The organism is Novosphingobium organovorum, assembly GCF_022832435.1.
Taxonomy (GTDB): Bacteria; Pseudomonadota; Alphaproteobacteria; order Sphingomonadales; family Sphingomonadaceae; genus Novosphingobium; species Novosphingobium organovorum.
Genome location: NZ_JALHLF010000010.1, coordinates 1 through 57550, shown reverse-complemented (window position 1 = coordinate 57550; position 57550 = coordinate 1). Strand labels below are relative to the sequence as shown.

Genomic DNA, 57550 nt, shown 5'->3' with positions numbered 1-57550 from the left:
CCTTGCGCATGATGTGAAGGGTGCTGGGCACGGGTCTTTGTTCCCTTGGCTGGGGGGCGGCTGGCAGGCGCGCGATGGCGGGGTGGGCCGAACATGGCGCTTCCATGCTGCAGTGCAAGACCAAATTCATCGCGCAGTCGCGGCGAAAAAAGCACGAAAACCCCCGGAATTATCCCCAGATTCACCGAAAGCAGGGCAGAACGCGCTTGCCGCGCGCCCCAGCCGCGCTAGAGATATTTGTCCTTGTTTTGGGGATCGAAGCATTCCCTGGCCGACCAAAGGGGACCTGAGGCTGTTATGAAGGCCACGATTGAACGTTCCACGCTGCTGCGTTGCCTGAGCCACGTGCAGTCGGTTGTCGAACGCCGCAACACCATTCCCATTCTCTCGAACGTGCTGATCGAAGCCTCGGGCAGCGCGTCGCTGCGCATCATGGCGACCGACCTCGATCTTCAGGTGGTCGAGACGCTGAACGCGGTCTCGGTCGAGCAGTCGGGCGCCATCACGGTGTCGGCGCACCTCCTGTTCGACATCGCCCGCAAGCTGCCCGACGGCAGCCAGGTGAGCCTCGATGCGGCCGACAACCGTCTGGTGGTCAAGGCGGGGCGCAGCCGCTTCCAGCTGCCCACGCTCCCGCGCGACGATTTCCCCGTCATCGCCGAGGGCGAGCTGCCCACCAGCTTTGAAATTCCCGCCGCGATGCTGGCGCAGATGATCGATCGCACGCGCTTTGCGATTTCGACCGAGGAAACCCGTTACTACCTCAACGGCATCTTCCTCCACGTCACCGAGGACGAGTTCAAGGCCGCGGCGACCGACGGCCACCGCCTCGCGCGATTCACCATCGCGCGCCCCGATGGCGCCGATGGCATGCCCGACGTGATCGTCCCGCGCAAATGCGTGGGCGAGCTGCGCAAGCTGCTCGAAGAGGCGCTGGACGGCAAGGTCCTGATCGACCTGTCGGCGAGCAAGATCCGCTTCACCCTCGGCGGTGAGATCGGCGTGATCCTGACCAGCAAGCTGATCGACGGCACGTTCCCCGATTACACCCGCGTCATCCCGACCGGGAACGACAAGCTGCTCAAGCTCGATCCGCGTTCGTTCTTCGAGGGCGTCGACCGCGTGGCGACGATCGCCACTGAAAAGACCCGCGCGGTCAAGATGGCGCTCGACAGCGACCGCATCACGCTTTCGGTGACCTCGCCGGACAACGGCACGGCGGCCGAGGAAGTCCCGGCGGACTATTCCGCCGACGCTTTCGAGATTGGCTTCAATGCCAATTATCTCAAGGACATCCTTGGGCAGATCGATGGCGATTCGGTCGAGCTGCACCTGGCCGATGCCGGCGCGCCGACGCTGATCCGCCAGAACGACAAGAGCCCCGCGCTCTACGTCCTGATGCCGATGCGCGTCTGATCGCATAGACCGGATTTGCGCGCCGGGTTTTTCGTGACGGGCCGCAGGCGGGGTATCCGCCTGCGGCCCGTCGTCGTTTGGCATGAAGCACTGGGCGAAACGCCCCTCTTGGCCCACGTCACTTAACCGTTTCGAAATCGCTTCTGGGGCACAAGCGCTTCATGAGCAAAATGGGACCTGGTCCTGAGGCGAAGGGGGTGCGCAGGGGCACTTCGCGGCCGGGGACACATCAGCGATCGGTCGCCGGACGGCGCGATGCGCCGCCATCGGATGCGGCGCCGGGCGAACCGCGCGCGCGCGAATCGGCCAGCGAAACCGCCGATCGTCGCACCGGCTCGCGCGCTGGCAAAGGCCTGCCGGGTGTGGTCAAGGCGGACGCAAAGACCCCGTCGAGCGATTTTGCCATCGCCACCGAGACACCTTCGCAAACCAGCGATCCGCTGCTCTACATGCTGCCCACCAACTGGGAGCTGATCGTCATCTGCATGGGTTCGGTCCTGGCCACGATGGTGCTGGTCTCGCGCAGCGTGCCAACGCCCTCGTCCTGGGCGTTGCTGGCGATCAGTTTCGGCATCTGCCTGGCCGGCACGCGGCTCTACCAGGTCGAGCAGCGCCTGGGGTTCACCGACTGGAAGCGCTATGTCCTGATGGTCGTGGCGATCGGCGTACCGCTTGCGGTGTTCGGTTTCGTCTGCGCGCTGTGGACCGAACGGGTCCCCGCGCTGGGCTGGGAAACCACGGCGAGCTGCTTCGTGATCCTCAGCCTGATGGCCACGGTCCTGCTCGAAGGGCGGCTGACCTCGATCATCGTCGCGACGATTGCGCTGTGGGGCGGCGCCTGGATCATCGCCGGGACGCCGACATCGCTGTTGCTGCTCGCCTCGGGGGCGCTGATCGGGCTGTTCCTGGCCATTCGCCGCAGCCAGGACGTGGCCGCCGAGATCGAGCGCCGGGTCGAGCGCGAGCGCGAGCAGCGCCGCGCCGAAGAACTGCTCAACGAGTACGAACAGACCGGGCAGGGCTGGTTCTGGGAAACCGACCGGCGCAATCTGCTGACTTACGTTTCGGCGCATATCTGCGCGCTCTTGGGCAAGTCGAGCGAGGAACTGCTTGGCCGCCCGCTGTCCGCGCTGTTCCTGCTTCAGGGGCACGAAAGCGAGAACGAGCGCACGCTGGTGTTTCATCTGTCGACCCGCTCTTCGTTTCGCGACCTTTCGGTGCGCGCGGCGACGGGCGTTGGCGACGAGCGCTGGTGGTCGATCTCGGGCCGCCCGGTGATGGACCAGTTCAACAATTTCATGGGCTTTCGGGGGTCAGGAACCGACCTTACCGAAACCCGTAAATCGCAGCAGCACGCCACGCGTCTGGCGCGCTACGATTCGCTGACCAAGCTGGCCAACCGTTTCCACATGTCCGAGTGGCTGGAAAAGATCCTCAGCGCGCCGCGAATCGAGAGCCGGGCCTGCGCGGTCTTCCTGCTTGATCTCGACCGTTTCAAGCAGGTCAACGACACCATGGGCCACCCGGCCGGTGACGCGCTGCTCAAGCAGGTTGCCGACCGCCTGCGCTCGACCGTGGGTAAGCACGGGCGCGTGGGGCGCCTTGGTGGCGACGAGTTCCAGGTCATCCTGCCCGGTCGCCATGTTACCGAAGGGCTTGCCAATCTCGCCCGCCGGATCATCGAGAACCTGTCGCAGCCCTATTCGATCGACGGATCGCGCGTGGTGATCGGCGCTTCGATCGGGATTTCGACCTGCCCCGAAAACGGGACCAGCTCGGAAGAGATCATCCGCAACGCCGATCTCGCGCTCTATGCGGCCAAGGGGGGCGGGCGCGGGCGCCACCATTTCTACGACGACGATCTGCATTCGGACGCCAAGGAGCGCCAGCAGATGGAGGAGGACCTGCGCGATGCGATCGCCAACGGGTCGCTCGAGCTGGTCTACCAGCCCCAGGTGCGCACCACGACCGAGATGATCACCGGGTTCGAGGCGCTGCTGCGCTGGAACCACCCGCGCCACGGCTACATTTCGCCCGCCAAGTTCGTGCCGATCGCCGAGGATACCGGGCTGGTCGCGCCGATCGGCGAGTGGGCGCTGCGTACCGCCTGCATGGAGCTGGCGCGCTGGCCCGATACGGTGCGCTGCGCGGTCAACGTTTCGCCGCTGCAATTCGCCAACCCCTCGCTGCCCGCCATCGTGACGAGCGCGATCGCCTCGGCCGGGATCGCCCCCTCGCGGCTCGAACTGGAGATCACCGAAAGCGTGTTCCTGGGTGAGGACAAGTCGACCGAGGGCATGTTCTCGGCGCTCAAGGCGATCGGCGTGCGCCTCGCGCTCGACGATTTCGGCACCGGCTATTCCTCGCTCGGCTATCTCAAGAAGGCGCCGTTCGACAAGATCAAGATCGACCAGAGCTTCGTGCGCGGGGCGACGCAGAAGGGCAGTCGCAACGGCGCGATCATCTCCTCGATCGTCAGCCTTGCCGAAGCGCTCGGCATGGAGACCACCGCCGAGGGGGTGGAGACGCTCGACGAGCTCGACCTCGTGCGGATGCTGGGGTGCAGCCATGTGCAGGGCTACATCTACGAAAAGCCGCTCAGCGTGCAGGGGGTCGAGGAACGGCTGGCCGAAGGGCTCGAGGCGGTTGCGCGCGGGCCGCGTTCGGCGCGCGCGCCGCGCCAGACGATGCTGCGCAAGGTCGTGCTCGAACACGGCAGCCACGTCTATCACGGCACGATCCGCAACATCTCGCAGACGGGCGCGATGATCGAGGGCTTGTGGAACGTGCCGGTGGGCACGCAGTTTGGCGTGCATCTTGCGGCCGATCACGTCATGATTGCCAGCACGCGCTGGAGCCGCGAAGACCGCATGGGGGTGGAATTCGCGCAAGCGCTTGAACTCGATGGTAATGGCGCGGTGGTTTTCAGCGCGCCGGGACGCCGCGATGAAAATGATGTCCGCACCTTGCGCAAGGCAGGCTGACAGGTCGCCAAACCGCTGCTAACGGCGAAATCATGACAGACCTTTCCCTGATCCGAAATTTCTCGATCATTGCCCATATCGACCACGGCAAGTCCACCCTGGCCGACCGCCTGATCCAGTATACCGGCGGCCTGACCGAGCGCGAAATGTCCGCGCAGGTGCTCGACAACATGGACATCGAGAAGGAACGCGGGATCACCATCAAGGCGCAGACCGTGCGCCTGAACTACACCGCCAAGGACGGGCTTACCTACGAGCTAAACCTCATGGACACGCCGGGGCACGTCGACTTCGCCTACGAAGTCAGCCGCAGCCTCGCCGCCTGCGAAGGCGCGCTGCTGGTGGTTGACGCCGCGCAAGGGGTGGAAGCGCAGACGCTGGCGAACGTCTACCAGTCGATCGAGCACGACCACGAGATCGTGCCCGTCATCAACAAGGTCGACCTGCCCGCCGCCGAGCCCGAGAAGGTGCGCGCCGAGATCGAGGACATCATCGGCATCGATGCTTCCGAGGCGGTGCTGGCCAGCGCCAAGGCGGGCATCGGCATCGAGGAAACGCTCGAGGCTATCGTTACCAAGATCCCGCCGCCCACGGGCGAGCGCGATGCGCCCTTGAAGGCCATGCTGGTCGATTCCTGGTACGATCCCTACCTTGGCGTCGTCATTCTCGTGCGCGTCATCGACGGGGTCATCAAGAAGGGGCTCAACGTCAAGTTCATGCAAGGCGGGACCGAGCACCTGATCGACCGGGTGGGCTGCATGACGCCCAAGCGCATCGACCTGCCCGAACTGGGACCGGGCGAGATCGGCTTCATCACCGCCCAGATCAAGGAAGTGGAACAGGCCAAGGTCGGTGACACGATCACCACCGTCAAGCAGGGCGCCTCAACCCCGCTGCCGGGCTACAAGGAAGTCCAGCCGGTGGTCTTCTGCGGTCTCTTCCCGGTCGATGCGGCGGATTTTGAAAAACTGCGCGATTCGATCGGCAAGCTGCGCCTCAACGACGCCTCGTTCAGCTACGAGATGGAAACCAGCGCCGCGCTCGGCTTTGGTTTTCGCTGCGGCTTCCTCGGGCTCCTGCATCTCGAGATCATCCAGGAGCGGCTCAGCCGCGAGTACGATCTCGACCTTATCACGACCGCGCCTTCGGTCGTCTATCGCATCCAGCTCTCGCACTCGAAGAATGAGGATGCCAAGACCATCGAGCTGCACAACCCGGCCGACTATCCCGATCCCAACCGCATCGAGATGATCGAGGAGCCGTGGATCAAGGCGACGATCTACACCCCCGACGAATACCTTGGCGCGATCCTCAAGCTGTGCCAGGACCGTCGCGGTATCCAGACCGACCTGACTTATGTCGGCGGGCGCGCCCAGGTGTCCTATGAATTGCCGCTCAACGAAGTGGTGTTCGATTTCTACGATCGCCTCAAGTCGATCAGCCGTGGCTACGCGAGCTTCGATTACGAGCAGATCGGCCTGCGCGAAGGCGATCTGGTCAAGATGAACATCCTCGTCAACGCCGAGCCCGTCGATGCGCTCTCGCTCATCGTTCACCGCTCGGTCGCTGAGGAACGCGGACGCGGCATGTGTGAGCGTCTGAAGGAGCTTATCCCGCGTCACTTGTTCAAGATCCCCGTCCAGGCGGCGATCGGCGGCAAGGTCATCGCGCGCGAGACGATCGCCGCGATGCGCAAGGACGTCACCGCCAAGTGCTACGGTGGCGACATTACCCGCAAGAAGAAGCTTCTGGAAAAGCAGAAGAAGGGCAAGGCCCGGATGCGCGAATACGGCAATGTGTCGATTCCGCAGGAGGCCTTTATCGCCGCACTGCGCATGGGCGAGGAATAGGCCCTTTTCGGGCGCCTGGCTGGGACAAGGGCGCGCCTGGGGCCATGGGCGGCGGCGCCTGTCGGCCCTGTGGCACGGGGGGTCTCTGATCCGTGGCGAACCACTAACATTTGTTTGATTCTAGTGGATTTTACGATTTTGACATGTGCAGGCCCATCCCAGCCGCCAGAGGATGCAAATGTCAAAATCAATCCACTAGAGCATTTTCCAGTGAGGTGGAATTACCTGACGGTTCAGAAAATGCGTTAAAACAAGGGTTTGGGGCGGTCGATCGGATGCAGTCTGATCGAAAACCGCTCTAGTGGATGGGCCGGGCGGCGTGGACGAAGTCCGCGTGAGTCCGGCCTTTCCATTTGCGGCCTTTCCATTTTTGGGGTGGCCATGTCGCGTCAAGTTGCCCCTCGGGCGGGGCGGGCGTGGGCCGGTGCCGTCACGAAAATGCCCTCCCGGAGACCGTCCCAAACGGGCTCGCAGAACGGCACCCCATCATAGAATACGTAATTTTACCCATACGTGCGCTTCACGGGGGGGCGTGACGGCTGGTGGGTTAACGAAGACGCCGGATGTCGCGCGAAGGACAGACCGCCACGCTTAAGGCCGGGGCGCTCCTGCGATTTTCGAATATCCGTGCGATTGCGTCGTATTAGATGCATTTTCGGTTGTTAGCTGTAATTTTGTTACAGCTGCAAAAAACCGGCACGGTTCGTGTCGTGAGTCACGGCATCGCATGAATTATGTGCTATAAGCGTTAACCAGGTGGAGAGCGAGCGGGCGCATTGTGCGGCCAGTCTGGAGGTGTCCCGCTTTGACGGGAACGTGCGATCGGCACGATGAAGGCCGACGCCAGTGTGAACGAAAGAGCCAAGCCTGTGGTGGAACGTGATATTCTTGAAGAATATTCCAGTGTTTTCGAGAAGTTGACGGATAAACAGCACGAAGTTCTCGGTCTCGTTGCGGACAATTTCACCAGCAAGGAGATCGCTTTCGAGCTGGGCATTTCCGAAAGCGCGGTCAACCAGCGCATCGAGGCCGTGCGGGCGCGTACGGGCAATCCACCGCGCGCCGAACTGGCACGGGTTTACCGGAAATTCGTACAGGGCGGGCCGGAGGCCGAGACGGCACCCGACGAACCGGCGCTTTCTATCAGCAGTAAGATTTTTGCACCGCAAATTCCTCAGGTGTCGCACGGCCTGATGGCGCGTCAGCGTGACCAACAGGACGGTGGCGGCGAATCGTACCTCATCGGCTCCGTGGCATCGCTCGATGCGCGAAGCCCCTGGCGCTTTGCAGAGACGCAGCCGCCCATCGTCCCGGAAGTGCTCGATGGCAGCAATGCCGGGCTGAGCCGGATCGCGGCGATCGTGATCATCGCAGGGGGAATGCTCCTGGTCATGATCGTCGGCCTTGGCGTCCTGCGGGCGTTGAGTGATCTGGGCTGACCCGGTGGGCTTCCCGCTTCCCCCACCGATAAAAACGGGCGCCGCGAACGAGCCGGGCGTCAAGGGGCACGACTATGACCATGACCATTGCAAACGCCGCGGCGCGGATCGCGCGCAACCTTCCCGAAGCCGAACAGTCGCTCGACGCGGCGCTGCTGGCTTCCACACGATTGATGGAATCGATGCTTCTGGCGCGGCAGGCGGAAGGGCTTGCGGTCTATACCGGGCAATCCGCCCTGCTGCGTCTGGCGCGCACGCAGCGCACCCTGCTCACCGGGCAGAGCGACATGCTGCGGGTCCACCGCGAGCTTCTGGGGATCGGCCGCGAGGTCAAGGCGATCGACGACGAGGATGGCACCTGCCCGAGCGAGGCCGTGCGCGACGCCTCGGTGGAAACACTGCGCCTGAGCGCCTGACACTCCACTGGGTCATCATGGGGGCAGGGCGCTCCCGGCGGTGCGGAACCCGCCGATGATTGCTCTGCTCCTTGACCTCAAGAGCGACCTGGAAGTGCTCTCCTTCGCGCTCCTGTTCGTCTTCGCGATGCTGCGCGGAGGCGCGCCTGAACGGCTGTTGTCCGGGCTCATGGTCGCGATGTTCCTCGTGCACCGGTTGTACCATCTGGCCGCGCATGGCTCGGTGATGTTTGGCGCAGTCAATATGGGGCATTTCGCGATCGACCTCGTGATGCTTGCCGATTTCGGTGTGATCGCGCTCTATGCGAACCGCGTCTATCCATTGTGGATGGCTGCGGCGCAGCTCATTGCGGTGATCGCGCATGTCTATCTGCTCGTTCCTGCGATCGCCGTGCGCTACGCCTACGACGTGATGACCATCACGCCTTCCTATATGCAGGTCGTGTTTCTCGCCCTGGGGCTTGGTTCCTACGTGCGGCGCCACGGGCGGTCGGGTTCCGTGCGCGACTGGCGCGAGAGCGGGGCAGGGGAAAGCACCGCGCCGGACGGGCCTTGGCGCCTGGGTGAACGCAAGACCTAAGTTCCGGCGCTTGCGACAGCCCTAACCCGGCAGGTCCCGGCCGGGGGCCCCGGATGAAGGAGCAGACCACTGTTCGCTCTCGAAAAGCGGGAGGCGGGATCGCATCCGGCCCGACGGTGTGCTCGGGGCATCGGTGATGGCCTAGGCCGGGGGGCATTGGCGGACCGGCAAGGCAAGGCGCCAAGCCAGTAGTGCGCGCCGCTTGATCTGACCAGGCTGGCCCTAAAGCGGCTCCGGCCGCGTCATTATCAAGTTCCGGCGATGAAATGCCCTGTTGCTGCGATAGGTCGTGTCTCGCAAAATAGGAATTTTGCAAACGCACTTGTGTGATTGTCGCGCGCAGGTCATTTGAAAGGTGTCATCCCCTTGTGGGAACGCATTTTTAGGACGCTGGTTGTCTATTTTCAGACTTTGCCCGGAGACGATTGACTTGACCCAAGTTCGGACTGTGCCGACGACGCCCTTCGAAGGGCAGAAGCCCGGAACATCGGGATTACGCAAGAAGGTGAGGGTGTTTCAGCAGTCCGGCTATGCCGAGAACTTCATCCAGTCTGTCTTCGATGTCGTCGAAAGGCCTGAAGCGCCCACGCTGGTGCTGGGCGGGGACGGGCGTTTTTACAACCGCACGGTGATCCAGCAGGCGATTCGCATGGCAGCGGCCAACGGCTATGCGCGCGTGCTCGTCGGCCAGGGGGGCATCCTGTCGACCCCGGCTGCCAGCAACGTGATCCGCAAGTACAAGGCCAGCGGTGGCCTGATCCTTTCCGCCAGCCACAACCCCGGCGGTCCGGACGAGGATTTCGGCATCAAGTACAACATCGCCAACGGCGGCCCGGCGCCCGAAGCGGTGACCGAGGCGATCTACGCGCGGACCACCGCGATCGATGCCTGGCGCACGATCGACACCCCCGACATCGACCTCGACACGCTGGGCTCTGTCTTGGTGGGGACGATGACGGTCGAGGTCATCGATCCGGTTGCCGACTATGCCGACCTGATGGAAGAGCTGTTCGATTTCGCGGCAATCCGCGCGGTCGTCGCCTCGGGCTTCACGATGCGCTTCGATGCGATGAGCGCGGTGACCGGCCCTTATGCCAGCGCGATCCTCGAAGGACGGCTCGGCTTTGCCGAAGGGACCGTGGTCAACGGACAGCCGCTTGAGGATTTCGGCGGCCACCATCCCGATCCCAACCTGATTCACGCCAAGGACCTTTACGATCTCATGATGGGCCCGGATGCACCGGACCTTGGTGCCGCTTCGGACGGCGATGGCGATCGCAACCTCATTATCGGCCGCGGCCGCTTCATCACGCCTTCGGACTCGCTGGCGATGCTGGCGGCCAACATCGAATGCGCACCGGCCTACCGCGGTCGCCTGACCGGCATCGCGCGGTCTATGCCCACCAGTGCGGCGGCGGATCGCGTGGCCCAAGCGCTGGGTGTCCCCTGCTTCGAGACACCGACCGGGTGGAAGTTCTTCGGCAACCTGCTCGACGCGGGCATGGTGACGATCTGCGGCGAGGAAAGCGCCGGCACCGGGTCGGACCACGTGCGCGAGAAGGACGGGTTGTGGGCGGTGTTGCTGTGGCTCAACATCCTGGCGGTGCGCGGCATTTCGGTCGACCAGCTGGCGAAAGAACATTGGGCGCGTTTCGGGCGCAACTATTACGCACGCCACGACTATGAAGCGGTCAATAAGGAAGGCGCTGATGCGCTTATGGCCGGACTGGTCGCGCAGCTTCCCACTCTTGCGGGAACCGTGCTGGGCGATCTGACGGTCGCTGCCGCGGACAGCTTTGCCTACACCGACCCGGTCGACGGCTCGGTGAGCGCCAATCAGGGCATCCGCGTGCTGTTCGAAGGCGGTAGCCGCGTGGTGTTCCGCCTTTCGGGCACCGGCACGGCTGGCGCCACCTTGCGGGTCTATCTCGAAAACTTCGTCCCCCCATCAGGTGACCTCGATGCCGATACTTCTGCGATGCTGGCCGCACAGATCGCTGCAGCCGAAGCGGTCGCGGGCATTGCCGGGCACACCGGTCGCACGGCGCCCGACGTGATCACCTGACGGCCGCGCTGGGATTGGCAGGCAGGGGCAAGGGAACATTCCTTGCCCCTGCCTGCCTTCGTCCTTGCTCTTGGCTCGCCGCATCGAACGGGGGATGTGGCGTAGGCGTTTGCACAAGGATAGGCGTGTGGGGCAAGCGCATGGAAGCGCTGCATGATTGGGCTTGATGATCCACGCTGGAAAACTCTGACACACGCTTACGGGGGTGCCGCCGATATTCCTGAGCGGCTTGCTGAACTGTCGCGGGATACCTCTTCCAAGCCGCGCAATGGCCGGGAACCGTGGTTCACGCTCTGGTCCAGCCTGTGCCATCAAGGGGATGTGTTCGATGCTTCCTACGCGGCTGTTCCGCATATCGTGGCCATGGCCTTAGCGGCTCCCGATTCCATCGACTTTTCGTTTTTCCAACTGCCTGCGGCCATCGAAGTCGCGCGCGTGGCGGGGCGTGGGCCAGCCGTTCCTCCCGATCTTGCCCCGGCCTATGCGCGGGCTATCACAGGCCTGCCGGATTGTGTGGCCCGGCATCGGCATCACGATTGGGACGAGGCAACGGCAATTTCGGCGCTTGCCGCGCTGGCGGTTGCCAAGGGGCTCCCGCAGCTGGCCGAGGCGATCATGAATCTCGATGACGATTCTATCGCAAGACTGATCGCATGCGATTTTGGCGGCTAGGTTGCCAGTCAGCTGGAACGCGACTGGCCGTCCAAGGGCAATCAGCCAGGCCGTGAAGCTTACTGGTGGACCTGCCCCGCGAGCGGTCAAGAGCGCGTCGATGAGTTCCCCCTTTCCGCCCCTGCCCGCGTCAGCCGCATTGCTTGATTGCGGCGCAAAGGCACAGCCAATACCATGGCCCATGCGCTACCACTTCATTACGATGCTAGTCGGCCTCGCGACCGCTTGCAGCAGTGCTTCGAACCAGCCACTGCCGCCTATTGCCGACAGACTTCCTGCCGATGTTCGCGTTGCGGAGAGGGCTTTCGACCAGCGCGTGAAAGCCGCATACCCTGCCGGTTCGGTCGAGAAGATCGCTATCGCAGAGCTGGCGAAAAACGGATTTGAGATCAGCCCTACGGGCCCCGATGGCTATCGCTCGGCATACATCCAACGGGGTGATGCGATCTGCACGACGCTATGGTCGGTGCGCTGGAATGCCAAAGCAAACTCCATCACGCAAGCCTTCGGCGTGTTTGGTCACCGATGCCCATGAGCCTGCAATTTGTCCACGCCGCCTGGCATGATGCATTGCCGGAACCGTCCGACGATGGCGCGTGACTGATGGGGCTCTTAGCGTAGGTTCGCTGGTTCGCCCGCGATCGGTTGCCAGCGCGCGGGGCTTCGCGTGTGGTTCGATCCGGGTCCGCCTTAGGGGCATGACGAGGGCTGTTCACGTCCCGCTCTTGCGCGCCTTGTCCAGTGTGGCGATGCGCTCCTGGGTGGCGGGATCATCGAGCATCGTCGCCAGCGGGGCGGGCATGCGGCGGCGCCAGTTGGGGTGTTCGTCGATCGTGCCGGGCAGGTTGGGCTGCTCGATTTCGCATACGATATCTTCCAGCGGAGCGATGGCGAGCGCGGCAGGTGTGCGGCCGATGTGGGCGAGGGCGGCCGCGACGACAGGCGCCGGGTCCTCTGGCGCGGGGCGCGGGGCGGCATCGTGGGTGAGCGTGGCCCAGAGCAGGCCGCGGTCCCAGTCGCGCTTTGCCGCGGCATCTTGCGCGGTGGTGCCTTCGGGCAGGCGGCCGAGTTGCTGGGCCCATTCCAGGTCGCGCCCGGTCCACCAGCCGGCAACGGTCGCGGTGTCGTGGGTGCCGGTCATGGCGACCGAATCGGCGGGATAATCGGCCGCACCGATGAAGCCGTCGTCGCCCGCACGCTCGAACCACAGCACGCGCATGTCGAGCAGGCGGCGCTGTTCGAGCGCGCCGAGGAAGCCGAACGGAGCGGTGCCCAGGTTCTCGGCGACGAGCAGCGTGTTCGACAGATGCGCTTCGAGCACCAGCAGGCGCAGCATGTCCTCGAACGGGTAGGTCAGATAGGCGCCTTCACCGGAATTCGCACCCTCGGGGATGACCCATAGCCGCGCCATGCCGAAGGCGTGGTCGATCCGCAGCGCGCCGGTCAGGGCGAAAGCGGAACGCAGCATCGCGATCCAGGGCGCATAGCCGCTGCGCCGCAGGCCCTCGGGCGAGAAGGCGGTGAGGTTCCAGTTCTGGCCAAGCGGGCCAAGTGGATCGGGCGGCGCGCCGATGGTCAGCCCTTCGAGCATCTGGCCGCGCAGCCCCCAGCTGTCCGATCCGCCGGTGTGCACCCCCACCGCCAGGTCCCCCATGAGGCCGATCGCCATGCCCGCCGCGCGCGCTTCGGCCTGGACCACGGCGAGCCCTTCGCGAGTGAGCCACTGGGTGAACATGTGGAAACGCACCTGTTCGGGGTTGCGCGCCGCGGCACGGGCAACCGCCTCGCCGTCGGGATCGTGGTACTCTTCGGGCCAGTTGGGCCAGCCGGCGAGGCCATGGCCGCGAAAGTGCGCGTCGAGCGCGTCGAACAGCGCGTGGCGGCGCAGGCTGTCATCCTGTTTGCAGGCGGCTTCGAAGCGGGCGCGGGTCGCTTCGTCGAGTTCGGCGAACAGCGTGCGCAGCGCGGCCTGTTGCTGGGGGAGCGCGTGCTCCCAGTCGATCAGCGCGGCGTCGGGGGTAGGGGGCAGGGCGAGCGCTGGCAGGCCAAGCAGCTCGGGGGCTGCCAGCGCGGTGTTGAGGTGCTGGCGGCTCGATGGGGAATAGGGGCTGTAGCCTTGTCCGACACCGGCAAAAAGCGCGTGGACCGGGTTGATCGCCAGCGCGTCGGCCCCGCGCGCGGCGAACAGGCGCACCGCGTTCGACAGTTCGGCGAGAGTCCCATAAGGGCGCGGGACGGCGCCGCGCAGCGCCGAAACCTGTACCGCCGGGCCCCACAGCCGTTCGCCGTGCCGGTTCTCGGGGAGGAGCGCCGCGAGGCCCGGACAGGTGCGCGGGGCGACGGCGAGCGTCACCGGTTCGCCGTTGATGACGAGATCGTGATAGCCCGGCTCGTCAAACGCCGGGAGCGTGGCGTCGCTTACCGCCAGGCTTTCGACCGAACCATCGGGCAGGAGGCGCTGAACGTGGCTGAGGCTGGCGGGAAGCGGGATGGCAAGGCCGACTTCGGTGACCAGCATGGCGGGCGGTTCGTCCGCCAGCGTGCGCAGCGCGGCAAGGCTTGCGGCAATATCGTCGGGCGTGGTGGCGGGGTAGCCCAGGGCCGCGGCGATGCGCTGGAGCGCGCGATCGGAGACGATCTGATCGCACCCGTCGACATCGCGCCACTGGCGGGACAGGCCCAGCGCTTGGGCGAGTTCGTGCAAGGCTTCCATCGCAAGTCTCCCGCCGGCGCGTTGCCTGCCGGACAGCGCGCGCGGGTGCGGCGCAGCATCATCAGCCTAACCGCGCACGGGCAGGCTCGCAATTGCCGATTGCACCATTGCGCAGCTGTCGTTCGCGCAAGGGTATCCCCAGGCTGTCCACGTGTTGTCCGGCGCAAATCCACAGCCTGCGAACATGTTTTAAAGTTCTTATTCTCAGGGTTGCCCACAGGCGGGGCCTGCCGGGGCGCCGTGTCCGCGCCGCGCAAAGAAGAGACCCGCGCGCCGGGCGCACGGGTCTCTTTGCGTTCATGAGCAGGGTCTTGGGAGAGAAGCGTGCGCCCCCGGCCGCGCGTCAGACTTCGCGCAGGCGGGGCATCAGCTCGACGAAGTTGCAGGGACGGTTGCGGCTGTCGAGCTGCTCGGCGAGGATGCCGTCCCAGCCGTCCTTCACCGCGCCGTTGGAGCCTGGCAGCGCGAAGATGTAGGTGCCCCGCGCGAGCACGGCCATCGCCCGGCTCTGCACCGTGGAGGTGCCGATGGTCTGGTAGCTCAGCCAGCGGAACAGCTCGCCAAAGCCGGGAATGTCCTTGTCCTTGATCTTGTCGAGTGCCTCGGGCGTGACATCGCGTCCGGTCAGGCCGGTGCCGCCGGTGGTGACGATGGCGTCGATGCCCTTGTCGTCGATCCAGTCGTTGAGGCGGCTGGTCAGGCGCATCACGTCGTCGGTCACGATCGCGCGCGTGGCCAGCTTGTGCCCGGCGCCCTTGATCCGTTCGGCGAGGATGTCGCCCGAAGTGTCATCCTCCGGTCCGCGGGTGTCCGAAATGGTCAGGAGGGCAATGTTGATCGGCTTGAAGGTACGCTCGAGATCGATGGCCACGTGGTGTCAGTTCCGGCTGTCCGCCAATTCGATGGTTGGCGTGTGAAGGTCCTGCGGCTTGGAAAGCCGCCCGTTCGCCGCCATGCGCACCGCCTTCGACCCCGAAAGGCCGGGGAACGTGGGCCACATGCCTTGCGCCAGAGCCATGCGGCTTTCGGATTCGCCGCCCGCCTGACGCTCGTACATCCAGTAGTTGCGCATGACGATGTTCACATAGCCACGCGTTTCCCAGTAAGGCAACGATTCCATCCAGAGCAGCGGGTCGCCCTGGTCGTTGACCTGGCTGTTCCAGCGGCGCACCGGCACCGGACCGGCGTTGTAGGCGGCCATGACCTTGGGCAGCAGGCCTTGCGTGCCCTGGTCCTGATCGAGCGCGAGAAGGTGGATCTGGCCCATCGCCAGATTGACGTCGGGCTTGTTGAGGTCGCTTGCGTTGCCCGAGACACCCAGTTCGGCGGCGTGGTCCTGCGCCGCGGCGGGCATGATCTGCATCAGGCCGCGGGCGCCCGCAGGGCTCACCACATCGGTGTGGAACACCGATTCCTGAAGAGCGTGCGCATAGACCAGCGCGGGATCGACCTTCCAGCCGCCGCGCGGTGTCCAGTCGGGGGTGGGGAAGCGCGAGGCGGGATCGGGCTTGCCGCCCGGCGGGGCGTTGTAGGCCATCCACAGCTGAGTCTGGGGTAGTCCCAGATCGCGGGCGAGGCGCGAGAGCGGGCCGTATTCCGATGCATCGCCGATGCGCGCTTCGTGGCGCAGCACTTCGTCGGCAAGGCTGTCCTGCCCGATCTCGGCCAGCGAGACGGCGGTGCGCACATTGGGATTGGCGCGCAGGCGCTGCCAGTCGGCGTGCGAGAAATCGGCGTCGGCGTGCTGCTGGGGCAGCTTCATGCCGAGCTGTTCGGCGGCGAGCATGCCGTAGAGCGTCTCGTCGCTGGCGGCGGCCTGGCGCAGCGCGGGTGCGGCCTTTTCGGGATGGCGCGCGCGGATCAGCGCGCGCGCATACCAGTAGTAGCCGGCGCTGCGCAGTTCGTTGTTGCTGGCCGCGCGGGCGCAGCGCTCGAACGCGTCCGAGGCGCCGTCGTAGTCGCCCAGGCGCCAGGCGGCGAGCCCGGCGGTCCACCAGGCCTCGCCCACCCAGGCGCCGCTGCCTTGCGTGGCGCGTTGCGCCATTTCGTAGGCCGGGGTGTCCTGGTTGGAGATGTAGTAGCTCCACGCCACGCGTTCACGCCATTCGGCCCGCGCGTCCGAGGAGAGCGTGGCGTCGACCCCGTCGAGCAGCGTCTGTGCGCCGACCGGATCGTCGTTCTTGATGCGATCGAAAATCCCCGAAGAAACCGCGGCGGGCATCGTCCCGTCGTTCACGCTCGAAGGCAGGACGCGCTTGGCGATCGTGGGCAGGCGGGCGAACTGCTGTTCGCTGGGCAGCGTGGGGACAGAGGTGGCGCCGCGACGCTGGGCGAGGCGCGAAATCTGGTCGGCTCCGGGGAGCTGGGTCCCTTGCGCGAGCCAGCTTTCAAGGTCGGGCAGCGCGATCTTGGGCGATCCGGCGGCGAGGTAGTATTCGGCGCGGGCTTCCTGCGCCATCGGGCCATCGGGCAGCGAGGCGAGCATCGACTGCACTTTGCTCCAGTCCTTGGCGTCGATCGCGGCGAAATAGGCCTGGTAGAACGTGCGGTCGGTGCTGCTGAGGAGCGCGGGGACGGCCGAATTGTCCGCCCGGTTGCGGAAATAGTCCATGGCCGCGCTGTTGGCCTGGGCGCCCTGCGCGCCGACCATCGTGCCGACGAGTGCCGTCAGCGCCAATGCCGTCTTGCGTCCAATGCCAGCGCGTGCCGACTTGAGCCGTGCCGAATGCGAATCCCGTTCCACGTCGCGTACCCCGAATAAAATCCTGGCCCTGACCAACTTCATGCGATGTCCAAAGCGTGTCGATCCCGATGCTCGCGCGCTCGCAGGGTCTGGTGCTCGCGGTGCGCCGTCAGGCGGCAATCCAGTCGAGCATGGCCTTCCACAAGACCGGCTTGGCGCGCGGCTGGTTCAGCAGCGAGGCAAGCCCCCACGAGGCAAGCAAGGGTATCGATGCCCCTTCATGCTTAAAAACCTGTGAAACGGCAGGCCGTTGCGGCGATTCGTGGCCCAAAAGCGGCAGGACGTTGCCGCCGAGCACGAACAGCCGCCTTGGCGCGGCCAGCGCGATATGATGGCGCAGCACCGCATCGAGCTGGCGCGCGCGGGCTTCGCCCCAGTCGGGCACCGGATTGGCGCGCGGCAAGGCGCTGGCGAGATACACCGCTTCGCGTCCGAGCCCGACCGCGGTGAGGATAGCATCGAGCAGTGCGCCCTGCGGGCCGGACAGCAGGCTGTCGCGGTCGCCCGGTTCGGGGGCCTCGACGATGACCATCGCTTCGGCGCCGGCCTTGCCCGATGGCGGCACGCGCGCACCGATCGGCCCATCGTCGAGCAAGGGCTCGCGGCACCACCAGGCGGCGAAATCGGCGAGGTCGGTCGGGAACTGCGCGGCCTCGAGCCGGGCGGCGGCCACTTCGGTCTGGGCCTGGGCTTCGGCTTCGACGCGCGCGATGCGCCATTCGCTGGGGGGCTGCGGCGCGTCCTCGGGCTCGCGCAGCCACTCGATCGGATCGTCGAGGTAATCGAGGTCGACGCCCGCCAGCTTCCACCACTCGAGCGCGCCCGTGACGTCGGTCAGAAAGTCGGAATTTGCAGGCTGATCCATCCTCGGGGGTATTGACCTGTCGGTGCGGACCAATCAAGGCAAAGAGCAACAAAAGCGCGCAACAAAATACAAGACCATGTGGGGACCCCATGATTGAACGCGAAGAGATGCCCTATGACGTCGTCATTGTTGGCGGCGGGCCGGCTGGCCTGTCGACGGCGATCCGGCTGAAGCAGGTCGATCCCGAGCTGCAGGTCTGCGTGCTGGAAAAAGGCTCGGAGATCGGCGCGCATATCCTGTCGGGCGCGACCTTCGATCCCAAGGCGCTGGACGAGCTGCTGCCCGAATGGCGCACGATGGATTGCCCGATGGCCGAAGTTCCCGTGACCGACAACTGGCACTGGCACCTGACGAAGAAGAAGAAGTTCTCGATTCCCCATGCGATCCAGCCCAAGTTCATGGGCAATCACGGCAATTACACCGGATCGCTGGGCAACCTGTGCCGCTGGCTGGCCGAGCAGGCCGAGGCGCTTGAGATCGAGATCTTCCCCGGCTTTCCGGCGGCCGAGATCCTCTACGACGAGGCGGGCGCGGTCATCGGCGTGCAGACCGGCGACATGGGCGTGGGCCGCGATGGCGAGCCCAAGGGCGATTTCCAGCCGGGCATGAACCTGCTCGGCAAGTACACCGTGTTCTGCGAAGGCGCGCGCGGCCATCTGACCAAGCGGCTCAAGGCGAAGTACGACCTCGAAGCCGATTGCCAGCCGCAGATCTACGGCCTGGGCATGAAGGAGCTGTGGGACATCGACCCGGCCAAGCACGTGCCCGGCCGCGTCATCCACACGCAGGGCTGGCCCTTGTCGGAGAACGACGCCTGGGGCGGGGGCTTCCTCTACCATCAGGCCAACGGGCAGGTCTCCTTGGGCTTCGTTGCCGCGCTCGACTACAAGAACCCCTACATCTACCCCTTCGAGGAATTTCAGCGCTGGAAGCAGCACCCCGAAATCCGCGCGATCCTCGAGGGTGGCAAGCGCGTTGCCTATGGTGCGCGCGCGATCAACGAGGGCGGCTGGCAGTCGGTCCCGCAGCTGGCCTTTCCGGGCGGCGTCCTGGCGGGCTGTTCGGCCGGGTTCGTCAACGTGCCGCGCATCAAGGGCAGCCACACCGCGATGAAGTCGGGCATGTTGGCGGCCGAAAGCATCGCCGCGGCGATCAGGGCGGATCGCGCGCAGGACACGCTGCAGGATTACGACGATGCGGTGCGCGCAAGCTGGATCGCGGACGAGCTGAAGCTGGTCCAGAACGCTGAGCCGATGGTTGCCAAGTGGGGCGGCGAGCTGGGCACGATCCTGGCGGGCACGGACATGTGGCTGCGCACGCTGTTCGGCTTTGGCCTCGCCCGGCCCATGAAGCACCACACCGACGCCTCGGCGCTGATGCGCGCGGACCTTTACAAGCCGATCGACTATCCCAAGCCCGATGGCGTGATCAGCTTTGATCGCCTGACCAGCGTCTCCTACTCGTTCACCAACCACGAGGAAGAGCAGCCCTGCCACCTGCGGCTCAAGGATCCGGCGATCCCGACCGCGGTCAACCTGCCGGTCTATGCCGGGCCCGAGGCGCGCTATTGCCCGGCGGGGGTCTACGAATTCGTCGATCCCGATGGCAGCGGCATGAAGCTCCAGATCAATTCGCAGAACTGCGTCCACTGCAAGACCTGCGACATCAAGGACCCGACCCAGAACATCGAATGGGTCACGCCCGAAGGCGGCGGGGGACCGAATTATCCCAATATGTGATCCCGACCGCCTATCGGTAACGCACCATTCAGGAGCGTCGGGGCTTGTCCCGGCGCTCCTCTCGTTTCACAGGCAGTGTGCATGAACGAAACCGCCTACGCCAAGATCAACCTTGCCCTCCATGTCCGCCGTCGGCGCGAGGACGGCTACCACGAACTGGAAACGCTCTTCGCCTTCGTCGATGACGGCGACCGGCTGAGCGCGTCGCTGGCCGAGGAGGATTTCCTCGAAGTGCGCGGCGAGTTCGTCGGTGGGTTGATGAACCCGTTCGAGAACATCGTCGCCAGCGCGCTTGGGGCCTTGCCGCACGCCCCGCAGGGCAAGGGCTGGGCGGTCACGCTCGAGAAGAACCTGCCGGTTGCCGCGGGGCTGGGCGGAGGCTCCGCCGATGCGGGCGCGATCTTCCGCATGGTCGAACGCGCGCAGGGGTTGCCCGAGGACTGGGCGGCGCGCGCGGCAAGGCTCGGCGCGGACGTTCCGGCCTGCGTGCTGTCGCGCGCGTGCATCGGCACGGGGACCGGAACCGATCTGGAAGAGGTGGGCGAAAACGATCTGGAGGGCTGCCCGGTGCTGCTCGTCAACCCGCGCGAGGCGGTGCCGACGGGGCCGGTGTTCAAGGCCTGGGACGGGCTTGATCGTGGCCCGATGCCCAAAGGCTCGCTGCGCGAAATCGCGCTTTCGGGGCGCAACGATCTGCAGAGCCCCGCGCTCGAAATCTGCCCGGTGATCGCCGACGTGCTCGAGGCGCTGCGCGAGACGCAGCCGTTCCTCGCGCGCATGTCGGGTTCGGGGGCGACCTGCTTTGCGCTCTACGACAGCGAGGCGGCGCGCGATGGCGCCGCGCAGAAACTGGCGCAAGAGCATCAGGGGTGGTGGCAAATGGCGGGCAAGTTGCGTTAAAGTCCGACAAATGCAGACCTTGATCGAAACCGAAAGCTACCGCCTCGTCGGCACGCCGCGTTTTGGCGGCATCCTTGTCGTCGCCGATCACGCCTCGAACCGCGTGCCCGATGGGCTGGGCCTGGGCATCGCGCCCGAACGGATGGAGGAGCACATCGCGCTCGACATCGGCGTTGCGGGCATTGCCGAGCGCATGGCCGAGCGCGAGGGCACGGCGGCCTTCCTGTGCAACGTCAGCCGGCTTGTCTGCGATACCAACCGCACCGCGGGCGAGCCGGCGGTGATCCCCGAAGTGAGCGATGGCTATCCGATCCCCGGCAATCAGGGGATCGACCGCGCCGCGCGGCTCGATCGGTTCTACCACCCTTACCATGCACGGCTGACCGCGCTGCTCGACGAAGCGCCGCCGCAACTGATCTTCGTGCTGCACAGCTTCACCCCGCAGATGGCGAGCAAGCCCGACGAACAGCGTCCATGGCACTGCGGCGTGCTCTACGATGCGGACGATCGCGGCGCGCGTCTTGGCACGCGCCTGCTCGAGGAAGAGGGGTTCGTGGTTGGCGATCAGGAGCCCTATTCGGGCAAGATCTACAAGGCGACGATCGAGCGCTACCTCGAAAGCGAGGCGCGCCCGTACTTCTATCTCGAAGTGCGCCAGGACCTGATCGCGACCGCGCAAGGCCAAGAGGAGTGGGCCGAGCGCCTCACCCGCATCTGCAACCGGATCGCGCTCGAAATCGCCTGATGTAAAATGCCGATGAAAAGTATCGGATCGCCCCGAAGGCCTGGCTTGCCGTGGACGCAGGGCATCATTCGCTGCCGGTGCGTTCTGTTTTCGGGAGCCAAGGGGGATTAACCCCTTGAATCACGGTATCGTATCAATCCACCATGCCCGCGACGAGGCGCTGCAGCTCGATCGTGGGCAGCAGGCCGATGGCCGGTGCGTTCGAGCTGGCAAACGCCAGCGGGCGCGCGGTGCGGTTGCGGCGCAGCAGGGCATGGGGCTTGGTGTTCTTGGTGTGGTTCTTGTCGTTCATGTTTTTATGTATCTCGGGCAGGAATGCCTGCCTCTCTCCTGAAATGTATCGACGCCCGTCTGCTCCTGGCAAGTTACCGCTTGATGACGGCGCTTGATCGCATCGTGGCGATACGAAGAGGCCACAAGGGCGTTGGAATGTAAATGGCGTAGATTCCAAAAAGTTCCGCGAGTACTCGTGCACTTGCTGCACGTGCGGTCCGATCGGGTCTGCGCGATGGTGGCAAGGCGCTTCGACAGGGAAGCGTTTTGGGTCTGTGGCAGGCCGCTGCGACCGCATGCGGATCGCCCTTGCTGGTGCGTATATGGGAACCGGCGACAGGGCTTTCAAGAGGAGGGCTATTCGACGTCGCCCGAAAAGGCGATCTCGTTGAGCTTTTCGCGCGTGGTTTCGTACATCGTGTCGATGTCCACCCGCTCGCCTTCCTCGAGGCGCTGGGCAATCATGGTCAGCGGAAAGCACACGATCGAGGTTCCCGGCCAGTGCAGCGCGGGCTGGCGGCCGTATTCATCGTCGATCGTCACCCAGTCGAGCATGAGGTCCTGGGCCAGCGCATCGCCCATCGCGATCCCCAGCGACTGGAGCTTCCAGGTGTCCTCGGGGCCAACCCAGCCCTGCGCCAGATTGGCGCGCACCACGGCCAGCTTGCCATCGACCGTGGCATAGGCATCGTCGGCGTCCTTCGCGAAGTGCCCCTTTATCCAGACACGCGCGAGGTCGAGCCATTCCTGTTCCTGGGGTTCCAGGACGAGGCGTTCGGGCGGTTCCATGATGCAAGAATACGCAATTTCGCTTCAGGTTGCAAAGCGGGCCGTGCAAAAGCGGCGGGACAGGCGCGCGCCGGGCGTCGCACGGGGCGCAGGGCAGGCGGGGGACTGGGCTGACGGCTGAATGAATCAGTAACCGGCTGGAGGGTTTCTTGAAATTTTATACCTTTTAGGGGCGTGCGTTTTGGCGTAGGGGCGCCACATGACCAGCGCGGGCGCCCACGAGGCGCCCCGCGCGCTTATCCTGATCTTTCGGAGTTTCGTTCCATGCCTGCCTATCGTTCCCGCACCTCCACCCATGGCCGCAACATGGCCGGTGCGCGTGGCCTCTGGCGCGCAACCGGCATGAAGGACGGCGATTTCGGCAAGCCGATCATCGCGGTCGTCAATTCCTTCACCCAGTTCGTGCCCGGCCACGTCCACCTGAAGGACCTGGGCCAGCTTGTCGCGCGCGAGATCGAGGCGGCTGGCGGCGTGGCCAAGGAATTCAACACCATCGCGGTCGACGATGGTATCGCCATGGGCCATGACGGTATGCTCTATTCGCTGCCCAGCCGCGATCTCATCGCCGACAGCGTGGAATACATGGTCAACGCGCACTGCGCCGATGCGATGGTGTGCATTTCCAACTGCGACAAGATCACGCCGGGCATGTTGATGGCCGCGATGCGCATCAACATTCCGGTGGTGTTCGTCTCGGGCGGCCCGATGGAAGCGGGCAAGGTCGTGCTCAAGGGAAAGGAAACCGCGCTCGATCTCGTCGATGCGATGGTCGCTGCCGCCGACGAGAGCTACACCGACGAGGAAGTCGCCGCGATCGAACGGTCGGCCTGTCCGACCTGCGGGTCGTGCTCGGGCATGTTTACCGCCAACTCGATGAACTGCCTGACCGAGGCGCTGGGCCTGTCGTTGCCGGGCAACGGCTCGACGCTGGCCACCCACGCCGATCGCGAGCGGCTGTTCAAGGAAGCCGGCCGCCTCGCCGTCGATCTGTGCCAGCGCTATTACGAGCAGGAGGACGCGAGCGTCCTGCCCCGCGCGATCGCCAGCTTCGAGGCTTTCGAGAACGCGATGAGCCTCGACATCGCGATGGGCGGGTCGACCAACACCGTGCTCCACCTGCTTGCCGCCGCGGCCGAGGCGGGGGTCGATTTCACGATGAACGACATCGATCGTCTCTCGCGCCAGGTGCCGTGCCTCTCCAAGGTCGCCCCGGCCAAGTCCGACGTCCACATGGAAGACGTCCACCGCGCGGGCGGGATCATGGCGATCCTCGGCCAGCTCGACCGGGCAGGGCTGCTCCACGCCGATTGCGCGACCGTTCACGCGCGCACGCTGGGCGACGCGCTCAACCGCTGGGACATCAGCCGTACCAACGAGCCTTCGGTCCAGGAGTTCTACAAGGCCGCGCCCGGCGGCGTGCCGACGCAGACCGCGTTCAGCCAGGCGAGCCGCTGGAAGGAGCTCGACCTTGATCGTGAGAACGGCGTGATCCGCTCCAAGGAACACGCCTTCAGCCAGGACGGCGGCCTCGCGGTGCTGTTCGGCAACATCGCGCGCGACGGCTGCATCGTGAAGACCGCGGGCGTCGATGACAGCATCCTCAAGTTCACCGGCACCGCGCGCGTCTATGAAAGCCAGGATGCGGCGGTCGCGGGCATTCTGGGTGGACAGGTCAAGGAGGGCGACGTGGTCGTCATCCGTTACGAGGGGCCGCGCGGCGGGCCGGGGATGCAGGAAATGCTCTACCCGACCAGCTATCTGAAGTCGAAGGGGCTGGGCAAGGCCTGCGCCCTGTTGACCGACGGGCGCTTCTCGGGGGGCACGTCGGGCCTGTCGATCGGTCACGCCTCGCCCGAGGCGGCCGAAGGCGGCGAGATCGGTCTGGTCGAGAACGGCGACACGATCGAGATCGACATCCCTGGCCGTACCATCAATCTTATGGTGTCGGACGAGGAAATGGCGGTGCGCCGCTCGACCCAGGAAGCGCGCGGGCCTGAGGCCTGGACCCCGGTCCACCCGCGCAAGCGCAAGGTCTCGGCCGCGCTCCAGGCCTATGCCGCGATGACCACCAGCGCCGCCAAGGGGGCGGTGCGCGACGTCACCCAGCTCAAGCGCGGCTGACCCCCGCGCTATCGCGTGGTTTCACGATCCGGACAACGGGCCCGCACCGTTGTCCGGATGTCGTTGATTGTTGGGCCGAAAGGCGCAAAGCGCCAGGGTGTGCCAAAACTGCGATGGCTGCGCGCGGTATCGACAGAGCCGCGCTCACCTTTGTTAGCAATTTTGCTAATTGGATGAAAATTTTCGTCTTTTTGGAAACAGCGGGAAGGGCAGGGGTTCTTTCCGCGCGCTGACAGGTGCCCGACATGACCAAGGATTATGGCCTTCCCGATCCCGCCGCACTGCTTCCTGCCCGCCCCATAGCGGTGCGCCGGCACGGCTTTGCCGATCGCTGGCGGCTGCCTTTCCTGGGGGCGGTGCTGGGGCTGGTCTCGCTCGGCACGATCGTCACGGAGTGCCCCAAGCTCTATCAGGACTACCGCGTCTACCGCGATCCGGTCAGCGTCGAGGACGCCTCGCTGGCGAGCAGCCAATGCCGCTTCCGCACCTTCACCGTCCACTGCAAGGCGGGCATCGCCTACCCCAAGGACGGGGAGACCAAGATCCGTTCGGTCGACTTCTCGTTCCTGAGCGCGTCGAGTGGAAACTACGCCACCGACATCGTGGCCGAGCGTGGCAATCCGGACAACATCACGCTCTCGCTGGCAATCGACCAGCTGTGGAACCGTTGCCTGGGCGCGTTGCTGATCGCCGGGTTGCTGGGCGCCTGCGCGATCCTCATGCTGCGCCGCTTCGTGCACATGAACGCGACGCTCAAGGGGCTGAAGGAACCGGCGGTGCTGCGGCCCGTCTGGGGGCGTATCACCTTGCGCACCAAGAAGAAAAAGTCGAACCGCGTGACCTACTTTCCGATTCTCGGGCTGCGCAAGGGGATGGGGATCACCTCGCAGTTCGCGCGCAGCGAAACGCCCTGGATGGTCTATGACGCCGGACAGGACGAGACTTTCGCGCTGTGCGCCGTCCATCCCGACGCGCTGCTGCCGATCATGCTCGACGAGGGGTTTACGCGGATCGATCTGACCGCCGATGAAATTGCGGCCGCGCGCGCGGTCCGCGCCGAGTTGGAGCGCCAGGTCGAGGCCCGCTGACGCGCGGCGTGCAATCGCTGTCCCGTTTGGGAGCGGCGGGGGCATAGTGCCTTGCCGCCAGGGGCGATCGCTGTAAGCAAAGGGGGATGACCGCCGCCGATTTCGCCGCCGTTCCTGCCGCCGCGCTCGCCATGGTCCTCGCGGCCCTGCCGCTGGCCGGTTGCTCGCGCCCGTCCGCGCCGCCCGCTGTCGCGCAAGGGGAAGAGCGCATCGCCTGTGCGGTGGGCGGTGCGGGCACGTTGAAGCCGGTCTGCGGGGTTGAACGGCGCAGGGTGGACGGGCATCTCCTGCTCGTGGTCCACCACCCCGACGGCGGTTTTCGCCGCTTCGACGTGCAGAGCGACGGGACGGGTCTTGCCGTTAGTGACGGCGCGGATCGGGCCGTGCTGCATGTGTTGGGGTCAAAGCTCGACGTCAGCGTCGGCCCCGACCGCTATATTTTTCCCGTGACGATGAAAGCGAGGGACAAGACTGATGCCCACCCCGTTCGCAAATCCCCACCCTGAGCCGATCCTGACCGTCGCGCAGATGCGCGGCGCGGAGGCCGCGCTGATCGCGCAGGGCTCGAGCGTCGAGGCGCTGATGCAGGTCGCGGGGCGCCGCGCGGCCGAATGGGTCTGGCGCCTTTCGGGCGGGCACCGGGTGACGGTGCTGGCAGGGCCCGGCAACAACGGCGGCGATGGCTATGTTCTGGCGCAAGCGCTGCGCGCGCGGGGTGGCGAGGCCGTGGTGATCGCGGCGATGGAGCCCGCAACCCCTGCGGCCAGGGCGGCGCGCGCGGCCTTCGATGGCGAGGTGCTCGGCCCTGATGCCCCGTGCCGGGGCGAGGTTTTCGTCGATTGCCTGTTCGGCAGCGGCCTTTCGCGCCCGCTCGATCCCGCGCAGGTCGCGCTGCTCGATCGGCTTGTGTCGTCGCATCGGAACGCGATCGCGGTGGACCTGCCGAGCGGGATTGCTTCGGATTCGGGGATGCTGCTCAACGAGGGGCTGCCGCATTACGATCTCACGCTCGCGCTGGGGGCGTGGAAATTCGCGCACTTCCTGATGCCCGCGACCGCACGCATGGGCGCCTTGCGCTGCGTGCCGATCGGTATCGCGCCGGTTCCGGGCGCGGCCGAGGCCATTGCCCGCCCGACCATCGCGCCGCCGCCGAGCGACGCGCACAAGTACACCCGTGGCCTGCTCGCGGTGGTCGCGGGGGCCATGCCCGGCGCGGCAATCCTCGCCAGCCTTGCCGCGCAAGGGGCGGGGGCGGGCTACGTCAAGCTCTTTGCCGACAACAAGCGCAACTGCCCGGCCGATCTGGTGGTCGAGACCGGGCCGGTCAGCGACCTGCTGGCCGATCACCGCAATGCGGCGATCCTCGTCGGGCCGGGGCTCGGGCGCGATGGCGCGGCGCGTGAGCGGCTGGCGGTGGCGCTGGCCGATCCGGCGGCGCTGGTGGTCGATGCCGATGCGCTGGTCCTGCTCTCGCCGCGCCTGCTGGCCGAACGCACGGCGCCCGCCATCGCCACCCCGCACGAGGGCGAACTGGTCGCGCTGGAACGCGCGTTCGACTGCGATGGCGGCGGGACACGGGCCGAGCGTGCGGCGGCTCTCGCTCGGGCGAGCGGGATGGTGATTGTCGCCAAGGGGCCTGACACGGTGGTCGCCGCGCCGGACGGTCGGTTGGCCTGTGCGCCGCGCGCCTCGTCCTGGTTGTCGACCGCGGGAACGGGCGACGTGCTTGCCGGAACCATCGCCAGCCGTCTCGCCGCAGGGAGCGATCCGTTCGCGTCGGCGTGCGAGGGCGTGTGGCTCCACGGCGAGGCGGCGCGGCTGTGCCTCGCGCCTTTCACCGCTTCGCAGCTTGCCGAGAGGATACCGGCTGCGCTAGCGGCCTGTCTGTGACCGATCTGAACGAAGAAATCCTGCGAATCGCCAGCAAGGGCGACGGTGTGACCGCCTCTGGCCGCTTTGCCTGGGGCGCCGCGCCCGGCGACGTGCTGCGCGCCGATGGCACGCTTGAATGGGGGCCGCATCATGTCGCGCCCGCCTGCCGCCATTTCGGGCGCTGTGGCGGCTGCCAGCTCCAGCAGCTCGACGAGGAAACGCTTGAAGGCTTCGTCGAAGCACGCGTGGCCAACGCTTCCTCCGCGCAGGAACTGGGCGCCGAGCGGATTGCCGCGCCCTATCTCTCGCCTCCCGCCGCCCGTCGCCGCGCCTCCTTGCGCGCGGAAAGTTCGGGCGGGCGTATCGTTATCGGCTTTCGCGAGGCGAAGTCGCACCGGCTGGTCGAGCTGGAGGAATGCCCGGTTCTCGTGCCCGAGATTACCGCGCTGCTCGGCCCCTTGCGCACGCTGCTCATCACCATGGGCAAGGCCGCGCCGGTCCGCAAGGGGCCGCGCGGGCGCGCGGGCAAGCCCTCCAAGGCGGATCTGCCGCGCATGGCCTGCGACATCGAAATGACGCTGGTCGACCAGGGCGTGGACCTCGGGGTCAAGGGCCTTACCGCCGAGGGGCTCGCCGCGACCGAGGCGATGCTTGCCTTCGCGCAGGCGCACGGCCTTGCGCGCCTGACCATGGACGGCGGCTATGGCTATGAGACCGTGTGGGAACCCGCGCCGGTTACCGTCACGCTGGGCGATACCCCCGTGCCGTTCCCGCCGGGCAGCTTCCTTCAGGCGACGCGCGACGGGGAAGAGGCGCTGGTGGGCGCCGCGCGCGCATGGATCGGCGATGCGGCGACGGTTGCCGACCTGTTTTCGGGACTGGGCACTTTCGCGCTCGCGCTCGCCGGGCCGCAGTGCAAGGTCTTTGCCGCCGAAGCCGCGCGCGACGTGCATCTGGCCTGCAAGCACGGCGCCGACCGCGCGCAGCGCCCGGTGTTCAGCGCGCATCGCGATCTTTTCCGCAACCCGCTCCAGGCCGACGAGCTTTCCAAGTTCGAGGCCGTCGTGCTGGACCCGCCGCGCGCCGGTGCGCGCGAACAGGTCGAATGCATCGCGGATTCGCAGGTCAACCGCGTGGTCTACATCTCGTGCAACCCCTCGAGCTGGTCGCGCGACGGCGCGCGGCTGATCGAGGCGGGCTTCCATCTCGTCGACTTGCGTCCGGTGGGCCAGTTCCGCTGGTCGACGCATGTCGAACTGGCGAGCTACTTCGTGCGCGAGAGCGCGGATTGAACGCCTGATCGGGTGATGAGTACGGTGGAGGCACCCGCGCGGGCGGGCAAATCCTCCACTCATCGCCCAAAACGAACAGTCTGAGCGCACCAAGCGTCTTGCCCGGCGCGCGCGCGTGGCTTATCGGCGCATTCATGCAGACGACCAACGAAATCCGCCGGTCCTTTCTCGACTACTTCGCGTCGAAGGGGCACACGCCTGTCCAGTCCGCCCCGCTGGTGCCCTATAACGATCCCACGCTGATGTTCGTGAACGCCGGGATGGTCCCGTTCAAGAACGTCTTCACGGGTCAGGAAAAGCGCGACTACGTGCGCGCCACGTCCTCGCAGAAGTGTGTTCGTGCAGGCGGCAAGCACAACGACCTCGACAACGTCGGCTACACCGCGCGCCACCACACGTTCTTTGAAATGCTCGGCAACTTCTCGTTCGGCGATTACTTCAAGGAAGAGGCGATCCTCAACGCCTGGACGCTGCTGACCGGCGAATGGGCGCTGCCCAAGGACAAGCTGCTCGTCACCGTCTACCACACCGATGACGAAGCCTTCGACCTGTGGAAGAAGATCGCCGGGTTGAGCGATGGCCGCATCATCCGCATCCCGACCAAGGACAACTTCTGGTCGATGGGCGATGATGGCCCGTGCGGTCCGTGCTCGGAAATCTTCTTCGACCACGGCGACCACATCTGGGGCGGCCCTCCGGGATCGCCCGAGGAAGACGGCGACCGTTTCATCGAGATCTGGAACCTCGTGTTCATGCAGTTCGAGCAGGCGGCGGGCGAGATCGTCGACAACCTGCCGCGCCCCTCGATCGACACCGGCATGGGCCTCGAGCGCATTGCGGCGGTCATGCAGGGCGAGCATGACAACTACGACATCGACACCTTCCGCAACCTCATCGCGGCCTCGGTCAACCTGACCGGCGTCGCGGCCGAGGGCGAGAGCCGCGCCAGCCACCGCGTGATCGCCGATCACCTGCGCTCGACCAGCTTCCTGCTGGCCGATGGCGTGCTGCCCTCGAACGAGGGACGCGGCTACGTGCTGCGTCGCATCATGCGCCGCGCCATGCGCCACGCGCACCTGCTGGGCGCCAGGGACCCGCTGATGCACCGTCTGGTGCCCGCGCTGGTTGCCGAGATGGGCCAGGCCTTCCCCGAACTCGGCCGCGCGCAGCCGCTGATCGAGGAAACGCTCGAGCGCGAGGAAATCCAGTTCCGCCGCACGCTGTCGAACGGCCTCAAGCTGCTTGACGAAGCGACCGGCGACATGGGTGAGGGCGCGACGCTCGCCGGTGAGACCGCGTTCAAGCTCTACGACACGTATGGCTTCCCCTATGACCTCACCGTCGATGCGCTGCGTCCGCGCGGCATCACGGTCGACGAGGCGGGCTTCCAGTCGGCGATGGCCCAGCAGAAGGCCGCCGCACGCGCCGCGTGGAAGGGCTCGGGCCAGGCCGCCGACGCCGAGATCTGGTACGACATCGCCGAGCGCGAGGGCGCCAGCGAGTTCACCGGCTACACTTCCACCACCGGCGAGGGCCGCGTCGTCGCGCTGCTCGTCGATGGAAAGGAAGTGGCCGAGGCCAAGGCCGGGAAGGCAGTCACCGTGCTGACCAACCAGACCCCGTTCTACGGCGAATCAGGTGGTCAGGTCGGCGATGCGGGTACGATCACCGGCGCGCTTCCGGGCAGTGACCTTGCCATCACCATCACCGACACGGCCAAGCCGCTGGGACGGCTGCACGCGATGACGGGCACGGTCGATGCGGGCACGATCAAGGTCGGGGATGCGGTGTTGCTGGCGGTCGACGTCGCACGCCGCGATGCGATCCGCGCCAACCACTCGGCGACGCACCTTGTCCATCAGGCGCTGCGCGATCGTCTGGGCGATCACGTCACGCAGAAGGGCTCGATGGTTTCGGCCGATCGCCTGCGTTTCGACTTCTCGCACCCCAAGGCGCTGAGCGACGATGACATCGCGGCGGTCGAAGCCGAAGTGAACGCCGAGATCCGCGCCAACGAAGCCGTCACCACGCGCCTGATGACGCCCGAAGACGCCATCGAGGCGGGTGCCATGGCGCTCTTCGGCGAAAAGTACGGCGATGAAGTCCGCGTGCTGGCGATGGGCCGTCCCAACGGCAAGCGCAGCTACTCGGTCGAACTGTGCGGCGGCACCCACGTGCGCGCCACGGGCGATATCGGCGTGTTCCGTATCGTGTCCGAAAGCGCGGTTTCCTCGGGCGTTCGCCGTATCGAGGCGCTGACCGGAGAGGGCGCACGCCAGTGGCTCGTCGCCCGCGAAGAAGCGCTCAAGGGCGCCGCGTCCGCGCTGCGCACGACCCCCGAGGAGGTCGAGAGCCGCGTCGTGGCGCTGCTCGACGAACGCAAGAAGCTCGAACGCGAACTCGCCGAAGCCAAGAAGGCGCTTGCGCTGGGCGGCGGCGGCGCGGCTGCGGGTCCGGCCGATGAAACGATCAACGGCGTGACCTTCTCGGGCCAGGTGCTCGAAGGGCTCGATCCCAAGGAACTGCGCGGGCTGCTCGATCAGGCCAAGCAGCGCATCGGTTCGGGCGTTGCGGTCATCGTCGCGGTCAACGAAGGCAAGGGCGCGATCGCGGCGGCCGTAACCGAGGATCTGACAGGGACTGTTTCGGCGGTCGATCTGGTCCGTGCGGGCGTCGCCGCGATGGGTGGCAAGGGCGGCGGTGGCCGCGCGGACATGGCACAGGGCGGCGGTCCTGATGGAGCCAAGGCGGACGAGGCGATCGCGGCGGTCAAGGCCGCGCTCGCCAGCTGAGCGCATTGAACGAGGGGGCCCGCAAGGCTCTGGCCCTAAGCGGCTGTGGCCTGTGGCTGGCATCCTCGTTCCTGCCGCTCTTTGGTGGAGCGGCGAAGCACGCGGTGCAGTGCCGGGGGCGCGTGTTCACCGGCACGTTCGACGATTGCTTCTCGGATTATATCCCCATTCTCGAACTGATGGCGCCGCTGTTCGCAGCGGCATCACTGTTCTTTTTTGCGCGCTTCGCCTTTGCCTGCTGGGCGCCCGAACCGCGCGATCGCACGCACCGATGGCGGCTGGCCCCTCCCGACGGCACGCGAATTTACCATCCCGGCTACCCGTTTATGGCGAGTGTCGGTGCCGTTTGGGCGCTGTGGCGCGCTGCACTCTATCCGTTCGATCGGGCGGTGTTCGCCTATGGCGGTTTCTGGGGGCTGTTTGCCGTCTGGTTCATGGCGTCGGGCTGGATGGCCCTGCGGCGCCCGATGGCCTGATACCCGCGCGAGACCCGGCGCGTTGCATCCAATATGGCCGCGCTTGTGCGCTGCATTTGCGAGAAAGCCGATAGTCTCCCTTTTGGGCGGATGGCTCCGTCCTAACAAGGGGTGTGCGATGGCGCGAAAACGATCGGTCACGGTATTCCAGAACGTACAGGTCCTGCGCGCGGTCGCGGCCTATATGGTGGTGTGCCATCATCTGCTCAACAATCTGGCGCATTACACTGCCGTGGGCCTGATGCCCGAGCCGCCCGCGATCGGTGCGCGTGGGGTGGAGATTTTCTTCGTTATCTCGGGCTTCATCATGGTGTCGACCACCGATGCGCGCGAACAGAGTCCGGGGCGTTTCCTGGCTCACCGCATCGTGCGCATCGTGCCGATCTACTGGCTGCTCACACTCGTCGCCGCCTGCGCGATCGCGGCGGGCTTCCAACTCTTCAACCGCGGTGCCTTCTCGCTCGACACGCTGTTTACCTCGTTGCTCTTCATGCCCGCCTTTCAGGCAGGCGGCGAAGTGACCAAGCCGATCGTGGTCGTGGGCTGGACGCTCAACTACGAAATGATGTTCTATACGCTCTTTGCGCTTTGCCTGTTTTGCCCGCGTTCGGTGCGGATCTGGCTGGCCTGCGGGGGGATTCTGGCGCTGTGGGGCGCGCAGGTCACAGGCACGGGCGGGCTGATCGGCTACTGGGGGAACGACATTGTGCTCTCCTTCGTGCTGGGGATGCTGATTGCAAGGGGCGGGCAGAGCCTGACGCTTGATGCTTTTGCCGCGAGCGGGGCCATTCTGTTCGGAGCGCTGGCGCTTGTCGTGCTGGAGGTGCGCCTGGTGCCGGCCGGGGTGGCGCACCCCGGAATGATCAGTGCGCTGGCGGCCGGGGCGATCGTGCTCGGGGTGGTCTCGTTTGATCGGCGTGGCAAGCATTTGCCGGGACGCTGGCTGCAGGGCCAGGGCGATGCCAGCTATTCGATCTATCTGCTTCATCCCTTCATCCTGCAGATCGTCGGCAAGCTCTGGCTGCTCCTGCACCTGACCGAGCGGGTGGGGGGCGTGTCGACGATGGTGCTGGTGATGGTGGGGCTGGTGTGTCTTTGCGGAACCTTGTTTCACCACCGGATTGAAAAGCCGGTGACCGAACGGCTGCGCGGGTGGGTTGATTATCGCCGCGAAAGCGGCACCCGGATCGAGGCGGAGGGGCGCGGGCTGGAAAACGCATGACGGGGGTGGCGGCCAACGCGCGGTTGTGCCAGCACGGCGCTTATGGACATCACCCAGCTTGTGCAGGATATCACCGCGCGCCTGCGCCAGGAAAGCGAGAGAGGGCAAGTCGCGGACTACATTCCGCCGCTGGCTTGTATCGCGCCGGACAAGTTCGGGATCGCGGTCGTACTCGATGATGGTTCGCTCCACTGTGCGGGCGATGCCGATGAGCCGTTCTCGATCCAGTCGATCTCCAAGGTCTTCGCGCTCACCCTGGCACTTGGGTCGGTCGGCGATCAGCTGTGGAACCGGGTCGGGCGTGAGCCTTCGGGGTCGGCCTTCAATTCGATCGTTCAACTTGAAAGCGAGCACGGAATTCCGCGCAACCCGTTCATCAACGCGGGCGCGATCGTGGTGACCGATGTCTTGCTGGGGCATCTAGAACCGCGTGAGGCGATCGGCCAGATGCTGCGGTTCGTGCGTGAACTGGCGGGGGACGATACGATCCTGATCGATGAAAGCGTGGCCCGCGCCGAACAGGAGACCGGCTTCACGAATATGGCGCTGGCCAATTACATGCGGGCCTTTGGAAACGTGCATGGAGATGTGGCCAAAGTCCTGGGAACCTACTTCCACTTCTGCGCTCTGGCGATGTCGTGCCGCCAACTGGCGATGGCCGGGCGGTTCCTGATGGACGAAGGGCGGGTTGAAGGGCGACGGATCGTGACCGGTCGCCGGGCCCGGCGTATCAACGCGCTGATGATGTCTTGCGGCCATTACGACAATTCGGGCGATTTCGCCTACCGCATTGGCCTGCCCGGAAAATCGGGTGTGGGCGGCGGCATCTTGTGCGTCGCGCCAGGGGTTGCCAGCATCGCTGTCTGGTCTCCGGGGCTCAACGCCAGCGGCAATTCGCATCTGGGGCAGCGCGCGCTGGAGATGCTTGTGCAGCGCACCGGCTGGTCGGTGTTCGAGGCCCGCCGCGCCTGACGGGCGCGCGGTGCCCCGCCCATCAGATCGCGCGTGGTTCCGGTATGACGGCTGTGAGCTTGACCGCGAGAGCGTTCAGGCCAGCACGGCCCGGTGCGCACGAAGCCATAAGGCATGGTGCCTCGTATACGTCGCAACAGATCAGGTCGGCGCCTGCGATGCGCTAGAGCATGTTCCAGTCAGGTGAACCACCTTGCGGTTCAGGAAATGCTTAAAAAGCAATTTATTGGAAGCAAATGAACGCTAGTGGTTCGAAGAGATTCTGACGTTCGAACGTGCCCTATCGGAAAGGGTGACAAATGTCGAAATCGAACCATTAGGCGGCGTGGACAAATTTGGGCCAGTATCTAGCGGTGGCGAGATGGACCATGCCGAGGAAGCTGTTGGCAAGCTGGTCGTAGCGGGTGGCGATGGCGCGGTTGATCTTGAGTTGGCCGAACATGCGCTCGATCCGATTGCGCTGTTTGTAGAGCACTCGATCATACTCGATCTTCACACGGCGGTTTGACCGGCCAGGGATGACGGCCTTGATCTTTCGTTCGGCAAGATCGGCGCGGATGGCATCGGCATCGTAGCCTTTATCGGCAAGGAATGCGTCGGATGCCTGCTCAGGCAGGTCGATCAAATCATCATACGCCTTAAAATTTGCGGCCTCGCCGCCCGTCAGGTGGAAGGCGACTGGCCGTCCAAGGGCATCAGCCAGACAGTGAACTTTACTGGTGAACCCGCCCCGCGAGCGGCCAAGAGTGCGTCGATGAGTCCCCCTTTTCCACCCGCTGCCGAAACGTGGGCGCGGACTGTGGTGCTGTCGATGCTGTAGTGGCCGCTGTCGGCCATGATCTCGGCGAACGTTACGGCAACGGCCTCCCAGACCCCGGCCTCACTCCACCGCCGGAACCGACGATAGATGGTGTTCCAACTGCCATACTTGGGCGGGACATCGCGCCACGGCGCTCCGCAGCGGAAGAGAATGCCGTTGCTGATGGAGCGGTTCTGCTCAGGCGGCCTGCCTCGGCTACGGTTCTCAGGCTCGATTGGCAGCAAGTCCTTCAGAACGCGCCATTCCGCCTCAGTGAGATCACCCCTGCTCAAGCCTGCGTCCAAAAAGCAGCCTTGAATCAGCGACTGGAGGCTACGTCAATCTGGTCTCTTTGTGTCGGTGGAATGATACGAAGCGACGCAACGAAATAGCAGGCTGCTGGCACGGTTATGGCCAGAGACAACAAGCCTGCCCGGCCAAAAATCACGCAGCCGCCAAATAGCGGAACGGCTATCGCTGTCAGAGACCAAGGTATCGGACGACGCAGGATCGCGGCCCCAAACCAGAGGGAAGGGGCAGCGGCTGCAATCAAAAAGGGCACAGAGAATGTAGCTATCACAATGATGAGAGAGCCAAACATCAGACCGGGCAGCGCGAGCGCCAGCGCCCACACCCCGATCACGCGGGCGGACACGTCAATGCGGAGCGTTCGGAATTGCATCTCGCTATTCTAAATCAAACCGGGATTTCGGCAAATGCCGCAGTCATAGCTCAGCGCGAGGGCGCCGTGGAATTTGTCCACGCCGCCTAGCGCACGAAGGTTGCCGCGCGGCTGGGAGCAAGGAGGCCAAAGCGCGCTGCGACCGCCGCTTTGACGCGGGCACGGTCCTCCGGCGGGAATTCGCGTGCGGCGTGACCATCGGGCAGGGCGCGCAGGCTTGCCGTCCTGTCACACGCTGGGATCGATACGCGCGCGCAGCGCCGCGATGAAGGCTTCGGGCTCGTCAAGATGCAGGGCGATCGCCTGAATGTCCGAGCGGCCCCGTGGGGCGCGGCCCGCATGTCCGGGACGCAGGCGCAGCATGACATTGGGCCAGACCAGGATCGCCATGCGCCGGGTGGTCGGGGCACGGACTTCATGCGGATCAAGGGTCTGCGCCGGCTCGAGAATGTCCTCGTAGCGCACGAAACACTCACGCAGCAGTCCAAGGCGTATCCGAACCCCGTCCTCGCACAGCAGAACGGGGCGCAGGCGGAGCGACTTGACGAGTCCGACGGTGAACAGGACGCCGTATTCGCCCAGGAACACAAGCGCTTGCGCGAGGGTCGGGAACCAGATTCGGACCACGAGGTCGGTCGCGGCCGCTTCGATGACCTGAAGAACGAGCAGCGCAAGCAGCATCGGGCCAAGATGGCGGTGATTGGTGAAGGGTTGTGTCCCTGCGGGAACATCGGGCCGGGCGTTCCAGCGAAACAGCGCGATCTGCAGCAGGCTCAATTCCGCGCGTGCGAGGCGATAGAGCGGGGTGGGCAGCAGCGCTTGGGCGACGCTCCTGATGCGATCGGGCGGCGAACCTTGCGTCTGGCGCCAGACCTTGGCCCCTTGCGCGCAAAGCAGGGCGACTTCAAGCGCGATCACGGCGATCAGCGTGCGTTCGAGCCAGGCCAGCTGCACCAGGCCGGTATGCACGGCTGGCGTGGGCGCGAGCAGGACGAGCGCTGCAGAGGACGCAAGGCTGGCGATGATCGCGGTCAGGCGCGGTGTTCGCTCGGGTGCGTGGAGAAGCAGGCCGAGCATCAGGGCATCCGCCGCGATCCAGGTGAACAATGCGGCGGCGATGCGGGGATGGCGAAGCGCCAGTTCGCTCGTTGCGGCCCACCGTGCGGCGCCGAGAGCCAGAACGGGTAGGGCGAGGCCCAGAACAAGGCGCCGGGTGCCAACGGCATCGCGGACACTGGTGTCGGATGGGCGGGCAAGCTCGGCAAGCGGCATGGCGCATTCCTGTCAGGGTGCGGTTACTATGCGCGCAAAGACGCGCCTCGCCAAGGGGAGCGCTGCGTTCTACGCGCGGGGCGGAAAGGCTCGTGATGTTGGCCTGGCAAGCAGCGGCATTGCCTTTGCGCATCGGCGTATGGTCATGATGATGCCATGACCGGCCAGCCGTGAGGAGGGGGGAGAGCCGACGGTAGGCTGGCTGCCCACCCCGTTCGGCTAGGCGCCTTCGTTCCCAAGCCTTCCGGCCCTCCCGCAAGCGGGAGGGCGTGGTCGCGTGCCTCTCCCGCGCGCGGGGGGGGCCAGCCCGGCAACGCTTCCGGAGCGAATTCGGTCATTCGGAAGGGGCAATCGCTCGGGAGCGGGCCGGGGCCGCTGGCCAGTTGGCCGATCGCGCGTTTGCACTGTCAGGTCTGCCGGGCGGGAGCGGTTCGGAAATTGGGCGATATCAGGATTAATGCCTTGAATTATCGTGGCTCGTCTGGCGTCAGGCGAACCATGACGAGCCGGTGCTGGCCGGGGCCGTAATAGTCTTCGACCCGCGCTTCGGTGGTGAACCCCTTGCGTTCGTAGAGAGTTACCGCCCGGACATTGTCGGGAATTACGGTCAGGCGGATGGCACCGGTTCCACGCAAGGCGTCGAGGACGGCATCGAACAGTCGCGCGCCGATACCCTGGCCCTGGTACGCGGGCGAAACACCGAGCGAGAGGACCCAGCCCTGACCTTGCTGGTCTATTCCCCCCAGTCCGTAGCCCGCGATGGTTCCGGCATCCTCGGCCACGAAGAAAAGGCCGGGGAACAGGTCGATGAATTGCCGCAGCGCGATTTCACCGTAGGATTCTTCGGGAAAGGTTTGGAGTTCCAGCGCAAACAGCGCATCGAGATCAGCGCGCGCGGCGGGGCGGATGGTGGCCATGGCAGGGGTCCGGTTCGGCTAGGCGGGAAGGAGGGGCTCAGGCGTCGGCGGTGCGCGGCATGACCGCCGATCGCAGGGCGGGTTTTTCCGAGAGGCCGCCCTGCTGCATGATCTGCTCGCGCAGCGCGTCGCGCTTTTCGTGGATCGAGGCGATCACCGGACCCATCGGCACGCCGGTTTCGACCAGCACCGCCTCGGACAGTTGGAGCGAGCTTTCGAGCGTTTCGGGCACGGCGTGCGTGGCACCGGCGCGGTAGAGCAGGGCGGCGTGTTCGGCATCGCGCGCGCGCGCGATGATCGGGAGGTCCGGGTACTGCTGGCGCAGCTTGCGCACGATGCGCTGTGCGGTGACCGGCACGTCCATGGTAAGGATCACCGCGGCAGCTTCACCTGCGCCGAGCCGCTCCATCGCATCGCCGCGCCCGGCATCGCCGAAGGCGACGTTGTAGCCCTTGATGCGCCCTTCGGCGATGAAATCGGTGTCGGTGTCGATCGCGACATAAGGGCGATCGTGCCGGGTCAGCATGTCGGCCACCAGCCGTCCCACGCGGCCAAAGCCGATGATGATCGTCTGGCGCTTGTCCTCGGTCTCGGCGGGGTGGTGCGGGGATTCGACCCGGTCTACGCGGCGCGCGGCGATCTTGCCGAACATCGAGAGCAGGGGAGTGACGGTCAGCCCGATCGCGGTGACGATCTGCCAGAACTGGTTGGTCCCCGGCTGGATGAGCTGGGCCGAGGCGGCCGCGCTCAGCACGATCAGGGTCGTTTCCGAGGGGCTCGACATGAGAATGCCGGTTTCGGTCGCCGTGCCGCGCCGCGCGCCCATCAGGCGCAGCAGTACGCCGGTCACCACGGCCTTGATGATCAGCACACCCACGGTCGCAACGAGGATCGAGTAGAGGTTCTCCCAGACCACCCACAAGTCGATGCTCATGCCGATGGTGATGAGAAATACGCCGAGCGCGAGGCCCTTGAAGGGCTCCATGATCTGCTCGACTTCGGAATGGTATTCGGTCTCGGCGATCAGCAGGCCCGCCACCAGCGAGCCGACGATCGGGGAGAGGCCCACCGCGGCGGTCAGCAGCGAGGCGAGGATGACCACCAGCATCGAAGCGGCGAGGAACAGCTCCGGGCTCTTGGTGCGTGCGGCCTGCGCGAAGAGCGGAGGCAGCAGGTAGCGCCCGACGACGAGCAGCCCTACCACCACCCCGGTCCCCCAGACCAGCGTGTGGATGAGATTGCCCACCCCGTTGTTCGCGGCGTGCGGGGCCAGCGCACCGAGCAGGAAGATGATCGGGACCAGCGCGATGTCCTCGAACAGCAGCATGGCCAGCGCGGCGCGGCCCACCGGGGTTGCCGCATTGGTGATCTTGAGCACGAGCGCGGTCGAGGACAGCGACAGCGCCAGGCCGAGCGCGAGCGCCCCGGCAAAGGCCTGTCCGATCGCGGCCAGCACGAACGTCAGCGAACTGCCGATCACCACCAGTTCGAGCATGCCCAGGCCAAAGACCATCCGGCGCATGTCCCACAAACGCGCGAACGAGAGTTCGAGCCCGATCGAGAACAGCAGCAGGATGATGCCGAATTCGGCGAAGATCGACAGCCCGTCGGGATCGGTGATGGTGATATGCGAAAGCCAGGGATGCTCGAACACGTGGCGGCCAAGGCCGAAGGGGCCGACGAGCAGTCCGACGAGAATGAACCCGATCACCGGCGTGATGCGGAAGCGGTTGAAAACCGGAATGACGATGCCCGCCGCGCCCAGGATCACGAGCGCGTCGGACATGACCGGGGAGTAGAGTTCGTTGCTGCCTGCCATCGCCCGCCACTATGGCAGGGGAACGCGATGAGGCAAGGCGCTTGCGCGCCGATGGCGGCGCATGTTGCACGCATGTTGCAGGGCTTGGGCGCGGCGCATCACTTTCCCATGTAAAAACACTGCGCAACTTCACTTGGCGTTCAGCGAACCGCTGGCTATAGACGCGCCATGTTCGAAAGCTCGCGCCTCAAACCCGTCATCCTTGCCGCCGCTTGCGGAGCCCTTGTCCTTACTGCCGGCTGCGGTGGCGGTTCGGGCAAAAAGAAGGACGCCGCTTATGTTGCGCGCGATGTCGACACGCTCTACGCGGCCGCGCGCCAGCGTCTGGACACCGGCCGGACCAAGCAGGCCGCCGCGCTGTTCGACGAAGTGGAACGCCAGCATCCCTACTCGCCCTGGGCGCGCCGGGCCGAACTGATGAGCGCGTTCAGCTACTACGCCGCGCGCGACTACAACCAGGCGATCCAGTCGGCGCAGCGCTTCCTGTCGATCCATCCGGGCAACAAGAGCGCGCCTTACGCCTATTACCTCATCGCGATCTGCTATTACGAACAGATCGGCGATGTCACGCGCGACCAGAAGACCACCGAACAGGCCAAGGCGGCGCTGACCGACATCATCCGCCGCTACCCGACGACGACCTATGCCTCGGACGCGCGGCTCAAGCTCGATCTCGTCAACGATCACCTCGCGGGCAAGGAAATGACCGTCGGGCGCAATTACCAGGAACGCGGCAAGTGGCTCGCCGCGACGCTGCGTTTCCGCCAGGTCGTCGACAATTTTCAGACCACCAGCCACGTGACCGAGGCGCTCTATCGTCTCGTCGAATGCTACCTCTCGCTGGGCCTGCCCGAAGAGGCGCAGAAGGCGGCTGCGGTGCTCGAGCGCAACTACCCCAACAGCAAGTGGTATGAGCGCGCCTACAAGCTGATGGACAAGCACGCGCCCAAGTTCGTGGCGTCCTGATTCGGCTTTAATCGCCGTGGTACGCTGGCTCTGGCGTGCCGACCCTTTCGACGGCTCCTGGCGCTTGCGCCCGGAGCCGTTTTTCATGGCTGGAATGGGCGCGTGCGATTCGCCTTGAGGCTCGTGATTTTACTTTCTCTACCGATAGGGTTGAATTATAGCCTGCGGCGGGCCGGCGCGTTTTGACAACGCCGATTCGCCCGTGGGAAAATGACGAAGATGTCTGTTTCACGTAACCTTGAAAACGCTGGGAAGTCCTGGGAAATCGAAGCCATCTGCGCGCTGGTCGTGGCGGTCTGGGCGGTGGGCATCCTAGGGGCCATGCGCCTGTTCCTGTAAGCGCTGGCCGGGCTGCCGGTCATGTTCGCCATCAGGCGCAAAGTCGGGTGACGAAGGCGAATCGATAAGCTAGAACGATTCGCGAACATGCTGACCCGACTTTCGATCCGTAACATCGTCCTGATCGAGGCGCTCGACCTCGATTTCGCGCGTGGCCTTGGTGTGCTCACGGGCGAAACCGGCGCGGGCAAATCGATCCTGCTCGACGCGCTCGGGCTCGTCATCGGCAATCGCGCCGACAGCGGGCTCGTGCGCGCCGGGGAGGACCGGGCGAGCGTGAGCGCGAGTTTCGAATTCGCCAGCCTTCCCCCAGCGCTCCAGTCCGCGCTCGACGATGCCTCGATCGAGATCGAGCCCGGTGAGCCGCTGATCCTGCGTCGCCAGCTTAAGGCCGACGGGGGATCGCGCGCCTGGCTCAACGACCAGCCGGTCGGCGTTGCGCTGCTGCGCGAGCTGGGGCCTGCGCTGGTCGAGATCCACGGCCAGCATGACGATCGCGGCCTCGTCAACGCCAAGGGGCACCGCGCGCTGCTCGATCGATTTGCAGGCAGCGATCTGGCGGGGGTGGAGGGCGCGTTCAAGGCCTGGCGCAGCGCGCAGGACGCGCTCGATGCGGCGCGCGCCGAAATTGCACGCGCGGCGCAGGATCAGGACCTGCTGCTGGCCCATCTGGAGGAGCTCAACGCGCTTGCCCCGCAGGCGGGCGAGGAAGAGACGCTCGCGCTGGCCCGTGCGGACATGCAGAAGGGCGAGAAGCTGGCGGACGACCTCGCGGCGCTGGCCCGCGTCTGGGAAGGCAGCGAGAGCGCGCTGGCCGCGTTGCGCGGTGCGGCGCGGCGGCTCGATCGCATCGCGGGCGAACATCCGCTGCTGGCCGAGGCGCTCGGCGCGCTCGACCGTGCGGTGATCGAGGCGGGCGAGGCCGAGGACAAGCTGGTCGAGGCCGGTGACGCGCTGGCGTTCGACCCGGCCGAACTCGACCGGATCGAGACCCGTCTGTTCGACTTGCGCGCGCTGGCGCGCAAGCACGCTTGCACGGTCGATGACCTGCCCGAGCGCACCGTGCAGATGCGCCGCGCGCTTGACGCGATCGAAGGCGGAACCGAACATATCGTTCGGCTGGAGGCTTCGGCGCAGAAGGCCGCGCTCGCCTATCAGGAAAAGGCGCGCAAGCTGCATGACCTGCGCCGGTCGGCGGCACGGCGGCTCGATAAGGCGGTGGCGGCCGAACTGGCCCCGCTCAAGCTCGACGCCGCGCGATTCCAGACTTCGGTCCTGCCACTGCCCGAAGCGCGTTGGGGGGCGTCGGGCATGGACACGGTCGAATTCCTTATCTCGACCAATCCCGGTGCCGATTTTGCTCCGCTTGCCAAGATCGCCTCGGGGGGCGAGCTTTCGCGCTTCATCCTCGCGCTCAAGGTCGCGCTGGCCGAAGAGGGCGGGGCGGCAACGGTGATCTTCGACGAGATCGACCGCGGCGTGGGCGGCGCCGTCGCCGACGCGATCGGCGAACGCCTCGCGCGCCTCGCATCCGGCGGGCAACTGCTCGCCGTCACGCACAGCCCGCAAGTCGCCGCGCGCGGCAACCGTCACTACATGATTTCCAAGTCCTCCAAGGGCACGGTCACCCGGACCTCGGTCGCCCCGCTCAGCCAGGCCGAGCGCAAGGAAGAAATCGCCCGGATGCTCTCGGGCGCACAAGTGACCGAAGAAGCCCGCGCGCAAGCGGACCGCCTGATCGAGCGGACCTGACTTTTCAAGGAACTCTGCAGGAATAGAGCACGGGGTTATCACCCCTTGACCCCCTTACTGTCGACCGCAGCGATCTCGGGAATGAAGGCGCCACGGGGGGGAGGCCGCCGCATCGGCTGCTGGATCAGTGCGGTCGCACAAAAGGTCCGCTGTCTGCTGAGCCAAAGCGCCTGATCTACATGGGCCGGTTCGTGAACCTGAGCTTTTGGAAGGCATGAGCGGCGAACGGCTGCCACTCTATTGCCCGAAAATTTGTCAAAGGCTTCCAAAGATCGAACGCGCTAACGCCTCTGGAAAACGGCGACGCTGACGCGATAGAAATCGGCAACCCGTTTCCCGTCGGCATCGAGAGCCGGTTCGAATTTTGCCGCCATGACAGAGCGACAAACAGCATCGAGAAGCTCCTTGTTAGCGGTTAGGACGGGAGAGCGGCATGACAGTGGCTTGCCCGTCTCATCAATGGCGGCAAGAATATCAACCGAGCCATTAGTACGCCCTAATTTTTTCTGGTCTGTCGGACCAGGCACGATCGACGCTCCGTTTGAAAGGCGCGTTCGTTGGCTGAGCGTAGCAAGGGGGGCAGGGTTGACGCTTGCGGAGCGCGCCAGATCGTCGGTGCAGATCGAAAGCGCATTCAGGGCTTCTACCAGCGAGCCGGAGTGTAGCGTGAGCGAACGTTCCTTTTCCCGAATTGCGATCGAGGTGACACGTGCGAGTTTGTCTGTCTCGAGCGGCCAGTCTTCTTGTCCAAGCTTTGCTTTCGTTGCGTTGGGTGCGTGCCCGCGATGCTGTTGGAAGTCGACGCCGCTGGAGAACACCAGGGCATATCTGTCCCCCTCCAGGGCGACGAATTCGGTCCCGCGCGCTAATTCATCCCCTTCGTTGCCGAAGCGAACAAGGGCCTGGCCTTGGAGGTCTTTGAAGGGAGCGAGCGCCTTTCCGATCAACTCGAAGTGATAAACGTTGCCAGGGGCAGCCGAACGAATTCGAAGAAGAACATCTCCATTCCCGTCTCCGAATGTGCGTAGCAGCGTGCAGCGATCTTGTCCCCAATCGGCATTCCAGGATGAGGACGGCTGCAATTCAAGTGCAATAGGTTCGGATGCATGAGAAGGGGTGAAATGAAACGCCAGACAGGCGCCAAAACTGATTGCGGATCTTTTGACAATTTGCATATTTTCATCTCGATGTCGCAATAATTGTAAGTGGCTATCATTAGGGCATGATGGAAGCTACCCATTTATCATCGGTTGGTCTTCCGCTGAATATGCGTGATGCTCAGGTCGCCATAAGCGTTGGCCTGAATGAGAAGCAGGCTGGCAACCGCCCGCATGGTCGACACAATCATCGAAAGTCCAGATCGGGTCGTTAGGGCGCGGTGTGACCCGCCCAACCCGTTCGGCTAGGTCGCTGCGTTCCCAAGCCTTCTGGCCCTCCCGCAAGCGGGAGGGCATTGTCGGTTTTCCCTCGCGCTTGCGGGAGGGGCAGCGAGACCTGGAGAGCGTCGCGAACCTGGTCGCAGCGGGGTGGCGCACTACATCGGCCGCATTGGGCGCCATTCGGGCCTCGGTGCCGTGGCTGGGCAGGCGGTTTGGCGCGTTAGACTAGCGCGAATTCCTGGCGGGTGGTGCAGTTGAGGACGCGGTCGACGCGGGTTCCGTCCCAGTGCATCTGGTAGTGGTCGCCCTGGATCGGGATCGCTACCGCGTCGGGCCAGAACAGCGCGGCGCACAGGCCTTCGTGGCAGCGCACGGAGCGGTAGAGCAGGCCGTCGCTGCCCGCTTGCCGGTGCTCGGCGCCCAGCCTCTGGGAATAGGCCCAGCTGTCCGGATCGTGGGCTGCGGCGTCGTGCGTCACGTCGTCGAGTTCCCGTTCGAGCGCGCCTACCAGCATGCGAAATTGTGAGTGCCAGCCCGGCTCCTCGTCGACCGCACGCATGGCGCGCGCGTGGTGGTGGGCGACTTCGCGCAGGGCCACTTCCTCGGAATTTCCAGCGCTATAGACGCCGTAGGTGCCGTCGGTGAAACGGCCGGGACGGTCCGTGCTGCAATGGACGAAGGGGGCCATGACCAGCGAGGCGCCGGGCCCGGCGACACGGCGTTCGGGCGGAACCTTGTCAAGCTGGCCGATTTCGTCGCGAAGGCGCGGGTTGGTCTTGGATTCGAGCGAGGCCAGCGCATCCCAGTCACGCGGGTCGGCAATGTCTTCGAACAGGTCGATCGGCGGATAGATCGACCGGATCAGGCGCAGCGCACGCGGCCAGGAGACCATCACCATCCGCCGCGCTCGGCATCGAGATAGCGCCGCACGCGTTCAAGCGCGAACACGCTGCCCCCGCGCATGACCTCGAGCGCGGACTGGCCGGCGAAGGCCTGGTTGGGCTTGCGGATCCAGCGGTAGCCCTGCGCCGGGTCGGTGAAGAGGTAGCGCAGCCCCTTGTGAATGCCGAGCAGGAGCGAGAGGCGCGCGGCGAGGTCGCGGTCCACCTTGGCCACGGTTCCGGCTTTCCAGCGCCGCCAGGTGCTGCGGCTGATCCCGCCGAGCAGATCGCAGGCGTCCTCTTCGCTCAGCTCCCAAGCGCTAAAGAGGCGCACGACCGCGCGCACCCCGGCCCCAGCTTCAGCGCGGGTGACCTGCGCGGTCTGCGGCGAGGCGGGAGTGGGGGCGATTCTTTCCAGCATGGCTGCCTTTTTTGCTTCAATTGAATTAATATATGTTGGTTTGCGTTAAATGACAATCTTCGCTGGTTTGGCGCTGCGTCACGCGCCAGAGCATTTTCCAGGCAGGTCGAAACCCCTGACGGTGAAGAAAGTGCGTTAAAACAAGAACCCGGGCCGGTCGATCTGATGCAGCCGGATCGAAAACCGCGCTAGCGCCCGCCTGGCTCGTTCGGATCAAATGCTGCGGGTGCGGGTTGCACATGTATGGCTACCCCTGATTTCCCTCTTTGGCTTGACGCGCTGGCGATGACGTCTCTCATGGTAGCAGGCCTCTGCGCGTTGTTCGTTCTGGTCGCGGTGCTGCGGCGACCGCCGGCGATGGCCGTGATGCGATGGGTCTGGCCGCTGTGCACGCTGTTCGGTTCGGTGCTCTGGGTCTGGCTCTACCGCCGCGCGCGGCGGCATGAAGGCCATTGCGCTCACACCGGCCATCATGGCCACGGGCGAGGTGAGGGCCACGCTGCGCACGCCGGGCAACCGACGTGGCTGTCCATCGCCAAGGGGGCGAGCCATTGCGGAGCAGGGTGTGCGCTGGGCGATCTCATCGCGGAGTGGCTGGCGTTTGCGGTTCCAGGCATCGCCGTGGCGCTGGGCTGGCACACGCTCTTTGCCGAAAAGACTTTCGCGGTGTGGATTCTCGACTTCATGCTGGCCTTCTCGATTGGCATCGCCTTCCAGTATTTTGCCATCGTGCCCATGCGCGGGCTTTCGCCGGGCAAGGGGCTGATCGCGGCGCTTAAGGCGGACGCGCTTTCGATCGCTTCGTGGCAAGTTGGTATGTACGGGGTCATGGCGGCGGGCCAGTTTCTCTGGTTTCGCCCGGTCTACGGGGCGCTTGCGCCGGTTGATAGCGCGCAGTTCTGGTTCTTGATGCAGCTTTCGATGCTTGCCGGTTTCGGCACCGCCTTTCCGGTCAACTGGTGGCTGGTGAAAGTGGGTGTGAAAGAGGCGATGTAGGCTCCCGTTCGAAGATGCTTTGCGCCATAGGGGGACGATGACGTCCGAATCCCAGAACGATTTCCTCGCCGAGGCCGATGCGGCCAACGAACTGATGCGCCTTGCGCGCCAGATCAGGCGGGCCAACCGCAAGTACCATGCCGAGGATGCGCCCGAGATCTCGGACGCCGAATACGATGCGCTGGTGCGCCGCAACGCCGAGCTGGAGGCGCAGTTTCCGCATCTGGTGCGCGCGGACAGTCCGTCGAGTGCGGTTGGCCACGAGGTCGCCGCCTCGCCGCTGGGCAAAGTGACGCACGAGGTGCGCATGATGAGCCTCGACAACGCTTTCTCGGACGAGGAAGTGGCCGAATTCCTCGCCCGCGTGCGCCGGTTCCTGTCGCTTCCCGCCGAGGAGCCGCTGGCGGTCACGGCGGAGGACAAGATCGATGGCCTGTCCTGCTCGCTGCGCTACGAGAAGGGCAAGCTGGTGCGCGCGGCGACGCGCGGCGACGGGCAAGTGGGCGAGGATGTGACGCCCAACGTCGCCCACATCGCCGATATCGTGCCGGAGCTGCAAGGGGAGGGCATCCCCGAGGTCTTCGAGGTGCGCGGCGAAGTCTACATGGAAAAGGCCGCCTTCCACGCGCTCAACACCGCGCTGATGGACGAGGCGCGCAGCGAAGCCGAGCGCAAGGGCGAGGTGCTCGATGAAAGCAAGGTGCGCCAGTTCGCCAATCCCCGCAACGCGGCCGCCGGATCGCTGCGGCAGAAGGATGCGGGCGTGACCGCCAGGCGTCCCTTGCGCTTCTGGGCGCACGGCTGGGGCGCGGCGAGCGCGGTGCCGGGTGAAACCCAGCACGAGGTCATCCGCCGGATCGAGAGCTGGGGCCTGCCGGTCTCGCCCCAGTTTCGCCGCTGCGAGAGCCTCGAGGAACTGCTTGGCGCCTACCGGGCGATCCGCGACGGGCGGGCGGACCTGCCGTTCGAGATCGACGGGGTGGTTTACAAGATCGACCGGCTCGACCTGCAGCAGCGGCTCGGCTTCGTCGCCAAGGCGCCGCGCTGGGCGCTGGCGCACAAGTTCCCCGCCGAACAGGCCGAGACCACGCTCGAGAAGATCGAGATCCAGGTCGGGCGCACCGGCAAGCTGACCCCGGTCGGGCGGCTCCAGCCCGTGCTCGTGGGCGGGGTGACGGTGACCAACGTGACGCTGCACAACCGCGACGAGATCGCCCGGCTGGGTGTGCGGCCGGGGGATCGGGTGGTGATCCAGCGCGCGGGTGACGTGATCCCGCAGGTCGTCGAGAACCGTACCCGCGAGGAAGCGCGCGAGGCTTACCTGTTCCCTGACCATTGCCCCGAATGTGGCTCCGAAGCGGTGGCCGAAGAGGGCGAGGTGGACGTGCGCTGCACCGGCGGGCTGATCTGTCCGGCGCAGCGCACCGAGCGGCTCAAGCACTTCGTCAGCCGCGCCGCGCTGGACATCGATGGCCTTGGCGGAAAGACCATCGATGAATTCTTCGCGCTCGGCTGGCTGGAGAGCCCGGCCGACATCTTCCGCCTGAAAACCAGGCGCGATGCCATACTCGCGCTGGAGGGCTGGAAGGACAAGTCTGTGGACAACCTGTTGGCGGCGGTGGAAAACCGGCGCCAGCCGGATGCCGCGCGGCTGCTCTTCGGGCTCGGTATCCGCCATGTCGGCGCGGTGACCGCGCGCGATCTGATGAAGCGTTTCGAGACGCTGCCGGCGCTGCGCGCCATTGCGCAGAAAGCGCAGGTCAAGGAGGGCGAGGAAGCCGTTGCCGAGGCGAGCGAGGCCTATGCCGAGCTGATCTCGATCGATGGCGTGGGCCCGGTGGTGGTCAAGGCGCTGGGCGACTTCTTTCACGAGGAGCACAACCGCGCGGTGTGGGACGATCTCCTGCGCGAAGTCGCGCCGCCGCCCTACGTGGTCGAAAGCGTGGCGAGCGAGGTCGCGGGCAAGACCGTGGTGTTCACCGGCAAGCTGGAGACGATGAGCCGCGACGAGGCCAAGGCGCAGGCCGAGCGGCTGGGCGCCAAGGCGGCGGGTTCGGTTTCGGCCAAGACCGACCTCATCGTGGCCGGGCCGGGGGCGGGCTCCAAGCTCAAGAAGGCCGAGGAGCTGGGCATCGCGGTCATCAACGAAGAGGAATGGGCCGAAATCGTACGCCAAGCGGGCTGACACCACGAGGATGCCAGCCCGGCGGGGGAAATTCCCGGGGGGTACACGGACTGCCCGACGAGCGGGACAGGCCAATTCTCATCGCGTCAGGGCGTGGCTCGATCGGTCCGTATCACTTTCGGACGATCAGGAATTGCGCCCCTGACGCTCATGCATCTGGCGGTAGTGCTGCACGCGTGTCGCGCGCAGCCCCGCCATTCCTTCGCGTTCGATCGCGCGCTGCCACGAGGCCAGTTCCTCAAGCGTCAGATTGTATCGCTCGCAGGCCTCGGTGATCGTGAGCAGGCCGCCATTCACGGCCGCCACCACTTCGGCCTTGCGGCGGACAACCCAGCGCGACGTATTGGCGGGTGGAAGTGTGTCCCGCTCCAGCTTTTCCCCTAAGGGCCCGATTACGGTATCGGGCCGCTCCTTATGGTCATGTATCATGGTTGGACTTTCTCTCGACTGTCGGTACCAACCCCCCTGACGCCGCCAGAATCGGGGAAAATCGTTAATTTGATTTCTCGCCTAAAGGTTAATGTGAAATTAGGTGGATCACAGGAGTTGCACGGCTTTTCCAGCTTCGTTTCGGCAGTGATTTGTTTACCGAGGTTTGCAGTGCATTAACCTTTCTTACTTACCGCTCTGATCCCGAGAGAAGAGGAAAACGACGCGGTGGAGAAAGCGCAAACGCACTCCGGATTAAGGTATCCGGTGGGCGTCGCCCGACATGTATCGGCCGATGGGTGCCAGTTCGTCCTCGAACAGGGCGCGCTCGAGCGCGGGCAAAATCTGGCCTTCCTGCTTGAGGGATTCGGCGTCGTTCGCGGCAAGGTGCGCTGGATCGTCGCCGACCGGATCGGCTTTGCCTTCGATGGGCGGCTCGAACGCGATGCCCAGCGCGCGCTTGCCGGCATGGCGCGCGCGGTGCACCGCGTGCGCTTCGAGCTGGCGCGCTGAGGCTCGCTTGGCGCGGGCCTATGTGGTCCTGCGCAGATCAGCGGTTCTGGCGTATTTTCTGAACCGTCCGGTGCAGGCACCGGACGGGTAAACGCTTCAGCCGCGCTGCCACTTGCGGCGTTTGCGCAGCCACAGGATCGACCAGTCGCCGTTGACAAGCCGTCCGGCGAGGCGCAGACCGGCGCGCTGGCAGGCGGTGCGCACCGCCTTTTCCTGCGTTTCGAGCAGTCCGGCGAGGACCAGGTGGCCGCCCGGAACCAGGTGCGCGCCGAAATCGGGCGCGAGCGAGACCAGCGGTCCGGCCAGGATATTGGCCATGATGAGGTCGTAGGGGCCGCGCGCGGCGAGCAACGGGTGGTCCATTCCCGCCGCCACGGTCATCACCAGTTCGCCGTTGCCATTACCCATCCCGATACCGTTGAGCGCGGCGTTGCTTTCCACCACGCCCGTGCACACCGCATCGATGTCGCTCGCGGTGGCGATCGCATCGGGCCAGAGGGACAGCGCCGCGAAGGCGAGCAGGCCGGTGCCCGTGCCGATGTCGGCGCAGTTGCGCGACACCACGCCCTGGCGCTTCATGTGGGTGAGCATGGCCAGGCACCCGGCGGTCGTCGCGTGCTGGCCGGTGCCAAAGGCCTGGCTCGCCGGGATGGTGAAGTCGAATACCCCCGCTTCGTTGAGGGCCGGGTGCTCGGGGGTGTGGACGTGGAAGGCGCCCGCGCGGATCGGTTCGAGGTCCTGCTGGCTGGAGACCAGCCAGTCGGTCTCGGGCAGTTGCTCGATCTCGAACGTGGGTACGGTGCCGGCGAAGAGCGAGGCGAGCGCCTTCTTCTCATTCTTGCCCGGGCGGTTCGACAGCCAGGCATCGAGGCGCCAGTCGTCGGGTTTGTCCTCGGCGATCTCGCAGCCCGAGATGACGATGTCCGGGTCCCAGTCGAGCGCGTCTTCATGAGCGATCAGCGCGCCCTCTATGGTGGCGCGGTCGGCATAGGCGGTCATCTTCCAGCTCACTGGGGTTCCTTCGGGGTGGAGGGGGTCTCTTGCGCAAGGCGCGCGTCGAATCGCGACTTGGCGTCCTGCGCGTAGCGTGTGCAGGCCTTGCTGTCGATCAGCGGGGCGGTGCCGGCGAAGCGGGCGAACAGGTTGCTCGCGCCCGGATGCGGCGTGACGAGGAGCCCGCAGGGCAGTGCGGCCATGCGGGCATGACCCCGGCGCACGGCGGCGATCCGATCGGGATGGTCGGCAAAGCGGTAGCCCTTCGCACCGAACGCGGTGGCGCTGTCGGCATACGTCATGGTGACGCAGGCGCGCGGGCTTGCGGAGCGGGCCGGGGAGCAGGCGGGCCAGGTCCAGCTGGCCGAACCGGCGGTGTGCGCGGGCGTCGCGTGGATGGTGAAGGCGATCCCGCCCAGTTTCACGCTTTCCCCATCCGCCAGCGCCCGGTCGACGTGGACGGGGGCGAAGTCCTCGAGCGTGCCGTTCTGCGGGTCGCTGGCCGCGCTTTTGCCGCTTTCCATGACGGCAACGGCACTTGCAAGAACAGCGACCCTTGCGCCGGTCGCCTTCTGCATTGCACCATGCGCGCCGACATGGTCGAAATGTTCGTGGCTGGAGAGCATCCAGCGCACCGCGCGGGGATCGAAGCCGAGCGCGCGGATATTGGCGAGGACGAGCGGCGCCGCCTCGCGCACGCCGCTGTCGATCAGCACCAGGCCCGCCCTGGTCGTCACCAGAAGCGCCGTGATGCCGCAGGTGCCGACATACCAGGTATTGGCGGAAATCTGCGCCGCAGGGGCAGCGACGGCCCATCCCTCGTGCCCCTTGCACGCGCGGGCCAGCGCGCTGCGGCTGGCCGCGCCGGTAAGCGCTGGGGGCATCGGGCCGGGCGCCGGGTGGGCGAGGGCCACGCCCTTATAAAGAAGAATGGCCGCACTGGCCGCGATGCTGGCGCCGATCCTGGTCATGCTTGCCAACAGCCCGGTTTGTCGCTGCGGGTCAAGTTCCTATCGCCGGAGCATCTGCGGCTGGAACTTGCGCGATGCAGCGAAATGACTAAGGGGGACTTCCACGAGGGCAGCGCACAGGGCTGCCGCAGGCAAGGGGATTCGCAAGGACATGGCCACCGCCGGTAGCAAGAACCGTCCGTTATCGCCGCACCTCCAGATCTGGCGCTGGGGTCCGCATATGTTCGTCTCGATCATGCACCGCGTGAGCGGGCAGGGTCTGGTTGTCGGTCTGGCGCTGCTGCTGTGGTGGCTGGGCGCGCTGGCGAGCGGTCCGGCCGCTTATGCGCAGCTCGTTACGTGCATGACCTCTGTTCCGGGTTATGTGGTGCTGGTGGGCATCAGCTGGTGCTTCTTTAACCACATGATGAGCGGCCTGCGCCACTTCGTGCTCGATATCGGCGCCGGTTTCGAGCTCAAGGGCAACCGCACTTGGTCGATCCTGACCAGCGTGCTGGGCGTCGTTCTCACCATCGCCTTCTGGGCGATCCTGCTGCTGCGCTGAGGAAGGGTAGACACCATGGGTAACGGAACTTCCATCGGCCGCGTGCGCGGTCTCGGCTCGGCCAAGCACGGGGCGCACCACTGGCTGCTCCAGCGCTTCACCGCGGTCGGCAATCTCTTCCTGCTGATCTGGCTGGCCGTCTCGATCCTGCTGCTCGAGGACCTGAGCTTCATCTCGGTCACCGGCTGGCTGTCGCACCCGGTTCCCGCGGTGCTGATGGCGCTGCTGATCGTTTCCACCTTCTGGCACGCGCGTCTGGGCGTGCAGGTGATGATGGAAGACTACGTGCACGACCATGGCAGCAAGTTCGCCTGCCTCGTCGCGCTCAACTTCGTCGCTTTCGCAGGCGCCGCCTTTGGCGTCCTGTGCGTCCTTCGCCTCGCGCTGGGAGCCTGATTGAATGACCCAAGAATCGACTGGGCCCGCCTACAAGATCATCGACCACACTTATGACACCGTCGTCGTCGGCGCCGGTGGCTCGGGCCTTCGCGCCACGATGGGGTCGGCCGAGGCCGGTCTGAAGACCGCGTGCATCACCAAGGTGTTCCCCACCCGCTCGCACACCGTTGCGGCGCAGGGCGGCATCGCGGCTTCGCTCAAGAACAACACGCCCGACCACTGGACCTGGCATATGTACGACACCGTCAAGGGGTCGGACTGGCTGGGCGACCAGGACGCGATCGAATACATGGTGCGCGAAGCGCCCGACGCGATCCTCGAGCTGGAGCACGCCGGCGTGCCCTTCAGCCGCAACGAGGACGGCACGATCTACCAGCGTCCGTTCGGCGGCCACATGCAGAACATGGGCGAAGGCCCGCCGGTCCAGCGCACCTGCGCTGCCGCGGACCGTACCGGCCACGCGCTGCTCCACGCGCTGTACCAGCAGTCGCTGAAGTACGCGGCGGACTTCTACATCGAATACTTCGCCATCGATCTCATCATGGAGAACGGCAAGTGCGTCGGCGTGATCGCGCTGTGCCTCGATGACGGTTCGATCCACCGCTTCCGTTCGCAGGCCGTGGTGCTGGCGACCGGCGGCTATGGCCGCAGCTACTTCACCGCGACCTCGGCGCACACCTGCACCGGCGATGGCGGCGGCATGGTGCTGCGCGCGGGCCTGTGCCTGCAGGACATGGAATTCGTCCAGTTCCACCCGACCGGCATCTACGGCGCGGGCGTGCTCATCACCGAAGGTGCGCGCGGCGAGGGTGGCTATCTCACCAACTCCGAAGGCGAGCGCTTCATGGAGCGTTACGCCCCGTCCGCGAAGGACCTCGCCTCGCGCGACGTCGTCTCGCGTTCGATGGCGCTGGAAATCCGCGAAGGGCGCGGTGTGGGTCCGAACAAGGACCACATCTACCTGCACCTCGACCACATCGATCCCAAGGTGCTCGCACAGCGTCTGCCGGGCATCACCGAATCGGGTAAGATCTTCGCGGGCGTCGATCTTACCCGCCAGCCGCTGCCGGTCGTTCCCACCGTCCACTACAACATGGGCGGCATTCCGACCAACTACCACGGCGAAGTGATGACCATCGGCGCCGACGGCAACCCGGAAACCGTGGTTCCCGGCCTGTTCGCAGTGGGTGAGGCGGCGTGCGTTTCGGTCCACGGGGCGAACCGTCTGGGCTCGAACTCGCTGACCGACCTCGTCGTGTTCGGCCGCGCCACCGGCCATCGCCTCAAGGAGATCGTCAAGCCCGGCGCCAAGCAGCCCGAGCTGCCCAAGGATTCGGCCGATCTCGCGCTTACGCGTCTCGACCACTTCCGCTACGCGGACGGTGGTACGCCCACGGCTGCCATCCGCAAGGAGATGCAGCAGAACATGTCGGCCCACGCTGCCGTGTTCCGTACCGATGAGCTGATGGCCGAAGGCAAGGCGGCGATCGCGGAAACCTACAAGAAGATGCAGGACGTCAAGGTTTCTGACCGTGGCCTGATCTGGAACTCCGACCTCATCGAGACGATGGAGCTGGACAACCTCATCGGCCAGGCGACCGTCACCCTGCATGGCGCCCACGCGCGCAAGGAAAGCCGCGGCGCCCACGCGCATGAGGATTTCCCCGATCGTGACGACGCCAACTGGATGAAGCACACCGTGGGCTGGTTCAACGGTTGGGGCGGCAAGGGCGGCGAGGTTCGTCTCGACTACCGTCCGGTGCACGAATACACGCTCACCGACGATGCGCAGTACATCAAGCCCAAGAAGCGCGTGTACTGATCTGGCTTTCGGCCTGGCGCTTCGCCGATTGCGAAGCGCCAGGCCGCCTGATTGCGATGACCGCCGGCGGACTCCCGTTCGCCGGCGGTCTTGCGTTTGCGGCCCATGCCGACAGCGCGCCGGACGCGGCTTGTCCAGTCAGCGGCGTTTCCGGCGAGCGTCCCGGCATCCCGCGCGCTTCGTTCAGAGGCCTGAACCTATTTCTGGCCGGGCAATCTCGGTGCTGTCAGGTCTTGCTTTCCAGGCCTGCCGAAATGTCTGGGATGGGTGTGTAGCGGTCCTACTGGTTTTGGGCAGCAAGTGTGCAAAAGCGGAAGGCAGCTTATACGCATTCCGCCGGATCCGCCTTTGAATAAGCAATATATTGCCCATCGTTCGCGAGCATCTGAAAACTGTGGAGGTCAGTTTCATCAAAGACACCGTATGTCTCTTGATTTACAACCTGATAGAAATTCAGAAATTTTCCTGAACCTCGTTTATCTATGGAGTAGCGGTATCCAGAGGCGGACACGTCGGCAGATATAGGGCGTTCGGCAGTAAGCGCGATCCCTGTCTTATGGCGTTCTAAGTGAAAGCCGATGATCGGAAAATTTTGCTGCTCGATTATCATGCCGCTAGCTTCAAGCCGTATCGGAGGTGCGTTTTTCGACGCAAAGCAACCATACACCAGATGGTTGAGTGGATCAGGTTTTGGCTTTGGTCGGAGGAAAAGCGCCGCTCCTATAAACACAGCCATTCCGATCAGTCCGATAAACTTGAGGTGCTCTTCCAGTCTTGTTCCGGTGTCGTAAGGCATCACTGAACCTGTACTATGAAGGCTAAGCCGGAAAGATTCCGGCTTCACGACCGCTTTGGAAGCTCAAGCACCTGCTCGTCAACGACTAGAAGGGGGCGGAAACCGACAATCGAACGCGCCCAGGCCGACGGCGCTGCAACCGCAGGCTCCCTTGCGACTTGTAGGAGCACAAGCTTCTCACGACGATGGAAAGGCAGTGCCATGCAACGCGAACGGATCGATCCCGCCCTGACGCCCGATCTTGCGAACGACCGACTGGTCGAGGCGTTCGAGCGGGCACCGGGCAAGACCTGGGGCTGGGTGCTGGCCTATGGCCTGCTGCTCCTGTTGTTCGCGCTCGTCGTCGTTACCAATCCGCTGGTGGCGGGTGTCGCCACCGGCCTGATGGTCGGGCTTGTCCTTGTACTCTACGGGGTTGCCGCGGTGGTGGCCGGGGCGACCTCGCTGTCGCAGCGGGCGCGTTGGCTCGAAGTGGGGCTCGGTGTGCTGGCGCTGATCGCGGGCGTTTTCGCGCTGGCCGATCCGGTGGCCGGCGCGCTCTCGCTGGTCTGGGCGATGGGCGTCTGGTTGCTGGTCGCGGGCGTGATCCAGCTCCTGTGGGCGCGCCGGGCGCGGCATGACCGGGGCTGGCGTCTGCTGCTGGGCGTGCTCGACGTCGTGCTGGGCCTTATCCTGCTGGTCGCGCCAGCGGGTGCGGGGCTCGCCTTTCTCGCGGCGATCGTGATGGTCAGTTTCGTGGTGCGCGGCGTGTTCCTGGTGATGCTCGCGCTCGACCTGCGCCGCATGGCCTGAGGCCGGGTCGATCAACGGCGTTGCCGGGTCGGCCAACGACGTGGGCTGGCTTGACCAGAACCGTTTACGAGTGTAATCGATTACGCATGTAAACGATGGAGGTCGTGATGGCCGATAAGCCGGAGCATGGCGAACGCATTTCCGAGGCCGAACACGCGGTCATGGAAGTGCTTTGGGAAAAGGCGCCGCAATCGGCGCAGGATGTGTGCGATCAGGTCGGCGCGCTGCGCGACTGGAGTTTGCCGACGGTCAAGACGCTGCTTGCGCGGCTCGTCACCAAGCAGGCGCTGACCACCGAGCGTGACGGCAAACGCTTCCTCTACAGTCCGGTCATCGCCCGGTCCGACTACGTCGGCACCGAAAGCCGCCGTCTCGTCGATCGCCTGTTCGGGGGGCGGGCGGCGCCACTGTTCGCGCAGCTGGCCAAGGCCGAGGCGCTCAGCCATGATGACATCGCCGAGATCGAAGCCCTCTTGAAGGAGCTCAAGTCATGATCGCCTGGCTGATCGACACGCTGGTGATGACCGGCCTCTTGATGGGGCTGGTGCTGCTGGTCCGCCGCCCGGCCGCGCGGCTGTTCGGGGCGCAGGCGGCCTATGCGCTGTGGGCGCTGCCGATGGCGCGCCTGGTGCTGCCGCCGCTCGCACTGCCCGCCGCGATGGCGCCCACGCACTGGCTCTCGCGCCTCGATCTGGGGTTTGAGGAGACAACCGCAAGGGCGGGCGAAGCGGCGGCGAACGCCCCGCTCGACGCCGCGCTGGCCGTCTCTGGGCCATCGGCGGTTCCGGTCCTGGGGGGCGGTGCGGTGGCGCCGGGTGCCAGTCTGTCTGGTGGCGCTCTGCCGGGCGCCGACCTGTTTTCCGCGCTGTCCTGGCAGAGCGGGCTGATCGCACTGTGGCTGGCGGGCGCGGCGCTGTTTCTTGCCTGGCGCGTCTACAACTATCAGATGATGCGCCGCCAGTTGCTGGCCGATGCGCGTCCGGTCGCGCACGCAGGGCAGGGCAAGCGCGCCGTGCGCATTGTCGAGAGTCCGCTGGCGGGCACGCCGATCGCCTTCGGGGTGTTCGACAAGGTGGTGGCGCTGCCGTTCGGGTTTCTGGCCAGCGCGGATAGCGAAAGCTCCGACTTCGCCATCGCGCACGAACTGGAGCACCACGCCGGAGGCGACCTGCTGGCGATCATGGCGATGCAGCCGCTGTTTGCCCTGCACTGGTTCAATCCGCTGGGCTGGAGCGCCTGGAACGCCATGCGCGGCGATCAGGAAGCGGCCTGCGATGCGCGGGTCATGGCCGGGCGCGACCGGGCCGAGCGGGCGCGTTACGGCGCGCTGATCGCTTCCTTCGCGGGCGGGCGCCAGCTCACCCTCGGGGCGCCGATGGCGGGAGGGCTGTCGGGCGACAAGCCGATCATCCAGCGTCTCAAGGCGCTGCGCCAGGGCGAAATTTCGGTGTGGCGCAAGCTGGTGGGGCGCAGTCTCTTCGCGCTTTGCGTGGTCTGCGTGCCAACCACCGCGACGGTCAGCTACGCCGCGTTCGAGCCCGACGACGGCGAGCCGATGGTCGTGCCCCCCGTGCCGAATGCGCCGACGCCGCCCGAGGCGCCGCAAGCTCCGGCGGCTCCCATCGCGCCGATCGCCCCTGCGGCTCCGGGCGCGCCGGTTGCCCCGCGTGCGCCGGTGCCACCAGTCCCGCCTGTGCCTCCTTCACTGCGCGTGCAAGGCGATCGCGCCAAGGCTGAAGAGCAGCGCGCCAGCGCCGAACGCCAGCGAGCGAGAGCTGAGGGTCAGCGTGCCAGGGCGGAAGCCGAGCGGGCGCGCGACGAAGCCGAGCGCGCGCGCGCCGAAGCCGTGCGTGCCCGCG

General features: G+C 65.6%; 50 protein-coding genes (1 of these 50 cut by a window edge). 32 read left to right on the top strand and 18 right to left on the bottom strand.

What is annotated here, in order from left to right; translation table 11 throughout:
• Positions 1–31 carry the start of a hypothetical protein gene (locus MTR62_RS04935; RefSeq protein WP_244017567.1) on the bottom strand. Its footprint begins 338 nt before the window's first position, so only the first 31 of its 369 coding nucleotides appear in the window; its start codon is at positions 29–31; its stop codon lies off the left edge, out of view.
• A 266-nt stretch (positions 32–297) separates the two neighbouring features.
• Between MTR62_RS04935 and dnaN the strand changes: the two genes are divergently transcribed.
• From dnaN to MTR62_RS04890, 9 genes are all read left to right on the top strand, one after another.
• Positions 298–1416, top strand: a complete 1119-nt coding sequence (dnaN, locus tag MTR62_RS04930; protein WP_244017565.1) for a DNA polymerase III subunit beta — start codon at positions 298–300, stop codon at positions 1414–1416.
• A 197-nt stretch (positions 1417–1613) separates the two neighbouring features.
• The gene (locus MTR62_RS04925; RefSeq protein WP_244017563.1) at positions 1614–4400 is read left to right on the top strand and encodes an EAL domain-containing protein; all 2787 of its coding nucleotides are present in this window, start codon (positions 1614–1616) and stop codon (positions 4398–4400) included.
• A 32-nt stretch (positions 4401–4432) separates the two neighbouring features.
• Positions 4433–6250, top strand: a complete 1818-nt coding sequence (gene lepA, locus MTR62_RS04920; RefSeq protein ID WP_244017561.1) for a translation elongation factor 4 — start codon at positions 4433–4435, stop codon at positions 6248–6250.
• 830 nt (positions 6251–7080) lie between these two features.
• On the top strand, positions 7081–7689 hold the full coding sequence (locus tag MTR62_RS04915) for a helix-turn-helix transcriptional regulator (RefSeq protein WP_244017559.1): 609 nt from the start codon (positions 7081–7083) through the stop codon (positions 7687–7689).
• 74 nt (positions 7690–7763) lie between these two features.
• Complete coding sequence (locus MTR62_RS04910) at positions 7764–8105, top strand: hypothetical protein (protein WP_244017557.1); 342 nt, start codon at positions 7764–7766, stop codon at positions 8103–8105.
• 55 nt (positions 8106–8160) lie between these two features.
• Positions 8161–8685 carry a hypothetical protein gene (locus MTR62_RS04905; protein WP_244017555.1) on the top strand — a complete coding sequence of 175 codons (525 nt, stop codon included), beginning with the start codon at positions 8161–8163 and terminating at the stop codon, positions 8683–8685.
• A gap of 430 nt (positions 8686–9115) precedes the next feature.
• On the top strand, positions 9116–10750 hold the full coding sequence (locus tag MTR62_RS04900; RefSeq protein ID WP_244017553.1) for an alpha-D-glucose phosphate-specific phosphoglucomutase: 1635 nt from the start codon (positions 9116–9118) through the stop codon (positions 10748–10750).
• Positions 10751–10903: 153 nt separating this feature from the next.
• Entirely contained in the window at positions 10904–11422 is a 519-nt protein-coding gene (locus MTR62_RS04895; RefSeq protein ID WP_244017551.1) for a hypothetical protein, read from the top strand.
• A gap of 181 nt (positions 11423–11603) precedes the next feature.
• Positions 11604–11957 carry a hypothetical protein gene (locus MTR62_RS04890; RefSeq protein ID WP_244017549.1) on the top strand — a complete coding sequence of 118 codons (354 nt, stop codon included), beginning with the start codon at positions 11604–11606 and terminating at the stop codon, positions 11955–11957.
• Between the two features lie 177 nt (positions 11958–12134).
• On the opposite strand, the gene malQ is transcribed toward MTR62_RS04890, so the two are convergent.
• The 4 genes from malQ to MTR62_RS04870 form a co-directional block, all read right to left on the bottom strand.
• Positions 12135–14135: a 4-alpha-glucanotransferase gene (malQ, locus tag MTR62_RS04885; protein ID WP_244017547.1), complete on the bottom strand. Its 2001-nt coding sequence runs from the start codon at positions 14133–14135 to the stop codon at positions 12135–12137.
• A gap of 343 nt (positions 14136–14478) precedes the next feature.
• The gene (gene moaB, locus MTR62_RS04880) at positions 14479–15006 is read right to left on the bottom strand and encodes a molybdenum cofactor biosynthesis protein B (RefSeq protein ID WP_244017545.1); all 528 of its coding nucleotides are present in this window, start codon (positions 15004–15006) and stop codon (positions 14479–14481) included.
• Between the two features lie 6 nt (positions 15007–15012).
• Entirely contained in the window at positions 15013–16785 is a 1773-nt protein-coding gene (locus MTR62_RS04875) for a lytic transglycosylase domain-containing protein (protein WP_244017606.1), read from the bottom strand.
• A 202-nt stretch (positions 16786–16987) separates the two neighbouring features.
• Positions 16988–17743 (bottom strand): uracil-DNA glycosylase family protein, encoded by a 756-nt coding sequence (locus tag MTR62_RS04870; RefSeq protein WP_244017543.1) that lies wholly within the window; start codon positions 17741–17743, stop codon positions 16988–16990.
• An 89-nt stretch (positions 17744–17832) separates the two neighbouring features.
• Here MTR62_RS04870 and MTR62_RS04865 point away from each other — a divergent pair, with 89 nt between their 5' ends.
• The 3 genes from MTR62_RS04865 (at position 17833) to MTR62_RS04855 (ending at position 21127) form a co-directional block, all read left to right on the top strand.
• Positions 17833–19482 (top strand): electron transfer flavoprotein-ubiquinone oxidoreductase, encoded by a 1650-nt coding sequence (locus MTR62_RS04865; protein WP_244017541.1) that lies wholly within the window; start codon positions 17833–17835, stop codon positions 19480–19482.
• An 81-nt stretch (positions 19483–19563) separates the two neighbouring features.
• Positions 19564–20382: a 4-(cytidine 5'-diphospho)-2-C-methyl-D-erythritol kinase gene (locus MTR62_RS04860; RefSeq protein WP_244017539.1), complete on the top strand. Its 819-nt coding sequence runs from the start codon at positions 19564–19566 to the stop codon at positions 20380–20382.
• A gap of 10 nt (positions 20383–20392) precedes the next feature.
• Positions 20393–21127: an N-formylglutamate amidohydrolase gene (locus tag MTR62_RS04855; RefSeq protein ID WP_244017537.1), complete on the top strand. Its 735-nt coding sequence runs from the start codon at positions 20393–20395 to the stop codon at positions 21125–21127.
• Between the two features lie 133 nt (positions 21128–21260).
• On the opposite strand, the gene MTR62_RS04850 is transcribed toward MTR62_RS04855, so the two are convergent.
• Both MTR62_RS04850 and MTR62_RS04845 read right to left on the bottom strand, forming a co-directional pair.
• A complete protein-coding gene (locus MTR62_RS04850; RefSeq protein ID WP_244017535.1) occupies positions 21261–21419 on the bottom strand; it encodes a hypothetical protein in 159 nt (52 codons plus the stop codon).
• 338 nt (positions 21420–21757) lie between these two features.
• Positions 21758–22189 (bottom strand): DUF3806 domain-containing protein, encoded by a 432-nt coding sequence (locus MTR62_RS04845; protein WP_244017533.1) that lies wholly within the window; start codon positions 22187–22189, stop codon positions 21758–21760.
• Positions 22190–22453: 264 nt separating this feature from the next.
• Here MTR62_RS04845 and ilvD point away from each other — a divergent pair, with 264 nt between their 5' ends.
• The 9 genes from ilvD (at position 22454) to MTR62_RS04800 (ending at position 34024) form a co-directional block, all read left to right on the top strand.
• On the top strand, positions 22454–24310 hold the full coding sequence (gene ilvD, locus MTR62_RS04840; protein ID WP_244017531.1) for a dihydroxy-acid dehydratase: 1857 nt from the start codon (positions 22454–22456) through the stop codon (positions 24308–24310).
• A 245-nt stretch (positions 24311–24555) separates the two neighbouring features.
• Entirely contained in the window at positions 24556–25398 is an 843-nt protein-coding gene (locus MTR62_RS04835; RefSeq protein WP_244017529.1) for a hypothetical protein, read from the top strand.
• An 86-nt stretch (positions 25399–25484) separates the two neighbouring features.
• Positions 25485–25904: a hypothetical protein gene (locus MTR62_RS04830; RefSeq protein ID WP_244017527.1), complete on the top strand. Its 420-nt coding sequence runs from the start codon at positions 25485–25487 to the stop codon at positions 25902–25904.
• Complete coding sequence (locus MTR62_RS04825) at positions 25873–27288, top strand: NAD(P)H-hydrate dehydratase (protein ID WP_244017526.1); 1416 nt, start codon at positions 25873–25875, stop codon at positions 27286–27288. The genes MTR62_RS04830 and MTR62_RS04825 overlap by 32 nt, the downstream gene beginning before the upstream one ends.
• Positions 27289–27293: 5 nt before the next feature.
• Positions 27294–28562: a class I SAM-dependent RNA methyltransferase gene (locus MTR62_RS04820; protein ID WP_268739677.1), complete on the top strand. Its 1269-nt coding sequence runs from the start codon at positions 27294–27296 to the stop codon at positions 28560–28562.
• Between the two features lie 134 nt (positions 28563–28696).
• Entirely contained in the window at positions 28697–31354 is a 2658-nt protein-coding gene (gene alaS, locus MTR62_RS04815; RefSeq protein ID WP_244017522.1) for an alanine--tRNA ligase, read from the top strand.
• A 122-nt stretch (positions 31355–31476) separates the two neighbouring features.
• Positions 31477–31830, top strand: coding sequence for a hypothetical protein (locus MTR62_RS04810; protein ID WP_244017520.1), 354 nt, complete (start codon positions 31477–31479; stop codon positions 31828–31830).
• A 118-nt stretch (positions 31831–31948) separates the two neighbouring features.
• Positions 31949–33052, top strand: coding sequence for an acyltransferase family protein (locus MTR62_RS04805; RefSeq protein ID WP_244017518.1), 1104 nt, complete (start codon positions 31949–31951; stop codon positions 33050–33052).
• A gap of 42 nt (positions 33053–33094) precedes the next feature.
• Positions 33095–34024, top strand: coding sequence for a glutaminase (locus MTR62_RS04800; RefSeq protein WP_244017515.1), 930 nt, complete (start codon positions 33095–33097; stop codon positions 34022–34024).
• Positions 34025–34340: 316 nt separating this feature from the next.
• Here MTR62_RS04800 and MTR62_RS04795 read toward each other — a convergent pair.
• The 4 genes from MTR62_RS04795 to MTR62_RS04780 form a co-directional block, all read right to left on the bottom strand.
• Positions 34341–35116, bottom strand: a protein-coding gene (locus MTR62_RS04795; protein ID WP_244017513.1) for an IS5 family transposase whose coding sequence is annotated in 2 segments (ribosomal slippage) — positions 34341–34795 and positions 34795–35116 — 777 coding nt in all. Because the reading frame shifts where the segments join, the coding sequence is not laid out codon by codon here.
• Between the two features lie 617 nt (positions 35117–35733).
• A complete protein-coding gene (locus MTR62_RS04790; protein WP_244017511.1) occupies positions 35734–36777 on the bottom strand; it encodes a hypothetical protein in 1044 nt (347 codons plus the stop codon).
• Between the two features lie 467 nt (positions 36778–37244).
• On the bottom strand, positions 37245–37694 hold the full coding sequence (locus tag MTR62_RS04785) for a GNAT family N-acetyltransferase (RefSeq protein WP_244017509.1): 450 nt from the start codon (positions 37692–37694) through the stop codon (positions 37245–37247).
• 37 nt (positions 37695–37731) lie between these two features.
• A complete protein-coding gene (locus MTR62_RS04780) occupies positions 37732–39513 on the bottom strand; it encodes a cation:proton antiporter domain-containing protein (RefSeq protein ID WP_244017507.1) in 1782 nt (593 codons plus the stop codon).
• Between the two features lie 168 nt (positions 39514–39681).
• Here MTR62_RS04780 and MTR62_RS04775 point away from each other — a divergent pair, with 168 nt between their 5' ends.
• Together MTR62_RS04775 and recN are read left to right on the top strand one after the other, a co-directional pair.
• Positions 39682–40479 (top strand): outer membrane protein assembly factor BamD, encoded by a 798-nt coding sequence (locus MTR62_RS04775; RefSeq protein WP_244017505.1) that lies wholly within the window; start codon positions 39682–39684, stop codon positions 40477–40479.
• A 426-nt stretch (positions 40480–40905) separates the two neighbouring features.
• Entirely contained in the window at positions 40906–42570 is a 1665-nt protein-coding gene (gene recN / locus MTR62_RS04770) for a DNA repair protein RecN (protein ID WP_244017503.1), read from the top strand.
• 281 nt (positions 42571–42851) lie between these two features.
• Here the strand turns inward: recN and MTR62_RS04765 are convergent, their stop codons facing one another.
• The 3 genes from MTR62_RS04765 to MTR62_RS04755 form a co-directional block, all read right to left on the bottom strand.
• A complete protein-coding gene (locus tag MTR62_RS04765; protein ID WP_244017501.1) occupies positions 42852–43745 on the bottom strand; it encodes an energy transducer TonB in 894 nt (297 codons plus the stop codon).
• A 424-nt stretch (positions 43746–44169) separates the two neighbouring features.
• The gene (locus MTR62_RS04760; RefSeq protein ID WP_244017499.1) at positions 44170–44847 is read right to left on the bottom strand and encodes an RES family NAD+ phosphorylase; all 678 of its coding nucleotides are present in this window, start codon (positions 44845–44847) and stop codon (positions 44170–44172) included.
• A complete protein-coding gene (locus tag MTR62_RS04755; protein ID WP_244017497.1) occupies positions 44841–45251 on the bottom strand; it encodes an MbcA/ParS/Xre antitoxin family protein in 411 nt (136 codons plus the stop codon). Before MTR62_RS04755 ends, MTR62_RS04760 begins: the two co-directional genes overlap by 7 nt.
• Before the next feature lie 297 nt (positions 45252–45548).
• On the opposite strand from MTR62_RS04755, the gene MTR62_RS04750 reads away from it, so the two are divergent.
• On the top strand, positions 45549–46247 hold the full coding sequence (locus tag MTR62_RS04750; protein ID WP_244017495.1) for a DUF4396 domain-containing protein: 699 nt from the start codon (positions 45549–45551) through the stop codon (positions 46245–46247).
• Between the two features lie 37 nt (positions 46248–46284).
• On the top strand, positions 46285–48432 hold the full coding sequence (gene ligA / locus MTR62_RS04745; protein ID WP_244017493.1) for an NAD-dependent DNA ligase LigA: 2148 nt from the start codon (positions 46285–46287) through the stop codon (positions 48430–48432).
• Positions 48433–48558: 126 nt separating this feature from the next.
• Here the strand turns inward: ligA and sciP are convergent, their stop codons facing one another.
• Entirely contained in the window at positions 48559–48861 is a 303-nt protein-coding gene (sciP, locus tag MTR62_RS04740; RefSeq protein ID WP_244017490.1) for a CtrA inhibitor SciP, read from the bottom strand.
• A 228-nt stretch (positions 48862–49089) separates the two neighbouring features.
• On the opposite strand from sciP, the gene MTR62_RS04735 reads away from it, so the two are divergent.
• Positions 49090–49374, top strand: a complete 285-nt coding sequence (locus MTR62_RS04735) for a PilZ domain-containing protein (RefSeq protein WP_244017488.1) — start codon at positions 49090–49092, stop codon at positions 49372–49374.
• A gap of 96 nt (positions 49375–49470) precedes the next feature.
• Here the strand turns inward: MTR62_RS04735 and MTR62_RS04730 are convergent, their stop codons facing one another.
• Both MTR62_RS04730 and bla read right to left on the bottom strand, forming a co-directional pair.
• Complete coding sequence (locus MTR62_RS04730) at positions 49471–50385, bottom strand: 50S ribosomal protein L11 methyltransferase (protein WP_244017486.1); 915 nt, start codon at positions 50383–50385, stop codon at positions 49471–49473.
• On the bottom strand, positions 50382–51338 hold the full coding sequence (gene bla / locus MTR62_RS04725) for a subclass B3 metallo-beta-lactamase (RefSeq protein ID WP_244017484.1): 957 nt from the start codon (positions 51336–51338) through the stop codon (positions 50382–50384). Before bla ends, MTR62_RS04730 begins: the two co-directional genes overlap by 4 nt.
• A gap of 151 nt (positions 51339–51489) precedes the next feature.
• On the opposite strand from bla, the gene sdhC reads away from it, so the two are divergent.
• The 3 genes from sdhC to sdhA are packed head-to-tail and all read left to right on the top strand — an operon-like array spanning position 51490 to position 54103.
• The gene (gene sdhC / locus MTR62_RS04720) at positions 51490–51882 is read left to right on the top strand and encodes a succinate dehydrogenase, cytochrome b556 subunit (RefSeq protein ID WP_244017482.1); all 393 of its coding nucleotides are present in this window, start codon (positions 51490–51492) and stop codon (positions 51880–51882) included.
• 15 nt (positions 51883–51897) lie between these two features.
• Positions 51898–52278, top strand: coding sequence for a succinate dehydrogenase, hydrophobic membrane anchor protein (sdhD, locus tag MTR62_RS04715; protein ID WP_244017480.1), 381 nt, complete (start codon positions 51898–51900; stop codon positions 52276–52278).
• 4 nt (positions 52279–52282) lie between these two features.
• A complete protein-coding gene (gene sdhA / locus MTR62_RS04710) occupies positions 52283–54103 on the top strand; it encodes a succinate dehydrogenase flavoprotein subunit (RefSeq protein ID WP_244017478.1) in 1821 nt (606 codons plus the stop codon).
• Positions 54104–54425: 322 nt separating this feature from the next.
• On the opposite strand, the gene MTR62_RS04705 is transcribed toward sdhA, so the two are convergent.
• Positions 54426–54899: a hypothetical protein gene (locus tag MTR62_RS04705; protein WP_244017476.1), complete on the bottom strand. Its 474-nt coding sequence runs from the start codon at positions 54897–54899 to the stop codon at positions 54426–54428.
• Positions 54900–55100: 201 nt separating this feature from the next.
• Here MTR62_RS04705 and MTR62_RS04700 point away from each other — a divergent pair, with 201 nt between their 5' ends.
• The 3 genes from MTR62_RS04700 to MTR62_RS04690 form a co-directional block, all read left to right on the top strand.
• On the top strand, positions 55101–55691 hold the full coding sequence (locus MTR62_RS04700) for an HdeD family acid-resistance protein (RefSeq protein ID WP_244017475.1): 591 nt from the start codon (positions 55101–55103) through the stop codon (positions 55689–55691).
• 107 nt (positions 55692–55798) lie between these two features.
• Positions 55799–56185 (top strand): BlaI/MecI/CopY family transcriptional regulator, encoded by a 387-nt coding sequence (locus MTR62_RS04695; protein ID WP_244017473.1) that lies wholly within the window; start codon positions 55799–55801, stop codon positions 56183–56185.
• Positions 56182–57550: M56 family metallopeptidase (locus MTR62_RS04690; RefSeq protein WP_244017471.1), on the top strand; the 1369-nt coding region annotated here is incomplete at its 3' end. The genes MTR62_RS04695 and MTR62_RS04690, both read left to right, overlap by 4 nt.

Excerpts from the sequence above, each read along its gene's own strand:
- MTR62_RS04830 (WP_244017527.1), top strand. The coding sequence starts at position 25,485 with ATGACCGCCGCCGATTTCGCCGCCGTTCCTGCCGCCGCGCTCGCCATG.
- MTR62_RS04805 (WP_244017518.1), top strand. The coding sequence starts at position 31,949 with ATGGCGCGAAAACGATCGGTCACGGTATTCCAGAACGTACAGGTCCTG.
- MTR62_RS04855 (WP_244017537.1), top strand. The coding sequence starts at position 20,393 with ATGCAGACCTTGATCGAAACCGAAAGCTACCGCCTCGTCGGCACGCCG.
- MTR62_RS04760 (WP_244017499.1), bottom strand. The coding sequence starts at position 44,847 with ATGGTGATGGTCTCCTGGCCGCGTGCGCTGCGCCTGATCCGGTCGATC.
- lepA (WP_244017561.1), top strand. The coding sequence starts at position 4,433 with ATGACAGACCTTTCCCTGATCCGAAATTTCTCGATCATTGCCCATATC.
- MTR62_RS04765 (WP_244017501.1), bottom strand. The coding sequence starts at position 43,745 with ATGCAAATTGTCAAAAGATCCGCAATCAGTTTTGGCGCCTGTCTGGCG.
- MTR62_RS04875 (WP_244017606.1), bottom strand. The coding sequence starts at position 16,785 with ATGGTCGGCGCGCAGGGCGCCCAGGCCAACAGCGCGGCCATGGACTAT.
- sciP (WP_244017490.1), bottom strand. The coding sequence starts at position 48,861 with ATGATACATGACCATAAGGAGCGGCCCGATACCGTAATCGGGCCCTTA.
- bla (WP_244017484.1), bottom strand. The coding sequence starts at position 51,338 with ATGACCAGGATCGGCGCCAGCATCGCGGCCAGTGCGGCCATTCTTCTT.
- MTR62_RS04890 (WP_244017549.1), top strand. The coding sequence starts at position 11,604 with ATGCGCTACCACTTCATTACGATGCTAGTCGGCCTCGCGACCGCTTGC.
- MTR62_RS04835 (WP_244017529.1), top strand. The coding sequence starts at position 24,556 with ATGACCAAGGATTATGGCCTTCCCGATCCCGCCGCACTGCTTCCTGCC.
- sdhC (WP_244017482.1), top strand. The coding sequence starts at position 51,490 with ATGGCCACCGCCGGTAGCAAGAACCGTCCGTTATCGCCGCACCTCCAG.
- ligA (WP_244017493.1), top strand. The coding sequence starts at position 46,285 with ATGACGTCCGAATCCCAGAACGATTTCCTCGCCGAGGCCGATGCGGCC.
- MTR62_RS04825 (WP_244017526.1), top strand. The coding sequence starts at position 25,873 with ATGCCCACCCCGTTCGCAAATCCCCACCCTGAGCCGATCCTGACCGTC.
- malQ (WP_244017547.1), bottom strand. The coding sequence starts at position 14,135 with ATGGAAGCCTTGCACGAACTCGCCCAAGCGCTGGGCCTGTCCCGCCAG.
- MTR62_RS04895 (WP_244017551.1), top strand. The coding sequence starts at position 10,904 with ATGATTGGGCTTGATGATCCACGCTGGAAAACTCTGACACACGCTTAC.
- MTR62_RS04705 (WP_244017476.1), bottom strand. The coding sequence starts at position 54,899 with ATGCCTTACGACACCGGAACAAGACTGGAAGAGCACCTCAAGTTTATC.
- MTR62_RS04905 (WP_244017555.1), top strand. The coding sequence starts at position 8,161 with ATGATTGCTCTGCTCCTTGACCTCAAGAGCGACCTGGAAGTGCTCTCC.
- MTR62_RS04845 (WP_244017533.1), bottom strand. The coding sequence starts at position 22,189 with ATGGAACCGCCCGAACGCCTCGTCCTGGAACCCCAGGAACAGGAATGG.
- MTR62_RS04785 (WP_244017509.1), bottom strand. The coding sequence starts at position 37,694 with ATGGCCACCATCCGCCCCGCCGCGCGCGCTGATCTCGATGCGCTGTTT.
- MTR62_RS04915 (WP_244017559.1), top strand. The coding sequence starts at position 7,081 with ATGAAGGCCGACGCCAGTGTGAACGAAAGAGCCAAGCCTGTGGTGGAA.
- sdhA (WP_244017478.1), top strand. The coding sequence starts at position 52,283 with ATGACCCAAGAATCGACTGGGCCCGCCTACAAGATCATCGACCACACT.
- sdhD (WP_244017480.1), top strand. The coding sequence starts at position 51,898 with ATGGGTAACGGAACTTCCATCGGCCGCGTGCGCGGTCTCGGCTCGGCC.
- MTR62_RS04700 (WP_244017475.1), top strand. The coding sequence starts at position 55,101 with ATGCAACGCGAACGGATCGATCCCGCCCTGACGCCCGATCTTGCGAAC.
- MTR62_RS04850 (WP_244017535.1), bottom strand. The coding sequence starts at position 21,419 with ATGAACGACAAGAACCACACCAAGAACACCAAGCCCCATGCCCTGCTG.
- MTR62_RS04860 (WP_244017539.1), top strand. The coding sequence starts at position 19,564 with ATGAACGAAACCGCCTACGCCAAGATCAACCTTGCCCTCCATGTCCGC.
- alaS (WP_244017522.1), top strand. The coding sequence starts at position 28,697 with ATGCAGACGACCAACGAAATCCGCCGGTCCTTTCTCGACTACTTCGCG.
- MTR62_RS04870 (WP_244017543.1), bottom strand. The coding sequence starts at position 17,743 with ATGGATCAGCCTGCAAATTCCGACTTTCTGACCGACGTCACGGGCGCG.
- MTR62_RS04750 (WP_244017495.1), top strand. The coding sequence starts at position 45,549 with ATGGTAGCAGGCCTCTGCGCGTTGTTCGTTCTGGTCGCGGTGCTGCGG.
- MTR62_RS04865 (WP_244017541.1), top strand. The coding sequence starts at position 17,833 with ATGATTGAACGCGAAGAGATGCCCTATGACGTCGTCATTGTTGGCGGC.
- MTR62_RS04695 (WP_244017473.1), top strand. The coding sequence starts at position 55,799 with ATGGCCGATAAGCCGGAGCATGGCGAACGCATTTCCGAGGCCGAACAC.
- MTR62_RS04775 (WP_244017505.1), top strand. The coding sequence starts at position 39,682 with ATGTTCGAAAGCTCGCGCCTCAAACCCGTCATCCTTGCCGCCGCTTGC.
- MTR62_RS04910 (WP_244017557.1), top strand. The coding sequence starts at position 7,764 with ATGACCATGACCATTGCAAACGCCGCGGCGCGGATCGCGCGCAACCTT.
- ilvD (WP_244017531.1), top strand. The coding sequence starts at position 22,454 with ATGCCTGCCTATCGTTCCCGCACCTCCACCCATGGCCGCAACATGGCC.
- MTR62_RS04800 (WP_244017515.1), top strand. The coding sequence starts at position 33,095 with ATGGACATCACCCAGCTTGTGCAGGATATCACCGCGCGCCTGCGCCAG.
- MTR62_RS04755 (WP_244017497.1), bottom strand. The coding sequence starts at position 45,251 with ATGCTGGAAAGAATCGCCCCCACTCCCGCCTCGCCGCAGACCGCGCAG.
- MTR62_RS04790 (WP_244017511.1), bottom strand. The coding sequence starts at position 36,777 with ATGCCGCTTGCCGAGCTTGCCCGCCCATCCGACACCAGTGTCCGCGAT.
- recN (WP_244017503.1), top strand. The coding sequence starts at position 40,906 with ATGCTGACCCGACTTTCGATCCGTAACATCGTCCTGATCGAGGCGCTC.
- dnaN (WP_244017565.1), top strand. The coding sequence starts at position 298 with ATGAAGGCCACGATTGAACGTTCCACGCTGCTGCGTTGCCTGAGCCAC.
- MTR62_RS04780 (WP_244017507.1), bottom strand. The coding sequence starts at position 39,513 with ATGGCAGGCAGCAACGAACTCTACTCCCCGGTCATGTCCGACGCGCTC.